Genomic DNA, 57,671 nt, shown 5'->3' on the forward strand with positions numbered 1-57,671 from the left:
AATTCGCCGCGTGAACCGCGCTCCAGCATCTTCCAGATGGCGTCGCGCATGCGCGTCACGCGCGGTTTGAGTTCGGGCGGCAGCGTGCGGCCCATGTTGGTCAGCATGTCCATGTTCATGGTGTAGATCCACAAGCCATCCTCCTTTTCCAGCACCGTGATGCGGCAGGGCAGGAAGGCCGCCATGGGCGGGCTGAAATCGACCATCGCGCGCGCCGTCTCCGGGTCGCAGTAGGAATAGACCTTGAGGAACTTTTCCGGCTTGCCCGAGCGCGCCTGCAATTCCTTCGACAGCGGCAGGGTGCCGACCATCTTCAGATTGTCTTCGGCGGCGACGCTGGCGAAGGCATCCTCGATCTCGGCCACGCTGACGCCGGCGCGCACCTTGCGTTCCCACGTAACGGCGGCAGCGATGTCGCCGCCGGAGTCGACCCAGCGATCCCATACCCGCCCGAACTCGGCGCCGGCGCCCTGCTCGGCCTGCGCGGCGGCGTTGAGCGTGCCGCAGGCGGCCAGCAGCAGCGGCGCGGCAGCCAGCAGCAGGCGCATGGGCAGGGCCGGGAGTGTCGGGGTCATCGCGTGGTCGGACATAAGCTGTGAAAGGTGGTCGGTACCCAGGCATGATAATGCGGATCGGCGCCGGCCGCGATTTTATCGGCGCCGCGCCCTCCCCTTACCGCCGGCAGCCGGGATGGCTTAGAATATGCGCGCCATCCGGCAAGCGCTTTCAAGGTAGCATTGTGAATTCACCGCAGCAGGGGTTTCTCCTGACCAGACACTGGCGCGACACCCCCGCCGGCACCGAGGTCGACTTCTGGCTTGCCACCGACGCCGGGCCGCGCCGCATCCGCCTGTCCAAGCAGCTCTCGGTCGCCTTCATTCCGGAACAGTGGCGCACCCAGGTCGCCGCGCTGCTGCAGGGCGAACGCGGCTGCGAACTGCGCTCGCTCGACCTGCGCGACTTCAGCCAGCGCCCGGTGTTCGGCCTGTACTGCCAGCAGTACCGCCAGCTGACCAGGCAGGCCAAGCGCCTGCGCGAGTTCGGCATCGACGTCTACGAAGCCGATATCCGCCCGCCCGAGCGTTACCTGATGGAGCGCTTCATCACCGCGCCGGTACTGTTCCACGATGCGCCCGACAGCCCCCTGAAAGCGGGGCCGGGCTACCGCCCGCGCCTGAAACTGGTCTCGCTCGACATCGAAACGACCGCGCGCGGCGAGCTGTATTCGATCGCGCTCGAAGGCTGCGGCCAGCGCCAGGTGTACATGCTGGGACCGCCGAACGGCAACGATGTGCCACGCGACTTCGCCCTCGACTACTGCGACAGCCACGCGCACATGCTGGCATGCCTGAATGCCTGGCTTGAAACGCACGATCCGGACGCCATCATCGGCTGGAACGTGGTGCAGTTCGACCTGCGCGTGCTGCAACAGCATGCGCAGCGCTGCCAGGTGCCCTTGCGCCTGGGGCGCGACGGCAGCCCGATGGAATGGCGCGAACACGGCAAGCAGCAGCACTTCTTCGCCGGCGCGGCCGGGCGCCTGATCATCGACGGCATCGACGCGCTCAAATCGGCGACCTGGCGTTTTTCCTCGTTCAGCCTCGAAAACGTGGCGCGCACCCTGCTCGGCGTTGGCAAGGCGATCGACAATCCCTACCAGCGCATGGCCGAAATCGAACGCCGCTTCAACCAAGACAAGCCGGCACTGGCACACTACAACCTCAAGGACTGCGAACTGGTCACGCGCATTTTCGACAAGACCGAGCTGCTGCCCTTCCTGCTCGAACGGGCCAGCGTGACCGGGCTGGCGGCGGACCGCAGCGGCGGTTCGGTGGCCGCCTTCGAGCACCTGTACCTGCCGCGCATGCACCGCCAGGGCTACGTGGCGCCCAACCTGGGCGATATCGCCGGCGAAAACAGCCCGGGCGGCTACGTCATGGATTCGCGTTCCGGCCTGTACGACTCGGTGCTGGTGCTCGACTACAAAAGCCTGTATCCCTCGATTATCCGCACCTTCCTGATCGATCCGGTCGGCCTGGTCGAAGGCTTGCGCGACGACAGCGGCGCCACCGTGCCGGGCTTCCGGGGTGCGCGCTTTGCGCGCGAGAAGCACTGCCTGCCGGCCATCGTCAGCCAGATCGCGCAGGGGCGCGAGGCGGCCAAGCGCGAACGCAACCAGCCGCTGTCGCAGGCGCTCAAGATCATCATGAACGCCTTCTACGGCGTACTCGGGTCGGATGGCTGCCGCTTCTTCGATCCGCGCCTGGCATCCTCGATCACGCTGCGCGGGCAAGAGATCATGCACCGCACGCGCGAGCTGATCGAGGAACGCGGCTACCAGGTGATCTACGGCGACACCGATTCGACCTTCGTCTGGCTCAAGCACGCGCACGACGACGCGCAGGCGGGCGAGATCGGGCGCGCGCTGGTGGCCCACGTCAACGCGTGGTGGAGCGCGCACCTGGAGCAGGAGTTCGGCCTCGGCAGCGCGCTCGAACTCCAGTACGAAACCCACTACCGGCGCTTCCTGATGCCGACCATCCGCAATTCGGAAGAAGGCAGCAAGAAGCGCTATGCGGGACTGGTCGGCAACAGCGACGGCGCCGAAGAGATGATATTCAAGGGCCTGGAAACGGTGCGCAGCGACTGGACGCCGCTGGCGCAGCAATTCCAGCAAGCGCTGTACCTGCGCATCTTCCGGCGCGAAAGCTACCGCGACTATGTGCGCGAGTACGTCAACAGCACCTTGCGCGGCGACTTCGACGACTTGCTGGTGTACCGCAAGCGCATCCGCCGCCCGCTGGCGGACTACCAGGGCAGCACGCCGCCGCCGGTGCGCGCCGCGCGCCTTGCCGACGACTTCAATCGCCTGCACGGCCGTCCGCTCCAGTATCAGAAAGGCGGCTGGATCCAGTACGTGATGACGCTGGCCGGCCCCGAACCGCTGGAAACGCAACGCTCGCGCATCGATTACGACCATTACGTCACGCGCCAGCTGCAGCCGATCGCCGACGCCATCCTGCCCTTCCTGGGCGACGATTTCGCCAGCCTCACCAGTTTGCAGCAGACCTTGTTCTGAGGAAAAACCATGCGTCTCACATAAATTTGCCATATTGACGTTGCTCAGCAATAATAGTAATAGGAATCATTATCATTCGTAGTAATTATTCAGCAACGTAAAAACAAGGACGTACCATGGCAATGCAAAAGACCCGGCTGGCCGTCATCATCGCGCTCGCACTTCCCCAGCTGTCCAGTTCCGCCCTGGCGCAGACCGCGCTCAAGGAAATCACCGTCAGCGCCACGCGCGACCAGGATGCCGACTACAACCCGCCCACCTCCACCAGCGCGACCAAGATCGACGCGCCGCTGCGCGATATTCCACAAACCGTCAACGTGGTGCCGCTCTCCGTGCTGCGCGACCAGGGCGCGCGCTCGCTGCAGGACGTGCTCAAGGCGGTGCCGGGCATCGGCCTGTCGCACGGCGACGGCCAGCGCGACCAGGTGACCATCCGCGGCTTTACCGCCATCGCCGACCAGTTTGTCGACGGCATGCGCGACGATGCCTTGTACTTCCGCGACCTGTCGAACACCGAGCAGGTGGAAATCATCAAGGGGCCGGCCTCGGTGCTGTACGGACGCGGTTCGTCCGGGGGGCTGATCAACCGCATCAGCAAGAAACCCGGCATCAACAAGAACGAAGTGAGTTTGCAGGCCGGCAGCTGGAACCAGCGCCGCGCCGAAATCGACGTCGCCCGCGCTGACAGCGCCAGCCCGGTGGCGCTGCGCGTGACCGGCGCCATCGAACGCGCCGACAGCTACCGCGACCAGCAGTTCCTCGACCGCGAAGCGTTCGCGCCATCGGTCTCGCTCAAGATCAGCGACGCCACCAAGGTGCTGCTGCAGGCCGAATACCTGAACGACAAGCGGGTGACCGATTTCGGCGTGCCCGCGTATCGCGGCAAGCCGGTCGATGTGCCTGCCGGCACCTACTACGGCGCGGCCAACGCGAAGGACAACGATTACTCCGAAGCGCAAGTGAAGGCCTTCGGCTTCACTCTGGATCACCGTTTCAACGATGCCTGGTCGCTGCGCAATGCCTTCCGCCACTACAACTACACGCTCGACCGCAACAACACGCTGGCCGGCGCGGTCGATGAAAAGGCGCTGACGGCGTCGCTGAACCGCAGCAATGTGCTGCGCGACGAGAGCGGCTATTTCAACCAGACCGAGCTGAAACAGATCGCCACGCTGGCCGGCATGCGCCATCAGTTGCTGTACGGCGTGGAAGTCGGCAAGCAGGAAAAAGACCAGCTGTTCCGCTCGCAAAACAATATCGCCAAGGTCAAGCTGTTCCATCCGGTTGCGCCGGTGCTGCCGTTCACCGTCAGCGCCGCCCCCTCGACCGACAACCTGGGCGTGATGACGGTGGCCAGCGCCTACGTGCAGGATATGGCGGCCTTGTCGGCCCAGTGGAAAGCGCTGGCAGGGGTCCGCTTCGACCGCTTTGAACAGGAAACGCGCGAACGCCGTGCCGGCCAGTCGAACCTGGCCCGCGTCGACCGTGCCTGGAGTCCGCGCGCCGGCCTGGTGTATCAGCCGGGCGAGACGCAATCGTACTTCGCCTCGTTCAGCAAGTCGTTCCAGCCGTCGGGCGAATCGTTTGCGCTGGCCGCCAACAATGCCCAGATCGCGCCGGAGGAAACCACCAACAAGGAAGTCGGCGCCAAGTTCGACCTGTTCGACGGCAATGCGACCGCCTCGGTGTCGCTGTTCCGTCTGGAGCGCACCAACATCAAGGCCACCGACCCGGCCACCAACCGCCTGATTCCGATCGGCACGCAGCGCAGCGATGGCATCGAGCTGACCTTCGCCGGCAAGCTGGGCGATGGCTGGCAGCTGTGGTCGGGCTACGCGTATCTGGATGCGCGCGCGGTGTCGTCGGTCGCCGTCGATGCCGGACAGCCGGTGCAGGGCAAGCGCCCTACCCTGACGCCCGTTCACAGCGCCAACGTGTGGCTGACCAAGTCGCTCGGCAACGGGTTTGGCGTGGGCGGTGGCGCCAATGCCGTCGGCAAGCGCTTCGCCAATCCGGGCAATACCGTGACGCTGCCGGGCTACGCGACCATCGATGCGATGGCCTACTACCGCCAGGGCAAGGTCGACATCCAGCTGAACGCGATGAACCTGGCCGACCGCCAGTACATCGTCGCCGGACACGGCAGCAACGGCAACCTGAACCTGCCGGGCGCGCCGCGCTCGGTCCAGTTGACGGCGCGCTACGCGTTCTGAGGCCTGCGCCAACGCAAGGCAATCAGGACGATTGCTTTCCCAGCGCATCCGCGCAAGGCCAAGCGGTACCACGATGAACAGAGCAAGCGCCTGCTCATCGCTGGCCGGGTGGCTGCCAGCCAGCGCGGCGCCGCACGCGTGACGACGCCCATGCGGCGAACCAAACACGATAGACGAGGTCTTACTGTGACAAGCAGTACCGGCGCTGTGCGAGCACGTTTCGCAATGCGGCGCCGGCAAAGCCGGCCTTGGCTGAATATGCGCCTGCCTTCAGCGTGGCAATTGTCTATTCCCCCACGTGCCGTGTCCATGCATGCGCTTGTCATCACCGGGCGAAATCCTTTACATCATGAAGGAACACAATGGACATGAACGAGGATCTGCGCGATCATGGTGACATGGAAGCGCGCGTAGCCAGACTGGAAGCCGACGTCACCGCCATTAAGATCGATGTTGCGGTGATCAAGGCCAATGGCGCAACGACATCGGATATTGCCGAAGTGCGGGCCGAAATGCGTTCCGGGTTCACCGAGGTGCGGGCCGAGATGCATGCCGAATTCGCCAAAGTGCGCGCGGAGATGCGTTCCGAGTTCGCGGCGGTGCGGGCCGAGATGCGTTCCGAGATCGCGCAGGTACGTTCGGAAATACGCAGCGCTGTTTCCGAAGCGAAGTCGGCAATTATCATGTGGGTTGCAGGCCTCGTTTTCCTGGCTCAGCTGGTACCCGCAGCGGTACATCTCATCGAAAAGTACATCTGACACGCGCTCATCGTTGGCGCTCGATAACCCGCCCATGGCGGTGTTTTATCCATGTCACATTGACCTTGAACCTGATGCTGACGCGCACAAGGTCATTGAGGCTCGACAGCCAGGCTGGCGACACCATGCTTCATTGCGCCGCAAGAACAGAACTAATGTCGATGGACGCGGTCTTACTGTGATCAGCAGTACGGACCCCGTACCAGCCACCTTTACCAACGCAACGTCGATCCCGCAGGGCCGCCTGGCATTGAGCGGACTCACGCTAATCGAATGGCGGCTGATCATCCGGCTCCCGTGACGCCGGTCCTGGAAATGGACTCTCATCCACGGGCAAAAAACCATAACACCGTCGAGGAACACGATGGACATGAGCGGCGAACAACGTGATCATGGTGGCATGGAAGTCCGCATTACAGCACTGGAAGCCGATGTTGCCGCCATCAAGATCGATGTTGCGGTGATCAAGGCCAATGGCGCGACCAAAGCGGACATCGCCGATGTCCACGCCAAAATAGCCGAGGCGAAACCGTCGATCATCATCTGGGTTGCCAGCCTCGTTTTCCTGGCCCAGCTGGTGCCCGCCATGATCCGCATCATCGAAAAATACATCTGACAGCCAGCCTGTCCTGCCATCGACGCCAGCAACCCGCCCTGCGCGGTTTTTTTACTTCCCACATTGCCTGCGCAATCGATTTGCCATGACATAGCAAAACAGATTCCTCAAGATCGCAATGTTGGCGTATATTTACCGATATTCGTTTTGCAACGGATGCCACACTGACGCCCATCATCGAAAGGAATTCCGCATGCGCCCTGCCCTGCCTGCCTGCCTCGCCGTTCTGTTCCTGCTGGGAGGCGAGGCCAGTGCCCGTCCCCAATCGCTCGGCATCGCCGTGCCGCCCGGCGAGTCGACCATCGCCTACGACATGAACGCCGCCGGCCAGGTGGCCGCCGTGCTGGAAGACGGCGACGGCCACACGCGCGGCGTCCTGTTCGAAAAAGGCAAGATCACCGACCTCGGCGCGCGCGGCGGCATGCACAGCGATGCGCGCGGGATCAACGACCGCGGCGACATCATCGGTTCGGTCCGCAACAAGGATGGCAGCTGGAATGCCTTCCTGTTCCATCGCAGCAGCGGCATGCGCGTGATGGGCACCCTCGGCGGCCCCAGCAGCTACGGCATGGGCATCAACCAGGAAGGCATCAGCGTCGGCTTTGCCGACATGCCGAACGGCGACTGGCATGCCTTCATCAACGACGGCGGCGCCCAACTGCAGGATCTCGGCACCCTGGGCGGCAAGATCAGCTACGCCAGTGGCATCAACAAGCACAGGCAGGTGGCCAGCAGCGCCGCCAACGCGGATGGCTACCGCCACGCCTTCCTGTACACGCCCGAGCGCGGCATGGTCGACCTGGGTACCCTGGGTGGCCGCCAAAGCTCGGCCATGGCGATCAACGACGATGGCGTCGTGGTCGGCGCGTCGGAAACCAAAGACCGCCGCTGGCGCGCCTTTGTGCACGATGGCAAGCGCATGGTCGACCTGGGTGCGCTGATTGGCAACTACAACAGCTTCGCCACCGATATCAACAACGCCGGCCACGTGGTCGGCACGGTGCTGGTCGGCACTGAGCGCATGTCCTTCGTGTGGCGCGACAAGAAGATGACCGTGCACCGCGGCGGCCACGGCCTGCACCTGACCAACGCCATCAACGACCGCGAATTCGTCATCGGCGCCACCTATGACCACGGCATGACCGCCGCGACCATGGCCTCGAACGCGGCCGCCGTCATGACGCGCGGCGGCAGCGAGCTGCTGACCCTGATCGCTGCGGTGCTGACCATGGCCGGGCTGGCCGTGCTGTACCGCTTGCGCAGCCGCGGCATCGAGCTCACCGGCGCGGGCAACTGAGACGGCCGATGCGGCCCGCCTGCACCGCAAAGCCGCAGGCGCGCGCACAATCCCTGCATGGTATGCTGGCCGCATTGCGGCGTACCGGCCGCGTCAACGAAAAAAGGAAGCTATGCGGTTCAATTCTGGATGGGTGCTGCGGGCGGCCGTGCTGGCCAGCTTGTCGGGCGGCGTGGCGCAGGCGCAGGACGTGATCCGCATCGGGCACGTGGCGGCCACCTCGGGCGCCATCGCCCACCTCGGCAAGGATAATGAAAACGGCGCGCGCATGGCGGTCGATGAGCTCAATGCCAAGGGCGTGCTGATCGGCGGCAAGCGCTACCGCGTCGAGATGCTCGCCGAGGACGACGCCGGCGACCCCAAACAAGGCACCATCGTGGCGCAAAAGCTGGTCGACGCCAAGGTGCGCGGCGTGATCGGCCACGAAACCTCGGGCACCACGATCCCGGCCTCGAAAATCTATCACGACGCGGGCATTCCGCAAATTTCGCCGTCCGCCAGCAACCCCAAGTACACGCGCCAGGGCTACAAGACGGCGTTTCGCAACGTCGCCAACGACGAGCAACTGGGCGCGGCGCTGGCCAGGTACGCGGTCCAGACCGGCAAGGCCAGGCAGATTGCCGTAATCGACGACCGCACCGCCTACGGCAAGGGCCTGACCGACGAATTCATCAAGAACATCAAGACCGCCGGCCAGGGCGCGCGCATTGTCGCGCAACAGTACACCACCGACAAAGCCATCGATTTCGGCGCCATCCTGACCGCCATCAAGGCCACCAAGCCGGACCTGATTTTCTTCGGCGGCATGGATGCCGTGGCCGGGCCGATGCTGCGCCAGATGAAGCAGCTGGGCATGCCGCTGCGCTTCATGGGCGGCGACGGCATGTGTTCCGATTCGCTGGCCAGGCTCGCCGGCGAGGGCATGGCCGATGGCCAGGTCATCTGCGCGGAAGCGGGCGGGGTGGACGCGCAACAGCAGAAAGGCATGGATGATTTCCGCGCAGCCTACCGGCGCCGCTACGGCATCGACGTGATGACCTACGCGCCGTATGCCTACGACGCCATGCACGCCATGGTGGCCGCCATGCAGCAGACCGGCTCCACCGATCCGTCCGTGTATCTGGCGGCGCTGGCCAAGGGCCAGTACAAGGGCGTGACCGGCGTGATCGCCTTCGATGCCCGGGGCGACGTGAAAGATGGCCGCCTGACGCTGTTTACCTTCAAGGGCGGCAAGCGCCACCGTCTCAGCGTCATCCAGTAAGCGGCGTGGCCGGCAGGCGGATCAGAGATCGCTGTCGTCGGTCAGGTGTTGCAGCCTCAACAGATAGGGAGGCACCGACTGCGCATAGCCAGCCTGCAGCCTGTCCGCGTGCCCGTCACTCGCCCTGTCACCGCCCAGCAACTCCCGGTTGGCCACCATGCCGGTCGATAAGCCGGGACCGGCGACGCGCATGCTGCGCATGATCCGGTCGACCGCGGCGCGCACGTTGCCGGTCCCGGCCCGCGTCGCGATCAAGGCGTTGTACATGCCGGCGCCGGCCTGGGCGCGCTCGCCCAGCGCGGCGACGTCGTCCACATACTCATCTGCCGATACGCCGCCGGAATACGGATTGCCGCGATACGCCTTGGCATGCTCCAGCCGCGGGACGACTTCCGGCCCGCCTCCGCCCAAGGTCATGTCGCGCGCCAGCGTGCCCATCAGCGGCACTTCGCCGGCCGCGTCGCTGTGCGTATATTGCCGCCCCATGTCCATGTCGCCCAAGCCAATATCGACATCCATGTGGTGCCCGCCGCCCGCGTGCAGATACATCAGCCGGGCGATATCGGAGAAATACTTCAAATCATTCCAGGCATCGTGCCCGCCCTGCTTGACCGAATTGGCCGCGATGCCCGATGCCGCACCGAGCTCTTGCGCAGTCACGCCGGAAGTCGCATTTCCATTGGCCACCAATTCCTCGATCGCCCGGGTCTGGTAGCCGGCATCCCGCAACTGCTGCCGTTGCCGATTCCGTTTGAGGATCTTGGCCTGGTCCGCATCGTAAGCGTCGCGCTCGGCGCCCATGAACTTCCATGCCGACGGCTCCGGCTTCCTGATTTCCTCCTCAACGCCGTCGAATGCCACAGCGTGTGGGTCCAGGGCGTGTTGTGCGTCTTGGCGGCAGATTCCAGCAAGGTCGCCAGGGCGGAATCGGTCAACGGCCCGCCCGGCCAGAACCTGTGGATCGCTTGCGGAATGGGATGGGCGGCGATCGGCGCGACGGGAATGCCCAGCCGCAGCGCATCGTCGTCCCGCGTCAGGGGCGCCATCAAGCCCGCCACGTACTCCTGCCGGTGCTGATCGGCGTAAGCGGTTCCTGAGCGACGTTGTATCTTTCGGCTTACCAAGCCACAATCCGATCCGAGTTCAACAACACGGAGCCGGACATGGACAAGCTGGAATCTCACACCTCCAAGGAATCGGCCTGGCGTAGCCGCTTGCCTCGGCAAGAGCATAGCTGCCTGGTCAAGCTGCGCGCTGATCAATGCTTGTCGTGCCCTCCCGCTCCGGTGGGCGTGCTGGACGGTTGCCGTGCCGACGTCAGCTTCAGTGCCGGCATGATCATCGACAAGTTCGCCTACCACCAGCCGTTGTAACGCCAGCACATCAAGCTGCAGGATTCCGGCATCAATGTCAGCCGTGCCTGGATCACGAAGCTGATGCCGGCCGCCGTATCGCTGGTCGAGCCGATCTTCAACGCCCAACTGGAATCGGTACGGCGCTCGCGCGTGATTGCCATGGACGAAACGCCGATTAAGGCCGGGCGTGCCGGACCGCGAAAAATGAAGGCCGCCTTACTTCTGGCCGGTCGTAGGAGAACAGGATGAAATCGGCTTCCTTTACTACCCCAGCCGTGGGGCAGAGCACGTCGAGAGCGCGCCTGGTCTACAGCGGCCGGTTGGCGCCGTCTTGCAGAGCGACGGCTACAGCGCCTGAGCGCATTACTCGAAGAAGACCGGGATCACGCATGCACAGTGCTGGACATACGCACGCCGTAAAATCTTTGATGCCAGGGATATCGAGCCGCCGCAGGCGGACCAGGCACTGCACGCGATCGCCGCTCTGTACAAGGTCGAGCAACAGATTCGCGACGATGGTCTGACGGGCCAAGCCAAGCTCGCACGCCGGCAAAAGCAATCGAAACCTGTCCTCGAACGCTTCTTCGCGTGGATCGACGAGCAGTTCGATGAGCGGGGCTTCCTGCCAGGCAGTCCCTTCCTTGCTGCGCGGGCGTCAATCCGTGAGCGCCGGGTTGGCCTGTCAGGCTACCTGGGTGACCCGGACGTATCGATCGACACGAAACACCTCGAGCGCGCTCTGCGCGTGATCCCGATGGATAAAAAGGACTGGCTGTTCAGCTGGACCGGGCTGGGCGCAAAGCACGTCGGCATTGTGCAAAGCCTGTTGGCGACCTGCCGGCTGCACGACATCAACCCGTTCGATTATTTCGTGGACGTGCTGCAGCGTGTCGGTCAGCACCCGGCGTCACTGGTGCATCAGCTCACGCCAAGGATCTGGAAGGAGATGTTTGCTGACAATCCACTACGCTAGGACCTGCACGACCTTGGCGGCCCACATGCTTCCGCCGCCGCGTGACCGCTTACCCGATTCAATCCCTCAAGGAATGGCGGAAAAACAAATCGGAGTGATTTGTCAAAGCGTAAATGGCCGGACGAAATTTGCCAATTAATTAATTACAATGCCCTCAGGGAACTGATGTGCACTATATCTATTATCCCCGTCCAACACCACACCGTTGTGGTCTTGTCTTGGGCGCAAGCCGATCGCAACCCGATAGTCGTTTTCAGAAGGAATCCTATCATTCGCAGATATCATCGCTTGGACACGGTCAATATCTCTGATTGACTTCTCATAGACAGGTCTGGTTTCCTCACGGTCGTCAGGCAGCGTATCACGCTCCTGAGCCACCATCGTACGCAACACATCCATACTGCCCCTCCGGTGGATGGTAGATGCTTCGGAAACGTGATGTTGGCGGGACAACACGGCGCTCGCGCCGCCGATACCGCCACGGTAAGCATTGAAATCCGCTCGAAATTGTTCCGCGCGCTTATTTCGCGCCTTTTCCTTCGCAAGCCCCTTCTGCTTTGAGGGCGAAGGGAGGGCTCGGCGGCGCTGTTCAATTTCCATGTAATGGGCTGCATGAACAAACTCGTGGAATAGATCGGTATCTAGCGGGGCGGCAGTAAGGGTTTGCCCTTCCTGTTGTACGCCTCCTTGCAAGTGATCGGAACGCTTGAAACTTTGGGCATCGTCGTAGCGGTCCGCTGCCGGTACCGCAACCTCGATAGCCTCTAAGCGTGAACCGTCCTTTGGCGTCACACTACGCGCTGTCATGTTGAAATTCTCGCCCATCGCGCGCTCGATGAAATTAATCGGAATGTCGGATTCGTGTGATTGATCGTGCAAGTCCTGCAGCAGCTGAAAGCCCGGCGTCGAAGCAATTATTCGTGAGATGGTAGTGCCCACGCGGGTGACGTAATCGCCGTCAACTTGCTTACCGCCAGAATCTTTACCTCCACTTATTTTTTTCATCCAAAGGCGCCACAGTTCATTTTTATCAACGTGATTTTCCACCGTTCCGTCGAATATGTCTTTACTTTTCGCGTGCGCCGAACCGACTAAACCGCGTTGACGAATTTCGCGTGCTTTCAGACGCTCACCAACCTCGGCTAAGCGGTCGTGGCTCACTTCCAGGTGGTCTCCGTCGACATTATTTTGAGGTGTAGCCGCTTCGTCCAGCTGCCCATCTATGTCTTGATAAAATTCTTCTTGACCGTTCATCTCGGCGGAAAACTCTTGCGCTTCATCTTTGCCTCTCAAAGCTGACCAAATCCTGCCCGGGACAGAAGCGAGACCGGACATGGAGGGTATCCCGAGCGCCCCGAGATTCAGACCAAAACCTTGTATAACTGCACTGGCACCTATCGCAGGTTCGAGTGGCTGTAGAGGTGGATTTGTATCGTGCGCGGAACGCAGGGCATCCGCATGCGCTGCGTCGGTAGTCGCTACAGGCTGTTGCCTCAATGCTGTTTCATGAGGCGAGTTATCCGCAATCGGCTCAAACCATTGCCTTCGCTTGGAGCCAGGATTAGTAAACATACGTTGTGCCTTCTCCATCTGGATTGCTCGGGTTGAGCTGTTCGCCATATCCTGAAGACGTTGTATATTCACTGATGAGGCCCGGTTATCAACTACTGCCGCAGGCAAAGTATCACGTACGTCGGCAGACCGCTCCTCAATGCGCGGTTGTTGATCTGCCTGTGCTGCCGCGGTACTGTCTCTGTGCGTTTTCATTGTGGCGCTTACCAATTCAATTTGGCTTGTCGCTGCGCAGGTGCTTGCTGCGCCATGGCGGCCAGCGCGTGCAGCTGCCGTACGCGCGCACTGTGTTGTATCAGGCTGCCGGCGGCCTTGCCCTGGCGCGCCTGTAACCGATTGTCGGCGAGATCCTGCAAGCGCATGTGCGCGGCCGATTGCGCCCGTCCATCGACGAACTGCGCGACACCCATGCTGGCCGCGCGATCCGGCGTCGCGTTGTCGCGCGCCTGCCGTTCTCGCTGCGATCCGGGACCGCTTTGTATCGCGTCGTAAGGCGCGCCAGAACTCATCGTTCACCTCGCATGAACAGAACCACGAAAACGGCGCGGAGCCCGCCGTTACGGCCGCGCTCGCCTGCGCGCCGCGTCGTGACGGCACAGTTTCCGCCAGCGATATCGCGCACCGAATAGCCCTCCCAATCTCATAAATTACCACGTTGATGTGACAATTGCGACATCGCAAAAATAAAAAAAACAACAGAGTGTCTTATGATAAAGTCTTCCGAAATTACAACAAAAGGGAGATCTCGAATGCGCCTGTCGATCGTCTTGCCCAGGCTTTCCAGGCGCGGAGCATGCCGATGATTGAGGCCGCCATCGATCACCTCGCGCAGCAGCTGAACCAGTTTTTGCGCCGCAGCCACAAGCTCACCGACGATATCGTGGTGGTCTCGAATATCATCGGCCAGAATGGCGCCATCGCCCCGCACATCGCCAACAAGGTGGTGATCTGCCTGACCAATATCGAGAAAGACACGCTGCCCCAGCAGGCATTCGCGCCCAGCGCCGGCGCCGGCCGCACACCGGTCTACAGCCGGCCGCTGTTCCTCAATCTGTACGTGGTGGTGGCCGCCAATTTCAGCGATAAAAACTATCCCGAGGCGCTGCGCTTCATTTCCAGCGCGATCACCTTCTTCCAGCGCACGCCGGTGTTCGACCACCAGGTGACGCCCGATCTCGATGAGCGCATCGAACGGCTGCTGCTCGATATCGAGAACCTCAAGACCCATGAGCTGAGCAATCTGTGGACCATGCTGAGCGGGCGCTACCTGCCATCCGTCATGTACAAGGTGCGCATGATTACGGTGGGCGGCGACGCCATCACACACCAGGTCGGCACAGTGGCCGAACCGATCACCAGCGCGAGCCACTAAGCCATGCGCGGCGCCTATTCCCTCCTCCTGGAATTATGCGCCGAGCATGCGTATTTCCCCGCTGGGGCAAGCGGCAATTTCCGTTTCGTGCCGACGGCGCAATGCGCCGCCCTGCTCGACCGTTTCGGCATCCTCACGCGCCCGTCCGCCCACGGCCTGGCGCTGGTCGCCCAGGACGCGGCCCGCGCCGATCTGCAGGCCGGGCACGAGCACGCGGCCGAACTCGAATTTGGCGTGCTCTCGACCGATCCCCACTTTTCCCTGTTTACCGGACTCGATGCGCCCGCGCCCGACGCCTGCCTGTTTTTCCACAGCGCCAGGGCCCAGGCCGAGGACCCGGGGCGCTGGCGCCTGCACCCGGAGCAATTGGCCGGGCCGGCGGCCTGGCGCCGTGCGCGCGTGCCGGACAAGGCTGCGGCGCTGGCGGCGCCAGGCGCGCCGGCCAGGCCCGCGTTTTTCATGGTACTGGCCCTGGCGGACGTGGCGGCCGCGCTGGCGCAGGCCGCCACGCCAGTCTGGCTGGTGCGCTTTGGCGCCCGCGCCAGCGTCTGGACATACCATTTTTTGAGCGAGCTGGATGCCCCTGATCCGGTCATCGTCGACCTCGACGGCAAACTGCGCTTCAGCGCGCGCGGGCGCACGCCGCTGCCCGGCAACCGCTCGGCCCTGACCTTTGCCAGCGAACAGGCCATCGAGATGCGCAAGACCCCGCAACAGCGCCTTCAACTGCGCGACCAGGGCGAGCTGGGCATAAGAATTCTCATCAAGCGACTGCCGAATGCCAGTGTGGCAGCCATCGGGCGGGAAATTACAGAAGGAAGTGCCGTACCAGTATTAGTGTCGGAAATCTACATCCCCTGATTACCCACCAGAAAGGACGCAAGATGGCGCAATATAAAACTCCCGGGGTCTACATCGTTGAAAAGAACGCTTTCCCCAACTCCGTGGTCGAGGTCGCGACCGCGGTGCCCGCCTTCGTCGGCCATACGCAGTTTGCCGATTACAAGGGTTCCTCCCTGACCAACAAGGCCATGCGGATCAGTTCGATGGCCGAATTCGAAGCCCACTTCGGCGGGCCGCCAGCGCCGGTGTTTACCTTCGGTATAACCAAGCTCCAGGACGACGCCGACTTTTCGGCCGCCGCGCTGCCGGCGGACGGCGCCGCCCCTGCCCCTGGCATTGGCACGGCCCCTGCGGCCGGCGTCGAAAATCCTGAATTGCGCGAGAAAGCGAACGCGGCCAAGGCAGATGCGGAAACGGCCAAGGCCGCGTCGGCCGCCGCCCCCGATGATGACGATAAAAAAACCAAGTCCGTACAAGCTGCGGACAAAGCGGCAAAGGCTGAGGAGGCCGCCGTCAACAGTGCCAAATCCGGCGCCGCCGGTGACAAAAGCCCCGTGGACCCCGAATTGCGCAGGCTAGCGACCAAGGCCAGGGAAGAGGCGGCCACGGCCAAGGCCGCGCTAGTGGGCGATGCCGATAACGCCGATAAGAAAGCCGCGTCCGTAGCGGCCGAGGAGAAAGCTGTAAAGGCTGAGGCGGCCGCCAGCGATAGCGCCACGCCCGGCGCCGCCCCGGCAAAGCCAAGCGATGCGTCCGACCTCGTCACTGCCGCCGAGAATGCCGCCAACAAGGCAGCGGATCTGCGCAAGAAGGCGGACCTTGCCAAGGCCGAGTTCGACAAAGCCACCGACGCGGAGAAAGTGGTCAAGGAAAAAACCTACAAGGAAGCGGAGCAGGCCGCCAAGGATGCCCAGGCCGCGGCCGACGCCGCCGCCCTCGTCGCAGTCCCCGCCTACGCGCTGAAACTGAAAGCGGAAAAAGCGCGCCCGCTTGCACCTTACAAGCTGGCCAAGACCGGCGGCAAGCACCTGCTGTACCACAGCATGAAACTGTTCTTCCAGAACGGCGGCGGCGCCTGCCATATCGTCTCGGTGGGCGACTACAGCGCCATGCCCGATGGCGATGCCTTGCAGGCCGGCATCAATGTCTTGCTCAAGGAGCAGGAGCCGACCATGCTGGTCATTCCGGAAGCCGTGCTGCTGGCCAAAAATGACTGCTACTCCCTGCAAGCCCAGATGCTGATGCATTGCGGCTACAAGATGAAGAGCCGTTTCGCCATCCTCGATGTGTACGACGGCGACAAGGAATTGAACGACGGTCCTGTCAACGAGTTCCGCGAAGGGGTGGGCACCAGTTTCCTGGCCTTCGGCGCCGCCTACTATCCATGGGTAAACACCACCATCGTGGCCGCCAAGGACCTCGATTTCACTTATTTCGATGCGGAAAACCGCCTCAAGCTCAAGGACCTGCTCAGCAACGACCTGGCCAGCGTGCTGTACGCCGACACCAGCAAGAGCCCGGCGGCGCGGATCAAGGCCAACCAGGTGCGCAAGACCCTGGACGCCATCGTGAAGGACTGGAAAACAGTCGAGGACGGTGCCGACCGCCTGCACCAGATTGCCACCGTGCACAACACCCTGGTCGCGATCAGCCCGCTGTACTCGCGCATCTTGCTGGCCGTGCAGCGCAAGCTCAACCTGCTGCCGCCGAGCGCCGCGATGGCCGGCCTGTACACCATGGTCGACAATACGCGCGGGGTCTGGAAGGCGCCGGCCAACGTCAGCCTGGCGGCGGTGACCTCGCCCTCGGTGAACATCACCCACGACGACCAGGAAGACCTGAACGTCAGCACCACCGGCAAATCGATCAACGCGATCCGCACCTTCATCGGCGAAGGCACCCTGGTATGGGGCGCGCGTACCCTCGACGGCAATAGCCTGGACTGGCGCTACATCAACGTGCGGCGCACCATGATCATGCTGGAAGAGTCGCTGCGCCTGGCCAGCAAGGCCTATGTGTTCGAGCCGAACGTGGCCAACACCTGGGTCACCATCAAGAGCATGGCGCGCAATTTTCTGACCGGCATCTGGAAACGCGGCGGCCTGGCCGGCGCCAGCCCGGACGATGCCTTCAGCGTCGCCGTCGGCCTGAACGAAACCATGACCGCCGAGGATATCCTCGAAGGCATCCTGCGCGTCACCATTTTGGTGGCGGTCAGCCGGCCGGCCGAATTCATCGAAATCACCTTCCAGCAACAGATGCAAAAATCCTGACGCAACAAGGGCAGTTCTTTCCTGATGTGACTTACCAAAGAGGTTCGCGATGGCAGATGATGGCTCAAAACAATCAACAGCGGTATGGCCGCTCCCTAAATTCTATTTCCAGGTGAAATGGGATTCCCAGGTCATGTCGTTCCAGGAAGTCAGCGGGCTCGATATCCAGTCCGAGGAAATCAAGTACCGCCACGGCGACAGTCCGGAATTTTCGGTGATCAAGATGCCCGGCCTGAAAAAGGTCGGCAACGTGACCATGAAAAAAGGGGTGTTCAAGTCGGACAACAAGTTCTGGGAATGGTTCAACCAGATCAAGATGAACACCATCAAGCGCGTGCCGGTGACCATCAGCCTGCTCGACGAGACCGGCGCCCCGACCATGGTCTGGACCCTGGCCAACGCCTGGCCGACCAAGATCACCGGCACCGATCTGAAGGCCGAGGGCAACGAGGCATCGATCGAGACGATCGAGATCGTGCACGAGGGCTTGACCATCGCGAACGCCTAAGCGGAACCCGCGCATGCTCAACCCGCTATCGCTGCTGACGTCGGACGGCTACCAGCCGTCCGCCTTCTACTTCAAGGTCATGTTCGGCGCGACCCTGGGCCTGGTCGACACTTCCTTCAAGGAGGTGTCGGGCATTTCCGCGGAACTGGAGACGGAAACCGTGGTCGAAGGCGGCGAAAACCGCTACGTGCATACCCTGCCGACCCACTACAAGTCGCGCAGCCTGCAGCTCAAGCGCGGCATCGCACCGATGAGCTCGCCCCTGGTGCTATGGTGCCGTTCGGTGTTCGAGGCCGATTTCGTCATCCCCATCCTGGCCCAGCCGATCGTGGTGTGCCTGATGAATGCCGACGGCTTGCCGATCCGCTCCTGGAGTTTCGCCAACGCCTATCCGATCAAGTGGGAAGTCGAGGCCTTCGGTTCGGAAAAAAACGAAGTCGCGATCGAGAACATTACCCTCAGCTATAACTATTCCAACCGACTGACCTGACCATGCCTATTGAAATCGCCCAGTTGAACATCAAGTCGAACGTGGTGCAGGGCGCGTCCGGTGCCGGCGCCGCGCGCGCCCAGGAAGCGGCGCCCGTCAAGAAAGATACCTGCGTGCCGGGCGGCCCGCAACTCGGCGCCGACGACAAGACCGTGGCCCAGCGCACCCGCCTGCTGCGCGACGCCATCAACCAGATGCAGGAGCGCTAGATGGGCGGCATCAGCCTCGGCTCGAAAAACCTGCTCAAGATGTCGCCGTGCGATGCGGATGGCACCGACATCGCCGGCCCCTTCTTCGAGGTGCAGATCAATCCGGCCAGCTACCAGCATCGCCTGAGCGTGCAGTACAACCAGTGCCCGACGCTGGGCCAGCCGGGCGCCACGCCCAAGTTCAGCGCGGTCAATCCGGAAAAGCTGACCTTGCCCCAACTGATCCTCGACGGCACCGGCGTGGTATCGCTGGTCAATGCGGACCTCAGCGCGATGATGAGCAGCGGCAGCCTGGCCGCCAGTGCCGCCCCCAGCGTCACCGAGATGCTCACCGCCCTGCGCACCCTGGTCTACGATTACCAGGGCGACATCCACGAGCCGAACGTGCTGCGCTTTGTCTGGGGCGACATGAATTTCGTCGGCGTGGTCGAGTCGATGGACATCGACTACACCCTGTTCAAGCCCAGCGGACAGCCGCTGCGCGCCAAGGTCACGCTGGGCGTGCTGGCCATGGCCAGCCCCAAGAAAATCGAACAAAGCGCGACCAGGAGCTCGCCCGACCTGTCGCACCTGGTGGCCGTGCGCGCCGGCGACACCCTGCCCCTCCTGTGCGAGCGCATCTACGACGATCCCGGCTACTACATGGAAATCGCCCGCGTCAACGGCCTGGTCGGCTTTCGCTCCCTGACGCCCGGCATGCTGCTGCGCTTTCCTCCGATTAACTGAAGGACAAGGCCGAACCGATGTGTCCCCCGCCCGATTCCCTGCCCGATGCCGCGCCCGCCGCTGGTCCGCCCTCGCCCGCCCTGGCCAGCAAGGGCGTGTTCAAGCTGGTCGTCAAGAGCGACGGCGCGGTGCTGCCCGACAGCATGCGCGTGATCGCGGTGGAAGTGTCGCGCAGCGTCAACAAGCTGGCGCAGGCGCGCGTGTACGTGGCCGACGGCGACATGGCGGCCAAGACCTTCGCCGTCAGCGACGCCAAGCAACTGGTGCCGGGAGCGCGCATCGACATCGAAGCCGGCTACGGCAGCAAGACCTCGCCGATTTTTTCCGGCATCGTCATCAAGCACGGGATCCGCATCGACGCCGGCAACCGGGTGCGCGTATGCATCGAATGCCGCCACGCGGCCTTCGCACTGACCTTGAGCCGCAACAACAAGAACCACGTCGACAGCACCGACAGCGAGGCCATCGAGGCATTGCTGAAAGGCTACACCGGGGTTGACGTCAGCGCCACCACCACCAAGTATCACGGGCTGGTGCAGTACTACAGCAGCGACTGGGATTTCCTGCTGGCGCGCGCCGAAGCGAACGGCCTGCTGGTCATCACCGGCGACAAGAGCCTTACGGTGAAGGCGCCCGACACCAGCGCCACGGCCGTGCTGAGCCTGACCTACGGCACCGACATCATGCGCTTCGAGGCCGAGATCGATGCCCGCACCCAGTACACCCAGGTGACCGGGGTCAGCTGGGACCCGGCCACCCAGGCCATTGCCAGCCAGGACGCTTCGCCCGAGAGCATGGGCTTGCAGGGCAACCTGGACGCGGCCACCCTGGGCAAGGTGGGCGGCGGCGCCACGCTGCGCCTGCAAACCCCGGTGCCGCTGGAAACGGCGGCGCTGACGGCCTGGACCAAGGCGCGCCAGGTCAAGGCCGCGCTGGCGCGGGTGCGCGGCAGCATGGCTTTCCAGGGCAGCGCGCTGGCCTTGCCCGGCACCCTGATCGACCTCAAGGGCGTGGGCACGCGCTTCAGCGGCAAGGTATTCGTCAGTTCGGTCGAGCATCACATCGCCGACGGCAACTGGGTCACCGATGTCGACTTCGGCCTCGACCCCGAGTGGGGCGGCGCACGCCACGGCGGCCCCGGCGAGGCCGCCTCCGGCCTGATGCCTGGCGTGACCGGCCTGCACATCGGCAAGGTCGCCAAGCTCGATGAAGACCCGGCCGGCGAGAACCGCATCCAGGTCACCTTGCCGGTGCTCAAGGACGACGCCGGCGGCGTCTGGGCGCGCCTGGCCAGCGCCTATGGCTCGGACAAGGTGGGCGCCTTCTTCATTCCCGAGATCGGCGACGAGGTGATCGTCGCCTATCTCAACAACGACCCGTCCAACCCGGTCGTCATCGCCAGCCTGTACAGCAGCATGCGCGCCCCGCCGTACGGATTGACGGCCGAAAACTATACCAAGGCGATCGTCACCAAGGGCTTGCTCAAGGTCGAGTTCGACGACGAGAAAAAGGTCATCACCCTGCTCACGCCCGCCGGCAACACGGTGGTCATGAGCGACGACGCCAAATCCATCGTCGCCACCGACCAGAACGGCAACAAGGTGTCGCTCAGCGAACAAGGCATCCTGCTCGACAGCGCCTCCGACATCGTGCTCACCGCCAAGGCCAAGGTCACGCTCACGGCCGGCAGCGACATGGCGCTCAAGGCCAGCAAGGACATGACCGGCGATGGCCAGAACATCACCATCAAGGCCGGCATGGCGATGGTGGCGCAAGGCGCCTCCAGCGCCGAATTTTCGGCCAGCGGCCAGACCACCATCAAGGGAGCGACCGTGAACATCAACTGACCGCGCCCGAGACCCGATCCGCCGCCCCGACCAACGTTCCCGAAAGGATGCCGCCATGCCGCCCGCCGCCCGCCAGACCGATATGCATGTGTGCCCGATGCAGACACCCGCCGTGCCGTCCCCGATTCCGCACGTGGGCGGCCCGGTGATCGGCCCCGGCATTCCCAGCGTCCTGATCGGCAAGCTGGTGGCCTCCGTGGTGGGCGACAAATGCACCTGTGTCGGCCCGCCGGATGAAATCTCCAAGGGCTCGATGACCGTCTTCATCGGCGGCAAGGCGGCCGCGCGTGTGGGCGACCCGTGCCAGCATGGCGGCACCATCGTGCTCGGCTGCCTCACTGTCATGATCGGCGGATAGAGAGCCATGAGCATCGACCAATCCTTCCTCGGACGCGGCTGGGCCTTTCCGCCCGCGTTCTCCAAAGCGGGGGGGCCGTACAGCGCCGGCGGCCAGGCGGCCATGGTCTCGGGCGACGACGATATCCGCCAGAGCCTGCACATCCTGCTCTCGACCGCGCCGGGCGAGCGGGTCATGCGCCCCACCTTCGGCTGCGGCATCAAGCTGCATGTGTTCGACAGCATCAGCTACAACACCCTGACCGAAATCAAGGGCATGATCGCGCACGCCATCCTGTTTTTCGAGCCGCGCATCACGCTCGACCGGATCGTGGTCAGCGACGCCGGCATCGAACAGGGCCGGCTCGACATCCACCTGGTCTATACGGTGCGCCTGACCAATACGCGCAGCAATATGGTCTATCCGTTCTACTTCGTCGAAGGCACCAATGCCACCCTTTGACGCCGATCCCCCGCGCCTGTTCGTGCGCGATGGCACCAGCCAGGCCGGGCGCCTGCTGCCGGCACTGCAGGACGGCTATTTTTCGCTGGCCGAAATGTCTTTTCCCGACCTGCTCGCCATGGCCAGCGAGTACGCCGCCCTGGTCAAGTTCTACCAGCTCGACAACAGCGTCAACGGCAACTGGGAAGCCTATTTTTCGGCCGACGAAACCATCGTCATCGCGCGCATCCTCTCGACCAGGCTGGCGCGCCTGCAAAGCGCCTTCGAGCAGTGGTGGGACGGCGCCGCCGATATCACGCAATGGCGCGTCGAAACGCTGCCGATGACGGCCCTGGCCACCGATTTTCTCGACCGCTGGACGCGTGCGCTGGAAACCAGTCCCGGCAACGCCGGACGCAAGCTGCACGCCCTGCTGGCGAGCGTGACCGCCACCCTGTGCGAGGATGGCAGCGGGTTTGCCGCCTTCCTGCCGGCCCCCGGACTGGGCCTGGGGCCGCACTGGCATGGCGCGCCCGCCGGCCATCTGAGCCGGGCCAGCATGCGCGCCAGCTATTTTGCTTTTGTGAAGGCGATCGAGATGGTGCAGCAGGAAGCGGCGCGCCTGTTGCCCGACTCGCTGGTGAGCGGCGAGCACGACCCCGGCGTGGCGCTCCTGATCGCTTTCATCAAGATGGCCGAGCGCCTGCACCGGCGCCTGAACCGCTTCACCGGCGCCCACCTCGACTTTTATTACGAGCGCGTGCTGCGCATGAAGCCGCTGCCGGCCGTGCCCGACCATGCCTGCCTGGTGGTGGCCCCGTGCGCCCCCGGCCAGTACGTGGAGGTGCCGGCCGGCGCCGAGTTTTTCGCGCGCCCCGGCGGCGCCGGCGCCCAGCTGGTGTACCAGACCGAGCGCGCCCTGCTGGTGGGCGACGCCCGGGTGCGCTCGCTGAGCACCCTGTACTGCCACCGCGACCCCGATATCGCCCCCGAAAACGACATGGACCAGCAAGGCCAAGCGCCGCCCCACGCCGCCTGGCCCAGCAACATCTGGTGCCGCCAGCTCGACGTGCCGGACAAGCTGGTCGTCACCGATCCGGCGCCGCTGTCGGCCGTGCCGCTGATGGGCGCGCCCAAGAACCCGGGCGACCAGCGCGGCGTGCAGGATGCGCGCTTCGGGCTGGCCCTGGCCAGCACGGTGCTGCTGATGCGCGAAGGCATACGCCGGGTCAGCCTGAGCTTGCGCTTCGACGACGATACCCTGGGCAAGCGCCTGGGCGCGCTGGAAAGGGTGCTGCACGACAAGCGCCCGAACGGCCCCGCCAGCGACGAGCGCATCGACCAGGAGGATGTGCGCGCCCGCATCCTGCGCGGCCTGTTCTTGATCGAGCTGAGCGGCCCGGCCGGGTGGCTGCCGGTGCCGGCCTACTATCCCTGCTGGGAGGGCGACGCGCAGGACGGCGCGGCGACGCCGCCCACCCTGCGCATCGACTTCGAGCTGGGCCTGGACGCCGCGCCGGTGGTGCCCTACGCGCCCGCGCTGCACGGCGAGGATTACCAGGTCGCCGTGCCGATGCTGCGCCTGCGCCTCAATCCGGACAGCTACGTCTACCCCTTCGGCCTGCTGCGCGCGCTGCACCTGGCCGCCGCCACGATCGCGGTGCACGTGTGCGGCTGCCGCCAGCTCTTGCTGCACAACCACATCGGCATGCTCAGCCCGGCCCTGCCCTTCCAACCCTTCGGCGCCCTGCCCACGGTCGGCTCCTACCTGATCGTCGGCAGCGACGAAGCGGCCGTCAAGACCCTCACCAGCGCCGACATCGACCTCGAATGGGGCGACCTGCCGCCCGACAGTGGCGGGTTCCTGGAGTACTACCACGACTATCCCGGCGCGCTCGACAGCGACCAGTATTTTGCCCGGGTCGAGGTCCTGGCCGACGGCGTCTGGGGCCCGGACGAGGCCGAAGCGCCCTGGCTGCCGCTGTTCCGCACCAACGACGGCAGCGCTAGCCGGCGCGTACTGCGCCAGGTCACCCTGCCGTGCGACAGCGTGATCGCGCGCGTCAAGCCGGTCGCCGCGCCGGCCGTTCCCGAAACCAGCTACAGCGCCACGGCGCGCAACGGTTTCTTCAAATTCACCCTGGCCGCGCCGCGCTTCGCCTTCGGCCACCGCGAGTATCCGTACGCACTCAGCTACGCCATGACGCGCAACCTGCGCGACAAGAGCCGCCACTTCCAGGCCGGCGTGCCCGACCTGCCCTACACCCCGCTGGTCAACACCATCGCGCTCAATTACCGCGCCATCGCCCATATCGACCTGCACCAGCGCGCGCAGCCCAAGGCGCTGGCCAACAACCTGCTGATCCACCTGCACCCGCACGGCTGGGAAGCGATCGGCGCCGCCACCGAGACCGGCGCCACCCTGATTCCCGACTGCGAGTACCTGGGCAACCTGCATATCGGCCTGGCCGCCAGCGGCTTCGAGGCCGCGCTGACCTTGTTCTTCCACCTGCGCGACGATTCGGCGCCCGGCCACCCGGGCCAGCCGAACTGGTCTTACCTGAGCGGCAACCGCTGGAAACCGCTGGCGCGCCGCAATATCATCGCCGACGGCACCAGCGCCTTCATGACCTCGGGCGTGGTCACGCTGTCGATGCCGCCCGACATCAGCCTCGACAACACCGTCATGCCGGCCGGCCTGTACTGGCTGCGGGTGGGCGCGTCGGCCGCGCTGGAGCACTTCTGCAGCGTCTACACGGTGTACGCCCACGCCCTGCAAATCCGGCGCCAGAGCGCCGTCGCGGGGCCCCTGGAGAGCATGATCCTGCCGCCCGCCAGCATCGAACGCAGCCGCACCGTGATTGCCGGCCTGGGCAAGATTACCCAGGTGGCCGCCTCCTCCGGCGGGGCGCTGCCGGAAAGCCGCACCCAGATGCATACCCGGATCGCCGAGCGCCTGCGCCACAAGGGGCGCGCGGTGACGCCGGCCGACTACGAAGCGCTGATCCTGCAGCAATTTCCCGACGTCTACAAGGTCAAGTGCTTCCCGAATATGGTCACCGAGGGCGTCTCGGCGCGCGACTGGATGCGCCCCGGGCACCTGCTGATCGTCGCGCTGCCGCATGTGGCGGACGGCGCGCCGCTCGACGCCATGCCCCATCTGAACGGCAAGCTGGTCGACGACATCGGGCGCTTCATCCGCAGCGTGGCGCCGCCGGCGGCCACGATCGCGGTCAAGCCGCCGGTGTACGAGCAGATCCAGGTGCGCTGCGGCATCCGCCTCAAGGAAGGGCTGGCCGGCGGCCACTACATCACGCGCCTGAACCAGGATATTTCCGCTTTCCTGTCGCCATGGCGCGCGCCGGGACCGCAAACCCACTTCGGCTGGCGCGTGCGCATGCACGACGTCGAATCGTTCATCATCGGCCTCGACTACATTGCCGACGTCAGCGGCTGCTCGATGCTGCGCGTGGCGCCCACCGGCGCCGCACGCTTCGTGCTGTCGGACACGGCGAGCGGGGTCGATGCCGCCGCTGCCGCCGCGGCCGCGCTCACGCCGCAGTATCCGTGGAGCGTGGCGGTGCCGCTGCACAGCCACCTGATCGGCATGGCCAGCAGCAGCGACGCCGCCCGCGCGGCCGACCTGAACACGCTCGACATCGGTTCCACCTTCATTATTTCACCAAAGGATAGCAATGGCGCTTCATAGCCGGGAAACACTCAAGCGGCTGTTCCAGAAAGGCGCGATGCCAGCCCAGGACGCGTTTGGCGCCCTGATCGAATCGATGCTCAACATCGTCGACCAGCAATTCGACAAGAATGCCCACGACGGGCTCAAGGTCGGCCAGATCGGCCAGGGCCGATTGATGAGCTTTTACCATGACATCGCCGACAAGAGCGCGATCTGGTCGGTGCGCATGGACAAGGGCGGCGGCAGCCTGGTGTTCGGCACCGGCGGCCCGCAAACGGCGGACGGCCCGGACGGCGCGCCCGGCTACCGCAAGGCGATGGCGCTCAGCCCGGCCGGCGCCGAAGTCCGCTTCGCCGCCCTGCCCGGAACCCCGCGCGCGGCCACCAGCCAGTTCGAGCTCGACCTGCAAGGGCGGATCGTGGCCGACGGCCGCCTCGGACGCGCCTGCGCCAGCGTGCCGGCCGACGGCGACTGGCACGACATCACCTCCGACCTCACCGGCTGCCAGGCGTTCGAGGTGATGGCCGGCGCCGGCAAGCCCGATTCCGGCAAGTACGCGCTGCTGCACGCCTTTGCGCTGTCCGCCTTCCAGGGCGGCAAGAACGAGATCACCTATCACCAGGCCCACTACGGCAGCAAATGCAGCCGCCTCGAACTGCGCTGGAGCGGGGCCGGCAAGGCCGCCACCTCGCCCTACCGGCTGCAAATCCGGGTCGGCTGCGCCTACGACGCCGACGCCACCACGGCGGCCGAGCGCACCGCAGTCCGGGTCTACCTGACCCAGCTCTGGTTCGACCCGGCGATGAAGGCCGGCTGGCCGAAGTCGGCACGCGGCGGCCAGCCGTGAGCGCGCTCACGCTGTCGCTGCGCGCCGACCAGGGCGCGCTGGTGATCGAGGCGCTGGCCGAGCTGCCGTTCAAGACCGTGTTCGACCTGATCGGACGCCTGAACCGCCAGGCCAATGCCGGCGCCGGCGCCGGCGAGGATGCCGCCCAGGCCTACAGCGTCAGCCTGCCCGACCTGCAACTGATCGTCGGCGCCCTGCGCCTGCTGCCCTACCACCGGGTGCACCTGCTGATGGACGCGCTGGAAGAGCAGGTGGCCGGCATGGGCGAGGCATGAGCGCAGCGCTGAGCATTCCGAGTCGCGGGCCAGATCCCGACGGCCTCGATTTCGAGGCCCTCCAGCGCACCGGCACGACCTTGCTGCAAGCGCTGTGCGGGCAGCGCTGGACCGATTACAACGCCCACGATCCAGGCGTGACCATGCTCGACCAGCTCAGCTACGCGCTCACCGAACTGGCTTACCGCTCCGCCTTCCGGCACGAGGATTACCTGGCCGGGCGCGATGGCACGATCGACCTGGAACGGCACGCGCTGCACCTGCCGCAAGCGGTTTTCCCGAGCGAGCCGATCACCGCCGGCGACTGGCGCCGCCTGCTGTACGACCGCATTCCCGACATCGAGGATGTGTGGGTAAGCGAGGCCGGCGATGGCTTGATCGACATCGCATTCAAGCTGGGCGATCCCGCCACCGGCGTGCGCACGGAGCCGGCGCAGGCGCAGGCGCAGGCGGCCGGGGTGGCGCGCCGCATCCGCGCCGAGGCCGGCACCGAGCGCGCGCTGTGCCAGGACATCGGGCGCATCACCACGCTCGAGACCGAGGATTTCTACCTGAAAGGCGATATCGAAGTGCACAGCCGGCGCGATCCGGCCGCGATCTACGCCGACATTTTTTTCCAGTGCGCCCACCACGTCATCTCGGGCCTGCAATTGAACAGCTACGAGCATGCGGCGGCCGACGGCATGCCGCCCGACCAGCTGTTTTCCGGTCCGTTCACGACGCACGGCCACATCACCGAGAGCCTCCAGGTCGAGCCCGACGCCGCCATTTCGCTGCCACGCCTGATCGGACTGATACGCGGCATCGATGGCGTGCGCCAGGTCCATGCGCTTAGCTTGTGCACCGCCGACGGCCGGCCGGCCAGTCCCGGTGGCGCGGGCGGGCTGATACCGCGCCTGTGCTTCCCCGGCAACGCACAGCAAAAGCGCCTGCTGCACCTCCATTTCATGGGCCAGACCATGGCCACCGACAGCGCCGCCGAGAGTGACAGCGACGCCCTGAACGCACTGATCTCGAGCGCCAGGATCAATTTGAACAAACTGCAGTTCGAAGCGCGCGCGCTGCGCCAGCGCCACGCCTCGCTGGAGCACCTGGGCGAGGTTGCGGCCGGCGCCGGCCAGCCGCTGGCGCCGTACTACTCGATCCAGCACCAGTTCCCGGCGATCTACGGCATCAATGCCTACGGCGTGCCGGCCAGCGCCCCGCCCGAAGCCCACGCCCACGCGCGCCAGCTCAAGGCCTACCTGTATGTCTTCGAGCAGGTGATGGCGAACTACCTGCAAAACCTGGCCGGCATCGCCAGCGTGTTTTCGATCGATACGGACCTGGCCCAATCGTATTTTTCGCAAGCGCTGAACAACGCCATGCTGCCCGATATCGAGCCGCTGTACACGCGCGAGCCTGACCAGATGGCGCAGGAACTCGATGCGATCCGGCGCCGCCTCGATCCCTTCGAAGACCGGCGCGAGCGCGTGATCGACGTCATGCTGGCGATGTACGGCGAGTCCTACACGCAGCAGGCGCTACGCAAATTCAATGTGTACTTCCCGGTGCGCCAGGCGATGCAAGCCTGGCTGCTCGATAACAAACTGGCCTTCCTCACCCGCATCGTGGTGCTGCTGCGCCAGCGCGCCGCCGGCTTTCGCTACGACCTGCCAGCCTGGGACAGCGACAACGTCAGCGGCGCCCAGCGCAAGATCGCCATCTTGCTTGGACTGCACGAACATCACTGCTGCCGCTCGCTGTGCGAGCCGATGCGGCGCGCCGGCCTGCGCATCGTGCCCGACGAGCACCTGGCGCAGGGAGCGCTGTCCGGCCTGTTCAGGCACCTGCGCGCGGCGCGGCCCGGCGCCACCATGAGGATCGCCGCGACCCTGATGCGCAAGGCCTTCGCGCCCGGCCGGCTGGATATCGACCGCACCCCGGAGGGACGCGACGTGGTCCGTTTCAAGGTCAGGAACGCGCCGTTGGAGCACTGGCCTTTGGGCGAGCTCGCATCCGGCGAGGATGCCGGCGAACTGAAAAACTTGAGCGAGACCCTGCGCGCGCTGAACATGCGTTGCGAAGGCTTTCACCTGATCGAACACACCCTGCTGCGCCCGCGCCGCGCCGGCAGCACGGAGCCCTGCGCCGCCGGCGACGACTTTTACCCGTTCCGCGTCAGTGTCGTGTTCCCCAACTGGACCGCGCGCTTTCACGACCCGGAATTCCAGAAGCTGGCGCAGGAAACCGTCAGCCTGAACCTGCCGGCCCACATCCTGCCCACCTTCTACTGGCTGGGCTACGTGCAGATGGACGATTTTGAAACGCATTTTCGCATCTGGCTCGACAAGCTGCGGCATGCTGCCTTGGCCGGCCACGACGCGGCGGACGCCGACAATGCCCTCGACGATGCCTCCGCCTACCTGACCAGGTTCCTGCTGCGCCAGCAGCGTGACGCCGCCGCCAGTCACTGGGTATGAGCCGATGAGTGCCCTCCACCGCATCGGAGAACTGCATGTCGAGCTGACATTCGAAAGCGATGCGCCGCGCCCCCAGCCGGTGCCGCACGAGCGCCTGCTGGAACTGGTGAAGGGGCGCATGCTGCCGGAGCTGGAAGCGGTGCTCGACGAAATGGATGACGGCCGCCTGCGCCGCATCGAACGGCTCGACATCGATCTGGGCGACGTTCCCGCGCACCTGCTCGACGCCGAACTGGGCGAACGCCTGCGCGAGCTGCTGCGCGACGCGCTCGGTGAAGCCTTGCGCGCCAACCCTGGCGTCGCCGCCGACACGGGCGCGGCGGGCAGCGATGGCGCGCTATTCGAGCGCTTCCTGCGCAGCGGCGCAATGGATGGCCGTGGCGACACCCCGGGCGCACTGCTTGAGCGCCTGCTGGCCAACGAGGCCCTGGCCTTGCCGGCCATCCTGCGCCGCGCAGTGGCCGGCCCGGGCGCCGTCAAGCGCCTGGCGCAGCAGTTCGATGGGGAACAGCTGCGCCGCCTCCTGCCGCTGCTGGCGCACGGGGCCGAAGCCTGGCTGGCACTGGTGGACGCGATCGGCGCCGCGCTTCCGGGCGACGCCGGGGCGCGTCGTCACCAGGTGCGCACGCTGTGGGAACTGGTGCTGGCGCAGGTGCTGGGTACGGCATCGGGCGCGGCCACGCCGGCACTGCGCGCTGCCGCCGCCGCGCTCGGACCTGGCGCCAGCGCGCACACCCCGGCACTGCTGCGGGCGATCGGCATCGATAGTGCCGGGCATGGCCACCTCGCCGACGATGCGCAGGCGCGCTTCGCACAGGCGCTGTCGGTGACCGACGCGGGGTACATCTGCGGCGACTGGGACGAGCTGGTGGCGCACCACGCCCCGGCACTGCGCGCGGTCATGCTGCACCAGGGCGCGGACCAGGCCTTATGGCAGCGTATCGCCGCGCATTTTCCACTGTCCATGCTGGACGACATGGCGGCACTGGCCGGATCGGCGGCCGCGGGTCACGGGCGCGATGGCTGGGCCGAGGCCATGTTCGAGGCGCTGGCACCCGCCGCCGCCGCAGACGCGAAGGTCAAACAGTTCGTTCGCATGCTCACGCAAGCCAATCCGGACGACCTGCCACCCGCGTGGACGGCCCTGCGCGCAGTCCATGCCGGCGCACTGGCGGACGCGATGCGCGGGATCGGCGCGCGCCACGACCTCTGGCAGCGCGTCGCGCAGCGCTTTCCCCTGGCGCTGCTCGACGAGCTGACCATGCTCCTGGCGCCGCAGGCATTGTCCATTCCAGAAGCCCGCGTGGCGGCGCTCCCGTCCGCACAAGCACGCAGCGCCTGGCTGGCCGGGGTGATGCACCTGAGCGCCGTGCCGTTCGACGCCGCGCGCTACCACGCCGCGCTGCGCGCCCCGAGCGCACTCGTGGTCAAGCTGTGGCAGCGGATCGACGCATGCCTGGCCAGCGCGCAAGGCGAGCAACTATCCGGCATCCGCAGGCAGGAAATCGCCGCCCATGCGGCCGGCAGCGTCAGCCCGGCGGACTTCCTGCGCGCGGCGTGGGACGATCTGCGCCAGGGCACGGCCTTCGATCCCGCAGCCGTCGAAGCGCGCGCCGCGACGGCATGCGTGCTGCGCGCGCTGTTCGATGCCGATGCATCCGCGCTGCCGGACCTGCCCGGCGAACCCACGCGCGCGGCGATTGCGCATATCGGCGCCAATACGGACGTCTGGAAGCGCGTGGCCCAGCGCTTTCCCATCGCGCTGCTCGATGCGATGACCGCGCTGATGGCGCCGCAGGCGCCCGCCATCCTGCATCGCCTGGGCGGCGCCGCGCTGGCCGAGCGGGACTGCTGGTTCGCCAGCATGATGTACCTCGCGGCCATGCCCTTCGACGCGGACCGCTACACGGCTGCGATGACCCATGCCGTCGGCGCGGCGGCGCAAGCGCGCATTTTTTCGGCCTTGCTGGCTGCGGACGCGGCAAGCCTCCCGCCAGATGCCTTTGTCACACACGGCGAAGCCGCGCGCGACGCCATTGCCCGCATCGGCGCACGCCGCGAAGTCTGGGAGCGGATAACGCAACGCTTCGCGCCCGATATCCTTCACCGGATGACGGCTTTGCTGGCGCCGCAGGCCGGTGACATCTTGCGCGAGCTGGCGGTCTGCGGGCCGGAGCGCTGGCTTGCCAGCTTCATGCACCTGACGGCGATGCCGTTCGACGCCGCCAGCTACGCCGACGCAATCGGCATGAACACCTCTGCGGACGCCGGACAGCGCATTTTCTCGGCACTCCTGGCTGGCGATGCGGCGAATCTGCCAGCAGACCTGCTCAGTACGCACAGCGAAGCCGCACGCGAGGCCATCGCCCGTATCGGCGCGCGCGGCGACGTCTGGGAGCGCGTGGCGCAGCGTTTCCCGCTCGATGTACTTCATAGTATGACGGCCTTGCTGGCACCGCAGCGCGAGCTGCCGATTCATGACCGGAACCGTTGGCTCGCCAACTTCATGCACCTGACGAGTGGCGATGACACGGAACAGCGTATTTTCTCGGCCTTGCTGGCCGGCGACATGGCGCACCTGCCGGTGGACATATTCAGTACGCACAGCGACGCGGCACGCTCCGCCATCGCCAGGGTCGGCGCGCACGGCGACGTCTGGGAGCGCGTTGCGCAGCGCTCCCCGTTCGAGGTACTTGACCGGATGACGGCATTGCTGGCACCTCAGCAAGAGCAACCGACGCGTGACCGGAACCGCTGGCTCGCCAACTTCATGCACCTGACGAAGGGTGAGGACACGGAACAGCGCATACTCTCCGCCTTGCTGGCCGGCGATCCAGCGCTTCTGTCGGCGAATATATTCCGTACGCACAGCGAAGCGGCACGCGCTGCCATCGCCCGCGTCGGCACCCGCCGCGACGTCTGGGAGCGCGTGGCGCAGCGCTTCCCGCTTGACGTGCTTGACCGGATGACGGCCTTGCTGGCACCGCAGCGCGAGTTACCGGTTCATGACCGGAAGCGCTGGCTCGCCACCTTCATGCACCTGACGAGTGGTGAGGACACGGAACAGCGTATCGTCTCGGCCTTGCTGGCCGGCGATGCGGCGCTCCTGCCGGCGGATATATTCAGTACGCACAGCGAAGCGGCACGCGCCGCCGTCGCCCGCATCGGCGCGCGCAGCGACGTCTGGGCGCGCGTGGCACAGCGCTTCCCGCTCGATGTACTCGACCGGATGACGGCCTTGCTGGCACCGCAGCGCGAGTTACCGGTTCATGACCGGAACCGCTGGCTCGCCAGCTTCATGCATCTGACGAGTGGTGACGACACGGAACAGCGTATTTTCTCGGCTTTTCTGGCCGGCGATGCGGCACTCCTGCCGGCGGATATATTCAGTACGCACAGCGAAGCGGCACGCGCCGCCGTCGCCCGCATCGGCGCGCGCAGCGACGTCTGGGCGCGCGTGGCACAGCGCTTCCCGCTCGATGTACTCGACCGAATGACGGCCTTGCTGGCACCGCAGCGCGAGCTACCGGTTCATGACCGGAACCGCTGGCTCGCCAGCTTCATGCATCTGACGAGTGGTGAGGACACGGAACAGCGTATTTTCTCGGCCTTGCTGGCCGGCGATGCGGAGCTCCTGCCGGCGGATATATTCAGTACGCACAGCGAAGCGGCACGCGCCGCCATCGCCCGCATCGGCGCGCGCCCCGATGTCTGGAAACGCGTGGCGCAACGCTTCCCGCTCGATGTACTGGGAGAGATGACGGCCTTGCTGGCACCGCAGCGCGAGCTACCGGTTCATGACCGGAACCGCTGGCTCGCCACCTTCATGCATCTGACGAGTGGTGAGGACACGGAACAGCGTATTTTCTCGGCCTTGCTGGCCGGCGATGCGGCGCTCCTGCCGGCGGATATATTCAGTGCGCACAGCGAATCGGCACGCGAAGCCATCACCCGCATCGGCGCGCGCCCCGATGTCTGGAAACGCGTGGCGCAACGCTTCCCGCTCGATGTACTGGGAGAGATGACGGCCTTGCTGGCAGCGCAAAGCGAGCCGCCGGTCCATGATCGGGAGCGCTGGCTCGCCAGCTTCATGCAGCTGGCAGGCGTGCCGTTCGATGCGCACCTACGCCTGCCAAAACCGGCTATCCCCATCCTGCGCGACAGGATCGACGTCGCCGCCGACCCCGGACAGCACATTCTGGCAGCGCTGCTGTCCGCCGACGCGGACGGCTTCGAGGCGTGCCTGCTTGCCGTGCAGGCCGACGAGGCGCGCCAGGCAATCGCCCGCGTCGGCGCCCGCTTCGATGTATGGCAGCTTGTCGCCCAGCGTTTCCCGCTCGCGCTGCTCGGGCGAATCACCGCCCTGCTGGCGCCACGGGCGGCATCCATCCTGCGCGACCTGCACGCGGGTGCGAACGCCGCAACGATTCCCGAGCGCCGCCGCTGGCTCGCCAGCATCATGCACCTGACGGCCACGCCATTCGACGCCGCGCGCTATACCGCCGCCATGAGCGCCATGGCCATCGACATCAGCACCGAGCCGGTACAGCGCATCCTGTCGGCGCTACTTGCCGCCGACGCGGCAGCGCTGCCGCCCGATGCCCTTGTTGTACACGCGGACGCCGCGCGCCAGGCCATCGCCCGCATCGGCGCCCGTGCGGACATATGGCAGCCAGTCGCGCGGCGCTACCCGCTAGCGCTGCTCGATGACCTGACGGCATTGATGATCCCGGCCGCTCCAGCCATCCTGCGGCAGCCGCAGATCGCCGGCGGCGCCGCGATACTGCCCGCGCGCGAGCGCTGGCTGGCCAGCATGATGCACCTGGCAGCAATGCCGTTCGACCCGGTGCGCTATGCGGCGGCGGTGGGCGCACCTGTGCCGTCGCACGCGCCGCCCGATGTCACCATGCAGCCGCTCCAGCGCATCCTGGCGGCTCTCGGCGATGCCGATGCGGCAGCCCTGGCGCCGGACCTGCTCTCGGCGCACAGCGATGCGGCGCGCCAGGCAATCGCACGCACTGGCGCCCGCTTCGACGTGTGGCAGCGCGTCGCCCGGCGTTTCCCGCTCGCGCTGCTGGACGAATTGACGACGATCGTGGCGCCGCAGGCACCCGCCATCCTGCGCAACATCGCAGCCGCGTCGGCGGCGCCGGCACGCGACCTCTGGCTCGCCAGCATCATGCACCTGGCGGTGACGCCCTTCGACGCGCAGCGCTACGAAGCGGCGTTGCGTGCCCCCAGCGCGCCAATCATCGACCTGTGGCAACAACTGGCCACCCGCATGGCCGCCGTGGACAACCATCTGCAGCGCGACATGCAGATGCAGGCCATCGCCGCGCATGCAGCGCACAGCGCGAGCCCGCCGGACTTCCTGCGCGCCGCCCATGACGCGCTCGGACATGCGCAGCGCATCGATCTGGGCGCCGTCGATGCGCGCGCCCGCACCGCGTTCCTGCTGCGCGCGCTCGTTGACGGCGACGCGGCCGGACTCACACCGGCCGTCTTTGCGGGTCTCGGCGACCATGCGCGCAAGGCGGTCATGGAGATCGGCGCGCGTGCCACCGTGTGGGAGCGGGTCGCGCAGCACTTCCCGGCACAGGTGCTCGATGCGCTCAGCGCCCTGCTGGAGCCGCACGCCGCCACTGCGGCATCGCCCGACCGTGCGCGCTGGCTGGCCGCCATCATGCAACTGACGGCAGCCCCGGCCGCCGCCGCGCAGCCGGCCACCCACACCACGCGAGGCGATCCGATTGCCCAGTCATGGCAGGCCATCAAGGCGCACATGACCAGCCCTGACAGCGTGCTGCAACACGCCATCAGCGCGTACGCGCAGCGCAGCGCCGATACCGCCAGCTTCCTGCGCGCCGTCAACGCCGCCCTGGAGCGCGGCGAGGCCATCGACCTCGAAGCCATCGCCGAACACGTCGACAGCCAGCCTGCCGCAACCACCGTGCCATCTTCCCCGGAGAACCCCATGCCTGCCGCACCGACCACCCAGGCGCCGCCAGATCCCGACCTGCTGCGGCGGATCGCCGCCCACCTCGACGGCGCCGGCGAGCACGGAAAAAACCTGCTCGATGCGGCCCAGGCCCATGCCGGCCGCAGCGCCGCGCCGCAGGCCTACCTGCATCAGGTGCTCGACGACCTTGCCAACGAACGTGCGGTCGACCTCGACGATCTCGACGCGCGTTTCGCCGCACCAGCAGCACCCGCGCCGAAGCGGGCCGCCGTCTCCTGCGCACATGCCCTGGCCGCCCATCCGCCGGCGCAGCGCGCGGCGCTGGCGCCCCTGCTCCACGGCGCCGGCGACGACAGCACACAGTTTTCGGCGGGCCTGCTGGAGAGCGTGGTGACGGTGCTGGCCGGAGCCGACCTGGAAGCCGTCCTGCGCTGTGCGCGCGAGGTTGGCGGCGCGCTGGCGCGGGATCTGCCGGCGCCAGCTGCCGCCCGCATCGGGCTGCGCACCAGGCAATTTGCCTTTGGCTGGTTCTTCGAGCAGCGCCTGCGCTTTGAACCGGCCGCGTACGCGCGCGCGCTGGCGTCCCACCTGGCCGCGCCGGCCGACACCGCCGCGCCAACGCAACGGCATGCGCCGGCCCTGGCGTCCGCCACGGCCAGCGCGCTGGACGACGAATGCGACGCCCTGTTCCTGTCGAACGCCGGCCAGGTATTGGCCGGCCCTTACCTTCCGCGCCTGTTTGCGATGGTAGGCTTGACCGAGGGCGCGCGCTTCAAGAGCACCGAAGCGGCCGAGCGCGCGGTGCACCTGGTGCAGTTCATCGTCAGCGGCCAGACCGACTGCCCGGAATACCTGCTTGGCCTGAACAAGGTCTTGTGCGGCTTGAAGCTGAGCGCCCCGATCATGCGCGAGATCGTGCCGACCGAAGAGGAGCGCGACGCGGTCGACACGATGCTGCGGGCGATGATCGCGCACTGGAAAACCATCGGCAACACCTCGCCCGACGGCTTGCGGCAATCGTTCCTGCAGCGGCGCGGCAGCATGCACCTGAAAGACGACGCCTGGCGCCTGAAAGTGGAAGCCGGCTCGTTCGACATGCTGCTCGACGCGCTGCCGTGGTCGTTCTCGGTTATCCGGCATCCATGGATGGAAAGGGCTGTGCATGTCGAATGGCGCTGAAAAAGAGGCCATGATGGCCAACGCGCGCAGCCTGGCGCGCGAGATCGACTGGTTCGCGCAAGTGCTGACGGCGCGCTTCGAGACGTATTTCGTCGCCCAGGACGCCGACGCGGGCGTGGTACCGGTGTTCCCGGCGCCGCCCGACCTGGCCGGCGATCCCTCGCTGTTCGCCGAGACCGTGCGCAACAGCCACGGGGACGAGATGAGCGCCGACGAGCGCATCGTCCTGATCCTGGCACTGCTGCCGCACATCCGCCCGCAGGCGCTGGACCTGCTGCTGACGCATAACAAGCTGATCGAACGTACCTTCACCGAATTCGGCGGCGTGCGCGGCGCGGCGCACAGCGGCCTGCTGCCAACCGGTGAAACCGCCGTCTTCATCCTCGCCGGCGACGACTTGCAACGCCGCTTCGAGGTGGGGCGCCTGTTCGAGCCTTCGCACTTTTTTGCGAAACTGGGCATCTTGCGCATGCAGCAGGTTGCCAGCGGCGAACCGGCGCTGCGCGCGACGCTGGCGGTGGAAACCGATTATCTGCACCGGCTCACCGTCGGCCAGCAGCATAAGCCGGACTTCGGCGCCGGCTTTCCGGCCAAGCTGATTACCACGCCGCTGGCGTGGACCGACCTGGTGCTGGCCCCCGAGGTGATGGATGAAATCGAGCAGATTCGCGCCTGGCTGCGCGGCGGCCCCGCCCTGCTGCGCCGCTGGGACCTGGACACCAAGGTCAAGGCGGGCTTTCGCGCCCTGTTCTACGGCCCTCCCGGCACCGGCAAGACCCTCACCGCGACCCTGCTCGGGCAATCGGTCGGGGTGGACGTGTACCGCATCGACCTGTCGATGATCGTCTCCAAATATATCGGCGAGACCGAAAAGAACCTGGCCAATGTGTTCGACCAGGCGCAGAACAAGAACTGGATTTTGTTTTTCGACGAGGCCGACGCCCTGTTCGGCAAGCGCACTGAAGGCAGCAGCTCGAACGACCGGCATGCGAACCAGGAAATCTCGTACCTGCTGCAACGGGTGGAAGACTTCCCCGGCGTCGTCATCCTGGCCACCAACCTGCGCTCCAACCTGGACGAAGCGTTCGCGCGGCGCTTCCAGTCGGCGATCTATTTCCCGCTGCCGGACGCGCTGCAACGCGAACAATTGTGGGACAAGCTGTTTCAGGACCGCGCTTTGCTCGCTGCCGACGTCGACCTGCACCGCCTGGCCGACAAGCACGTGCTGTCGGGCGGTGCACTGACCAACGTGGCGCGCTACGCCGCGATTCGAGCGGCGCGGCGCCAGGAAAAACAGCCGGAGGCCACCGTGCGCATCGAACTGGACGACCTGGAACGCGCGATCAAGAAGGAATTCATCAAAGAAGGACGCACCCTTTAGGGATCTATGAACCTACATTCACGCTGGTCTTTCCTTCCCTGTGCGGCGCTGGGCGTCCTGTTGGCGCTGGCCGAACCGGCGGTGCGGGCCGCCACCGCGCCGGTGCCGCCTGTGGCGGCGGCACCGGCACCGCCCAAGCCTGGCGCGGCGTCCAGGCCGATGCCGCCGGAAGCGATTACCGTGCCCGTACCAAGGCCGGAAACGGTTGTCGTGGCCGAGCCGGCGGCGGTTGTACCGGTCACGCCGGCGCCATCCAAGGCTGCTGCGGCCACGCCGGCGCCAAGCAAGCCGATTGCGGCAGCCACGCCGGCTCCACCCAAGCAGATTGCGGCAGCCACGCCGGCGCCAAACAAAGCGACTGCGGCGCCGCGCCTGCTGTCGGTCGAGGTGCTGCAACGTTACGACGCCAAAAAACGCAAGCGCATCCAGGATGCGCTCAAGCTGATCTTCCAGGGCGACGCGTCGTACGCGAAAGCCCACGCCACGGCCGGCCAGCCCCTGTCGGACAACGTCGTGGGACCGATCACGCTCTCCTTCATCACGCGCTTCTGGCTCTACTACAACATCGAACCGGCGCCGAACGTGTCGGAGGAGTCGGTCGCCGCCCTGCTGCATTTCGCCGACCGGCTGGCGGCGCACAAGGAATGGCGCCCCGATGTGCTCAGCGTCGAATTCGGACAGTGGATCGACAAGCAGACCGACCGCGCCGCGCTGTATCCGATCCGGCTCCGGCTCGACGAGGTCAAGCTGCCGCCGGTGCTGGTGCGCTACCACGCGGTGGTCACGCCGCAAGTTGTCAACGCGGGCGACAGGGTTGGCCAGGCGTACTGGTACGGCTTGACAGAGGACGACCTGAAGACCATCACCAGCAAGCGTGAATTTTCGGCCGCCACGGTCAAGGCGCTCAAGGCGCTGGTGGAACCGGACACCGTCATCGCGCACGCCGACTTCGAGGAGGAGGTGCAAGCGCTGCTGGCCGATACAGGCGAGAAGACGGGGCCGCTGCTGCCGCTGCTGAAAGAGCATGCTGTCACGACCGACCACGGCATCGGCGTGACCGACGAAACGCTGGCCGCGATTGCCGACCGGCCCGTGCTGCCCGCGCCGCTGGCCACCCTGCTGCAAAAGATGGTCGGCATGCAGTACCCGCACCAGCAACTGTTTGCGCGCGCGCTGCAAGACCGGCTGAGCGTGGGCATCGGCGGTTGCCAGCAGGTCACGCCGCCCACGCGCCGGGCGCCGCCCCCATCCGGGCGCATGAGCGACGACGACATGAAGGCACTGATCGCCGCCGTCAGTTCCGGCCGCGATGCCGACCCCGGGCTCGGCAAGCGCCTTCAATCCCTGCGCGACGCCAAGCTGTGCGCGCCAGCGGCCCCCGACATGGCCAGCGACGGGGCGATCGCCAGCGATAGTCCGGGAACCACGGAAGCGAGCACGGTGGGCGAGCTGTACAAGCGCTATAGCTACCTGTTCGACCAGGTGGGGCGCAAGACGCCAGCGTACAACCCGTCCGCACCGATCACCCTGGCGGCGGGCTTGTGCGGTTGCAGCGACGACCAGAAAACCCAGGTGTTCCGCTTCCTGCCGTTCTGGCAGGGCGGCGCCGCCCAGCGGATCGATTTCAGCCTGGTGTCGCGCGTAAATTACTATGGGGTCACGTTCGAGGATAACGGCGAACTGATCATGGCAAACGGCGGCGGCAGGGTCAGCGAACTGTTCAGTGGCAAGGACGACCGGCAGCTCGATTTCGTCACCACCGCGCGCCGGCACCGGGTCAGTGTCGACTGGGTGATCCAGCGCAGCGCCTGGGGGCCATGGGCGGCGCTGAGCGCCAAGGAGCGCGAATTCCGGTTCAACCAGCTATCCGACAACATCGTGCGCCTGCTCCGCGGGCGCATGACCGACTTCCCGTCCAGGGCGCGGCCATGGCTGTCGTTCGGCATGGCGCCGGTGCCGGTTCGAGGCGATGGCGTGACCTTGTATTTCGATGGCTATCCGCGCGACCCCGTTTCAGTGGTCCAGTTCGATGCCTTCCTTGCCAGGCTGCGTCCCATGCTGGACGAGTACGATTTTTCCCTGAACATCATGATGCGGCGCGCCGAACTGAACACGGGAATCTACCAATACGACAAGCTGGCCGGCATGGTGCGTCCGAAGGAAACGCCGGCGCCAGCGTCGCTGAGCGCCAAGGCCCTGCAGCTGTTTCAGCGCGAACAGGTGCGCAGGCTGCCCTACTTCCTGGTCCTGTTCGATGAGCCGAGCGGGCAGAACAAGCTACTGCTGCGGCGCGAGATCGAGAGCAGCAATACCGGCGTCGATCAGCTCCATCTCTTGAACCGGATGGTGCCGGTCATTAATTTTGACGGCGACGGCTGGCAACAGCTGGAAGACGACCTGGTCTATTTCAACCAGAATTTCGGCGGGGTCGGTTTCTGGCCGGGACGGCCATTGTCCGCCACGGCGCCCCCCAAGCCGGCGGTGGCCGGCGTCAAGCACTGCAACGAATCGCAATCGGTGGACGACTGCATCCAGGACTTTTTCCGCGATCCGCCGGGCCAGGCCAGCAGCACCGACAGCACGCTCAAAAAAATCGTCTGCGAATACCGCTGGCTGCTGCGCTTCGCGCTCGATCTGATGGTCCTGATCCTGGTGGTGCTGGCGATCACGTACGCACGCTCGTGCCAGGCGCGCACGGTGTTGCGCAAACACTATCTGGTGCCGCTGGCCGTGGCGCTGCTGGCCGTCCTGGTGCTGGTCGCCTTGCTGCTGTTCGATCCCTACCTGGCGCCATTGACGGACGGCTACCTGATCCCCGCCGTGCTGGTGCTGTGCCTGATCGGCATGTATTTCTATTTCCGCGCCAAATTCAAGGAGCGCAACGAGCGGCCGTAAGGGAGGCAGGCGGGCCGGTACTGCCGCTGCCTTGCCGGACGGTCAGGCGCTTCTGGCTGTCCTTTCTCCGCGTGGCGTTCGGTTCGTCCAGTAACCGCGCCCGTGCGGCTGCGTGCTGGCGGCGCCGCACGCGTGCGGCTTGCTTTGCAGTCGCGATACCGCAGTGCCAATCAAACACAGCTCATCCGGACGGCGACACCAAGGCATTGCACGGACCACACGGCCGGTGCGCTGCGTTACCAATACTTCCCTGCACGCATATCTGGTATTGGTTTCATTCAATCTGGTATGCATATTCCCGCATATTGGTGTTATATTGGTCTAGCGATATTGCATATAAGGCATCATAATCGCTGCGCGGATTGATTCCGCCCATGCCGCACGAGCAAGGAACTTCGCGCGGCACATGGATCGACCTGGTTTATCTCCGGCACGCACGTGTCCCGACAATTTGATATGGAGCCTCAATTGAACAGAACAATCATCAACAGCCTGATCGTCAGCGTACTGGGCGGGTCGCTGGCCGCGTGCGGCGGCAGCAACGGTGGCACTACCTCCACCGGCACCCAGTCATCCCAAAGCAAGATGATGGCGGCAACGAGCGTGTGTTATGCGGCCTGGAACAGCGCCGCCGCCTACGAAGGCGGCAAATCGGCCAGTTACGGGGGCATCAACTACACGGCCGCCTACTGGACGCAGGGCGACAATCCATCAACCAACAGCGGGGTTGGAGGAAGCGGCAAGCCATGGACGGTGAGCGGGTCGTGCGGCACCACGCCGACACCTACGCCAACGCCAACGCCGACACCTACGCCAACGCCAACGCCGTCGCCAACCCCGACTCCAACGCCAGCGGGCTGCGCGTTGTGGGCCGAAGGAATCACCTATACCGCAGGCCAGGTCGTCAGCTACCTCGGCGTGTCCTACAAGGCGCTCGTGACTCACACCGCGTACGTCGGCACCAACTGGAATCCGAAAGACTCAGCGACGCTGTGGACGGCTGGCGGTTCTTGTACGACGCCGACGCCGACGCCGACGCCGACTCCGACTCCGACTCCAACACCTACTCCAACACCTACTCCAACGCCGACGCCAACCCCGACCGGCCTGGCTAAACACGCGCTGGTCGGCTACTGGCACAACTTCGCTAACCCGAGCGGCAACACCTACCCGATCAGCCAGGTCAGCAATGACTGGGACGTGATCGTGGTCTCGTTCGCCGATAACGCCGGCGGCGGCAACGTCAGCTTCACGGTCGACCCGAGCGCCGGCAGCGAAGCGCAGTTCATCGCCAACGTCAAGGCCAAAAAGGCGCAGGGCAAGAAGGTCATACTATCGCTGGGCGGACAAAACGGATCGGTGTCGGTCGGCTCGAGCGCCGAGGCGACCAATTTCACCAATTCGCTGCACGCGATCATCGTCAAATATGGCTTCGACGGCATCGACCTCGACCTGGAAAACGGCGTCTCGCAAGGCGCGGCGATCCAGACTTACCTGCCGCTCGCGGTCAAGAACCTCAAGGCCAGGGTGGGCGCGGGCTTCTACCTGTCGATGGCGCCGGAATGGGTGTATGTGGAAGGTGGCTTTACCAGCTACGGGTCGATCTGGGGCGCGTACATCCCGATCATCAACGCCTTGCGTAACGAACTGACGATCCTGCATCCGCAGTATTACAACAATGGCGACATCTACACGCCCTACGCGAGCGGCCCGCTCAAGGCCGGCTCCACCGATCAACTGGTGGGCACCGCGAAAATGCTGATCGAAGGCTTTACGTACGGCGGCAATACCTTTGCCGGCTTGCGTCCGGACCAGGTGGGCTTTGGCGTGCCGTCGGGCAGAAGTTCGGCCGGTTCGGGTTTTACCACGACGACCGATGTCAACAACGCGCTCAACTGCCTGACCCGCCTGCTCAACTGCGGCACCATCAAGCCGGTCAAGGCCTACCCCGAGTTCCGCGGCGTGATGACGTGGTCGATCAACTGGGACAAGCACGACGGTTATAACTTCTCGGCGCCCGTCAAGGCGACCCTGAAAACGCTGCCGTAAGCAGCAGGAAGGGCCGCTCGGGAAAGGGCCGCCCTTTCATCGACATCAGTTCAGCGCCGGCGGCTGCTGCACCACGATGTCCCGTTCCTCGATCAGCTTGCGCCTGAGCTCGGCCTTGAGCTGCTCGTAGCCCCCCGATTCGGCCGGGCGCGTTTGCTGGATTTCGATCACATGCCAACCGCCGGCAACACCGCGCACCGGCACCGGCACCACGCCGGGCACGCCGTGCGCCTCGATGACCTCTGCAATGGATTTATCCATCTGGGCCAGGCGCATCCAGCCGAGCTCACCTTCAAGCCTGGTCTTGTTCGGCTTCTTCGCGCGGGTGCGGGCGATCTCGGCAAAGCTGGCCCCACCCTTGATTTCACCGATCGCCTGTGTCGCTGCGGTTTCGGACGCGAAGCGGATCTGCGCCAGCTTGTACTCCTTCTTGCCGAGCAGCGGGTCGCTCAGGCGCCTGTACGCCGCGCGCAACTTCTCGTCGGACACGCCGGCACTGTCGAATGCCAGCGGCACCAGTATGGCGCCCTCCACCGCCGTCCCCGCCAGGGTGGCCGGATTGAAACGGCAGTTCTCGACGATGTCGATGGCCTGCTTGTCCACCAGCGGCTCGCCGCTCGACAGTTCAATCTTGGGCGTTACCGGCGCGCCATCGGTCCATACCAGCACGCGCACGGTCACATTCGGCAGCGGGCCGTCCAGCTCAGGGAAGCGGATCAATTTATTCCTGCGCGTACAGTGCTCGACAGCCAGCCGGGCCGGGAGGTAACCCGCCTGCACCGGCAGCTTCCACGGCACCGTGATCACCCACGGCGTGCCATCGTCGCTGGCGCGCGCCGGTTTGCAGGTAGCCGCCAGCGCCACCGATGCGCGGTCGAGCACGGCGTAGCCGCTCTCGCCGATCACGCCGATCACCCGCGCCGCCTTGTCCGCGCCGAGCTGGACCCGGGTCGCCCCTTCCATCCGGTAGCGCAGCGCTTCGGCCGGATAGGTCTGGGCCGCGCAGGCGGACAAAGGCAGTTCGGCGCTCGATGCGGCCGATGCCAGGACAGTCAGCGCCAGCAGCGCGCCTAGCCTCAGCATTGCGGCGCTCCCCAAGGGGCCCGCGCGCGGGAGCCTGGGAGCTGGCGTGAACGCCGGTCAAGCCCGTGTTCTGATATTGGGTGGCGCAGCTGCTTAAAAAGCAGACCCAGCGCAACACCGCTTTGGATTCGGCACATAGCAAACCTGTCAGTGAAAGTAGAAGTGGAAATTTCCGGAGTGAAATTTATCCGAAACCGCCGCGAGGCTCAAGATATTTATGAAAATGACACCATTTGTGTGCGAAACAACCACACGGTGCGGACGCTTAGCCGAGGGCGCGCACCAGCATCGCCACGGCCACCAGCGCCGACACCAGCGCAAAGCCCTGTTGCAGGCGGGCTGCGGGCAGGCGCGCCGCGAGCAGCCGGCCGCCGCCCATGCCCGCCAGCGCACCCAGCGCGAACGGCAAGGCGATGGCCCATTGCAGGTGCCCGCTGGCGGCGCTGGCGGCCACGCCCGACATCGACACCAGGGCAATCACCGCCAGCGAGGTGGCCAGCACCGATTGCGTGCCCAGATCGGTGAAGCGCTGCAGCGCCGGCACCATGACGAAACCGCCGCCCACGCCCAGCAGGCCGGACAGTCCCCCCGCCACCAGGCCGGAACAGCACAGGGCCCGCGCGCAGGGCGCCGTCCAGTTGATCTTGCCGCGCGCGAGGTCGAGCCGGCATGGGGGCGGCGTGGCGCGTGGCGGCGCCGCGCCCTCCGCGCAGCGCGCACGCTGCCAGGCGCGCACGGCGACATACATCAGCACCACGGCAAAGATGGCCGTCAGCGGCCGGTTCGGCATGCGCTGCGCCAGCCACAAGCCCAGCGGCGAGCACACCACCCCGGCCGCCGCCACCAGCAGCGCCGCCTTGTAGCGCACGGTGCCGCTGCGCAGGCCCATGACGGCGCCCAGGCTGGCCGCCAGCGCCACCGCCAGCAAACCGATCGGCCCGGCGTCGGCCACGGTCAGGCCGACGCCGAACACCAGCAGCGGCACGGCCAGGATGCCGCCGCCGGCGCCAGTCAGGGCCAGCACGATGCCGACCGCACAGCCAAGCAGCGCCACGATAGTCATCGGGACTTGCTCACGCGTCGGCCAGGGCCGGCTTGGCCAGCCACTCGCGCCCCTTGAGCATGCCGCGCCAGTACAGCGGCGGCAGGATGCGTTCCTTGAGCAGCCACGCCAGCCGCGACGGCCGGGTGCCGTCGATCAGCCACGATGGAAAACTGGGGGCGAGCTTGCCGCCATAACTGAACTCGGCCAGCACGATCTTGCCCCGCTCCACCGTCAGCGGACAGGCGCCGTAGCCGTCGTAGCGCGCCACGCCGGCGCGCTGACCCAGCGCCGCCAGCACGTTGTGCGCCACCACCGGGGCCTGCTTGCGCGCCGCCACCGCCGTCTTGGCGTTGGTCGTGTTGATGGCGTCGCCCAGCGCGTGGATATTGGCCCACTGCCGGTGGCGCAGGGTGGCCGGATCGACATCGATCCAGCCGGCCGCGTCGGCCAGCGGGCTGACGCGCACGAAGTCCGGCGCCACCTGGGGCGGCACCACGTGCAGCAGGTCGAATGCGCGCGTGATGGTTTCCTTCTCGCCGCCGGCGTTCAGGCGGGTAAACGTGGCGCGCCGGGCCGGGCCGTCGACAGCGCTCAGGGTGTGGCCCAGATGCAGGCCGATGCCATAGGCGTTCACGTATTCCATCAGCGCCGGCACGTACGCGGGCACGCCGAACAGGGCCGGCGCGGCGCTGCAAAAATCGACCTGTACCTGGTCCAGCAAGCCGCCGCGCTTCCAGTGGTCGGCCGCCAGGTACATGGCTTTTTGCGGCGCGCCGGCGCATTTGATCGGCGCCGGCGGCTGGGTAAAGATGGCCTGGCCGGCGCGCAGGCTGCGCACCAGTTGCCAGGTGTACGGCGCCAGGTGGTACAGGTAGTTCGAGGTCACGCCATTGCTGCCGAGCGTGTCGGACAGGCCGGCGATGGCGTGCCAGTCGAGCTTGAGGCCCGGGCACACCACCAGCTGGCCGTAGCGCACCACGCGGCAGCCGTCGAGGATGACGGCGTTGCGCTCCGGCTCGAAAGCCGCCACGGCCGCCTTGATCCACTGCACCCCGCGCGGGATGACCGACGCCATGGTGTGGGCCGTGCGCGCGGCATCGAAGACACCGCCGCCGACCAGGGTCCAGCCGGGCTGGTAGTAATGCACATCGGCCGGGTCGACGATGGCGATGTCGAGGCCTGGCGCACGCGCCAGCAGGCTGGCGGCCGTCGCAATGCCGGCCGCGCCGCCGCCGATGATGAGCACCGCATGCTCGGCCTCGGCCACATCGAGCGGCGTGCGGCCGTGGTTGGCGATGCGCCGCACCACGCCCTGCATGTTAAAGCCGGCCTTGCGGGCGGCGTCGACGATCTGCGGCAGCGGCATCCGGTCGGCCTGCGACAGCGCCCACATCGTGGTCGAGCGCATGCCGCTGCGGCAGTAGGCCAGCACCGGCTTGGGCAGCCGGTCGAGCAAGGCACCGAAAGCGGCGCCCTGCTCGTCCGTCACCTTGCCCGACTCGGCCGGCAGATAGTGGGCCGCCATCCCCGCAGCGTGCGCGGCGCGCTCGATCTCGGCAAACAGGGGCTGGTCGCCGGCCTCGCCATCGGGACGGTTGCAAATGATGCTGCAAAAGCCGGCCTGGCGCAGGGTTTCGAGCTGCTCGGGCAGGATCTGGGCCGATACCGCCAGTGCGGGCGTAAGCGCGTGAATGTGCATGGTGCCTGCTGCGCTTACAGCGCGTTGAGAGGAATCTTGAGGTAGCGCTGGCCGTTCGCCTCGGGTTCGGGGAAGTGCCCGGCGCGCATATTGATCTGGACCGACGGCAGGATCAGGGCCGGCATGGCCAGGGTGGCGTCGCGCCGGGTGCGCATGGCCACGAAGGCGTCTTCGCTGATGCCGCTGCCGACGTGGACGTTGTGGGCGCGCTCCTCGGCCACCGTGCTGACGAAGCGCACCTCGCGCCCGCCCGGCTGGTAGTCGTGGCACATGTAGAGCAAGGTGTCGTCGGGCAGGGCCAGCACCTTGCCGATCGAGCGGTACAGCGTGGCCGCGTCGCCGCCGGGAAAATCGCAGCGCGCGGTGCCGTAATCGGGCATGAACAGGGTGTCGCCGACGAACGCGGCCAGCTGCGCGCCGCTGCCGACGACATAGCTCAGGCAGGCCGGCGTGTGGCCGGGCGTGTGCAGCGCACGGCACGCGAGGGTGCCGATGCGGAAGGTTTCGCCGTCGGCAAACAGGTGATCGAACTGGCTGCCGTCGCGCGCCATGCCGGCGCCGGTATTGAGCAAGGTGCCGAAGACTTCCTGCACGGCGGCGATGTGGCGCCCGATCCCGGTCTTGCCGCCGAGACGCTGTTGCAGGTAGGGCGCGGCGGTCAGGTGATCGGCGTGCACGTGGGTTTCCAGGATCCACTCGAGCGTGGCCTCCAGTTCGGCCACGCGCGCGATCAGCATGTCGGCCGAGGTGGTGGCCGTGCGGCCGGATTTCTGGTCGAAGTCGAGCACGCTGTCGATCAGGGCGCAGCAGCGCGTGACGGGGTCGAGCACGAGGTAGCTGACGGTGCTGGTGCTGGCGTCGAAGAAACCCTCGACCTGGAATGGTGCTGTGCTCATGCTGTGGCAGTCTCCTCTGGTTCAAGGCTAGACGCAGCAAAATGCATGCCAGCGATGCATCGCACGGAAAGCATGATCCATATCATTGATTTGTTGAGGAATTCATACTAGCGAGCGGGTGGCGGCCGACTGCCAGCGCACTGCCATATGGCAGTGTCACTTGACAGTCATGGCAGGGCTGGCCCACCATGCGGGTCTGACCAGGAGCCACGCGATGCCGATCGACCCAACTATCCCGGCGCCGCCCGCGCCGCTGTCCGCGCAGGTGCAGTCGCTGGTGTCCTTCCTCGATCACGAGGTGCAGCCGATGATCGTGCTCGATCCGGACTACAACATCCTCGCTGCCAATGACGCCTACCGGCGCCAGTTCGGCGGCACCGGCAAGCCGTTCATCGGCCAGAAGTGCTACCGCGTCTCGCATCACTACGACCTGCCCTGCGACCAGGCGGGCGAGCATTGTCCGATGAAGAAGGCGCAGGAATTGCGCGGGCCGGACCGCGTGCTGCACATTCACCACACGCCGCGCGGGCCGGAACATGTGGATGTCGAACTGCGGCCGATTTTCGATGAACACGGGGTCATTACCGCCTACGTCGAGCGCCTGTCGACGGTGCGCAGCGCATCGGCGCGGCCCAGCGACGATGGACTGGTCGGCCGCGCGCCCGCCTTCAACCAGGCGCTGGCGGCGCTGCAACGGGTGGCGCCGTCGATGCTGCCGGTGCTGCTGCTGGGCGAATCGGGGACCGGCAAGGAATTGTTCGCGCGCGCCGTGCACGCCACCAGCGGACGCGCCGGCGGCCCGCTGGTCGTGGTCGACTGCTCGGGACTGAGCGAAAGCCTGTTCGAGAGCGAACTGTTCGGGCATGAAAAAGGGGCGTTCACCGGTGCGGCGACGCGCAAGCCGGGGCTGGTGGAGACGGCCCAGGACGGCACCATTTTTCTTGATGAAATCGGCGACGTGCCGCTGGCGATGCAGGTCAAGCTGCTGCGCCTGATCGAAACGGGCACCTACCGGCGCGTGGGCGGAGTGGAAACGCTGCATGCCAACTTTCGCCTGATCGCGGCCACCCACAAGCCGCTCGACGCGATGGTGGCGCGCGGCGAGTTCCGGCAAGACCTGTATTACCGCATCAATGCGTTCCCGATCCGCCTGCCGCCCTTGCGCGAGCGCGCCGGCGACATTGCCCTGCTGGCCGATTCGTTCCTGCGGCGGGCCAGCGGCGGCATGCGCGCGCTGAACATCGATCCGGATGCGCTGGCCGAGCTGCAGCGGCGCCCCTGGCCGGGCAATATCCGCGAGTTGCGCAATGTGCTCGAGCGCGCCAGCCTGTTCGCCGACGATGGCGTGATCCGCGTCGCGCATCTGCCTGCGGCGCCGGCGCTGCCCGGCCCGACGCCGAAGGCCGGCGGCAGCGCACTGGACGGCGCGCCAAGCCATGTTGCCAGGACCCGCAGCGAGCTGGCGGCGTCGCTGGGGATCAGCGAGCGCACCTTGTACCGGCGCCTCAAACAGCAGGGGAAGCGCTGATTCCTGGTGCAGCCTGACTATCCGCACCTCGCCCTGCGGGTGCAAGAGTCCATCACAAGGTCCTGGAAAAAACAAGCGTGCGGGACTGCACATGGTCGAGAGTTGGCTTCGCGGCATCGAGAGGAATCACCTGCAACGTCGCGGCAAGGTAGACCTTCACGGTCCGATCGTCAAACTCGACAATGATGACTGGTTTTCCGACGAACGGTTTGGCGGCGTAGACGCGCTCCGGATGGTCATACGGGATATGGCGACCGGCAATCTCCTTGTTGAGGTCGACGGCGTGGCTCAGCTCGGAGCCATCGCGCGAGCGCCACTGCATGTCGATTGGCCCCACGAATGTGTCGTACGTACCGTACAGGAAGCCCGGAATGCGTGTGGCATCCGCAAGGGTTTTTTGAGGTGCCGCATCACCTTTGCCATTGAGCAATTTGTGTGGGGCACCGCCATATGTCAGGCGTACCTTACTGACTCCGCCGAAGCAAAGCACGCCCAGGTCGTGCGACGAGTATTTCAGCACGTCGGCTTTCGGCCCTACTGCGCATCCTTGCAACATTAAAAAGCCGGCCAGTAAGGCTCCCAGCGCTCTTTTTCCAAGTAAAACGGATAGGTTCAATTATTTGCCCTTTTAAGTTGTTGAATGTGCGCCACTACCTGCGCCAGCATTGCCGATCCGATCACCGTGGTGCGTTCGAGAATTGAATGAATCCCGGCACGACGCTTCACTGCCTGCGCAGGCAGCCGCCACGGCCCGCATCCCGCGTCCTGTCCAGGCATGATACAGTGGGACGATACGCTTGAAGCAAAGCCGGTCTTTACCATCCGTATGACACCATGGGAGTAAGGGATGATTATCGCGATTACCGCGTTTGCGCTGCCCACGCCGATCACTCATGGAGAGGCACGCGCCATCTTCCTGAGCACCGCGCCCACCTATCAAGACGTGCCCGGTTTGCTTCGGAAGCACTACGTGCTCTCCGAAGATGGCGCCACCGCGGGCGGCGTCTACGTCTGGAATGCGCGGGCGGATGCGGAAGCGATGTACACCGAAGCCTGGCGCGCATTCGTCCGGGAGAAATACGGCACCGAGCCTACGGTCACCTACTTCGACAGTCCGGTGCTGGTCGACAACGTGGCCCAGAAAGTCTTCACCTACTAAGGCGTGCCACGCCAGCTCTGGTCGCGTCAATTTGCACGAATATCGCCGCGATGCGGCGCCTGATCTGCCATTGTCCAGCGGCGAAGAAAGAAGCCTCATGAAAACCAGGTTGCCGACACAGGAAAGTCAGACTACGCGCACCGGCGTCGATGCGCAAGCCCATGCCGCTGGGCCGGGCACACTGCAACAAATGGCTAACGACAGCGCACGCGTACGACGACAACTGTCGCAAGCGGAGCTCATCACGGCGGGAGCCCGGCAGCGCGGCATGCCCCCTGCACAGCGCCGGCAATCCGGCGGGCAGGGCCGGACCGGCCTGCCGCCGCAGTTGAAGGCAGGCGTGGAATCCTTGTCCGGCCTGGCCATGGACCACGTGAACGTGCACTACAACTCGACGCTGCCGGCGCAGCTGCACGCGCACGCATATGCGCAGGGCAGTGAAATCCATCTCGGCCACGGGCAGGAAAAGCATCTGCCGCACGAGGCATGGCATGTGGTGCAACAAGCCCAGGGACGGGTCAAGCCAACCATGCAGCTGCGCGACGCGGTCGCGGTCAATGACGATGCAGGCCTGGAACACGAGGCCGACATCATGGGCGCGAAGGCGATGCAGCAGCAGACGACAGCCGCTCAGGTGCCGGCGGCCAATGTGGCGGCAAGCCCAAGCCCTCCGCTGCAGTTGATGCGTTTCGCCAGATTCAGCGGCTGGTGGGGACTTAATCCCAGTTCTTATACCAGCGCTGAAAAAAAGCTCAACGCGCTGGAAGAAGCGGCGGTAGCCGCCGTCAACAAGGCGCTCGGCCAGATGCACAAGCAACACGGCCAGCAGCGGGGAAGCACGATCGTGCTCGACGACGCCTATCACCAGAGGGGCGTGCTTCTCACCGATGCGCTGTCCGGAGTGCGGGACAGTACCGTCGATGCCGATCATTATGCCGATGCCGAGGCCCGCTTGAACAAGGTCGTGACGGACGCCTACGACGTCCTGGTGGAGTTGCGTACGGGACATAACAAAAAGGCGGCGGACCAGGTGACGCGTCACGTCTTGAGCGACATCCCCAAAGAAAAACTGTGGAAAACTTACCTGGATCGAAAGTATCACAAAGAGGCGGTGGACAGCAATTCTGCGAATCCGGGCATGCTGTTCGATTCCCAACAGTCGCCGGGCTACCAGCAGAGCATGCTTGAAGCGCTGGCACCGATGCTGGCACCGTCCCGTCCCAGCGCTAGCGCCGAGGAAGAAAAAGAGCCCGAGTCGCCGCGCGAACAATTGAACTATGAAAGCTATACGGCCCTGCATGACGCCGTCATCAAATACACAGCCGACCCGGAAAAGATGAAGAAACTGGGCGGACGGGAAGAGTTTTCGCAATTTGGCACACCGGAGATCCCGGATGGCCAAGGATTGGAGCGGCTCGAAAGGCTGGCTGCACTCCATGAAGCAAGGCAGGTAATGATCTCCGACACGCCACTGCTGGCGGAGGCGCTCCCGAGCACGGCCCGCGAAGACCAGCCCAAGGCCATCACCCTGCATAGCCAGGATGGCGGCGGGGGGCACATGGACACGAACTATTCACAAGCCGATGGCAAGCTGCTGGTCAACGCGATCCTCAAGCTGTACTACGAGGGACGATTCAATGTGCAGGAAAACGACGCCAAGTTAAAGCGTATCGTCACGACGATCCGTTCGCTACATATCGGGCATTTCTTTGGCGATGCAAACGGACGCCTGCACATGTTTGTCATGCTCAACAGATTTCTGGTCGAAGAGGGGTTCAGCCCCGCCATCCTGCCGCATGGCCCCGACGTGTTCGGCGGCCTTGCGACCGTCGATGCATTGGTGGCTGATGTGCTCGAAGGAATGCAGTTATTTCACAAGGAAACGCTGTAGTCGCCCGGACAGTCACAACCCCGAGCCCGTGGTGAGCGTCTCGGGCGCCGTTATCCGCCCCGCCAGCGCGTCGCGCACCTGCTGGGCCAGCTGCGCGCGCCGGTATGGCTTGCCCAGCAGCCGCACGCCCTCATCGACCCGGCCGCCGGTGGTGAGCGCGTCGCGCGTGTAGCCCGACGTGTACAGCACCGCCACTCCCGGCAGCGCCTGCTGCACGAGCGACACCAGTTCGATGCTCGACACCGGCCCCGGCATCACCACATCGGTAAACAACAGGTCGATCCAGGCGCCATTGCGGATCATGGCCAGCGCGCTGGCGCCGTCGTGCGCTTCCAGCACGCAGTAGCCCAGCTCGTTCAAGGTCGCCACCGCAGTCGCGCGCACTTGCGCGTCGTCCTCCACGACAAGAATCGTCTCGCCGCCACCGACCACGTCCTGCTCGGGCGCAGCAAGCTTGCCGGCCGCGCGTTCGGCCGAACGCGGCAGGTAGATCAGCACCGTGGTGCCCTTGCCCGCCTCGCTTTCAAGCGCGATATGGCCTCCGCTCTGCTTGACGAAACCGTACGCCATGCTCAGGCCCAGGCCGGTCCCCTGCCCCACCGGCTTGGTGGTGAAGAAGGGTTCGAAGGCGTGCGCGATCACCTCGCCGTCCATGCCCTGCCCGGTATCGGCAAAGCTGAAGCGGATATAGTCGCCCGGCGCCAGATCGATCAGCGCGCCTGCCTCGCCGGCATCGATGCGGTCGTTGCGCAGGCCGATGGTCAGCACGCCGCCGCCGGGCATGGCGTCGCGCGCGTTGATCGCCAGGTTGATGACCACGTTTTCCCACTGGCCGGGATCGACCAGGGTATTCCACAGGCCGTCGTCGGCTTCGATGCGGATGCGCACCGACTCGCCCAGCGCGCGCTGGAGCAGGTCGTCCATGGCCCGCAGGATTTGCAGCGGGTTGAGCACCACCGGTTGCAGCGGCTGGCGCCGCGCAAAGGCGAGCAGCTGCGAAGCCAGCTTGGCGCCGCGGTCGACCGCCGACTGCATGCAGTGCAAGCGCTTCTGCAGGCGCGCATCGTCGCGGTTGCTCAGCTGGAGCAGTTGCACATTGCCGCCGATGACATGCAGCACGTTGTTGAAGTCGTGCGCCACGCCGCCGGTCAGCTTGCCGACCGCTTCGAGCTTTTGCGCATGTTGCAGCGCCTGGCGCGCGTCTTCCAGCGCCCGGCTGCGTTCGACTTCGAGCTGCTCGGCATGTTTGCGCCCGGAGACGTCGCGCATGAACGCGCTCACGACGAAGCCGGACGCCTGCGGAAAGCCGGCGATGGCCAGTTCCACCGGCACGCGCCGCCCGTCACGGTGCAGCGCGCTGACCTCGAACACATTGCGGATCACGGTGCCGGTACCGCTGGCGACCATGCGCGCGATGCCGGCGTCGTGGGCGGGGCGCAGTTCGGGCGGAATGATCAGCTCGGCCAGATCGTGCCCGATGGCGGCCGCCGCCGGCCAGCCGAACATGGCTTCGGCCTTGGCGTTCCAGTCGGTGATGCGCCCGTCCGCGCTGACCGCGACAAAGGCATCGTGCGAATGGTCGAGGATGACGCTGACCCGGTGCTGCTCGGACGCCAGGCGCGCATTCGCTTCGAGCAGGGTGCGCTCGTCGGCCTTGGCGCGGGTGATGTCGGTATGGGTGCCGATGGTGCGCAAGGGGTGGCCATCGGCATCGCGCGTGACCGCCATGGCGCGCGCGCGGATCCAGCGCCAGGTGCCGTTCTTGCAGCGCAGCCGGAACTGGCACTCGTACGCTTGATCGGTGCTCTCGACGTAGGCATTGAGGGTGGCGAGCACGCGCGCGCGGTCCTCGTCGTGGATCAGGGCCTCGAAGGCGGGGTTGGTCGGTTCTATTTCGTCGGCGCCGTAGCCCAGCATTTCCTTCCAGCGGCGCGAGTGGACAATATCGCCAGTGCCCCGGTTCCAGTCCCAGACGCCATCGCCGGCGCCTTCGAGCGCGTATTTCCAGCGAAATTCGCTTGCGCTGAGTTCCTGCGTCATGTCGGCGGCCAGCGCCATGGCGCGTCCACGGCCGGATGCCAGGGTCCAGACCAGCAGCGCCAGCAAGGCCCCGGCGGCCACGCCGACGATGGCGATGAACTGCAGCCGGTCCGATTGGAGGCGCGCCTCGAACTGTGCGGCCGAGCGCAGCTGGAGTGTCCACGGCCGGCCGGCGACGGCCACGCGCAAGATGGCCGAAAAACGCGCCGGCCGCTGCATGTCGGCAGGCGTCTCGCGGACCGAACGAAACAGCCGGGCGCTGTCGCCGACCACGTTGCCGTCGTAGATCGAGAGCATGACGTCGTTTGAACGCTCGCCGCCCAGGCCAGCCATCAGGTCGTCCATGCGAAATGGCGCGCCAACCCAGCCGATGATGTTCTGGCGCCGCTCGGCCAGCGTGGCGGTGGGGGCATCGCGCCGGTACACGGGCACGTACATGACCAGCCCGGCCTGCTCGTTGCGGCCGTTTTCCTGGATCAGGCGCACCTTGCCCGAGGCCGCCGCGCGGCCGCTATCGCGCGCGCGTTCCATGGCCTGGCGCCGCGCTGGATCGCTCAGCATGTCGAAGCCGAGCGCGCGCAGGTTCAGGCCGGTGAACGGTTCGATCTGGGTGATGGCCGAGAACACCGGCCGCTCGCCAAGGGGATGGACGGTGTAGCCAGGACTCTCGCGCCGCCGTTCGGCGGTGTGGGCGTCGAGCCGTGCGGGCGCGACCAGTTCGACCAGGGCGATACCCTGGATGCCGGGATAGGTTTCGTCGAGCTTGAGCGAGGCGATATAGGCGCGGAAATCCTCGCGTCCGACCTGCATCGAGCCGAGCAGGAAGGCCTGGGTGCCGCGCTGGACCTGTTCGTAGGTGGCCATGCGCTGCCCGATGCGCCGTTCCATCTGGCGCGCCTCGAAGGCGAATTCGGCCTCCTGACTGGCCAGCAGTTGCGCACGCGCGACATGCCAGGCGAAAGCGGTGGCGATCATGGCGAGCAGGAAAATCGACAGCGCCAGGATGAAGGGAGCGTACTTACCGCGCAGGCGGGTGGCACGCGGTCCGCCGCTGCGCTTGTCGTCAGGCTGGGCAACGCTGGTCGGCATAGGCATCTTCGCAAGGGTCAGCCTCTATTATTCACCAAACGCCGCACTCTCCAAGGCAAAGTGTTGCAGTACACCTACTCTGCGGATACACCGCGCGCCCGGCTTGCAGTGGCGCGCCGATCATGCTGGGCGGGTGCCCACCAGAATCGGCTGGTAGAAGGCGCCGTCGATCCGGCGCACCTGCGCAAAGCCGGCTTCGCGCATCAGGGCGCACATCTTGTCGGTGGAAATGGCATAGTAGCGCGAGCGCAGCGCGTGGGTCTGGACCGCCTGGGTCGCGAGGTTTTCTTCGATGAAGTAGAAGGTCAGGTCGTAATGCTCGCCCTCGAAATCCCAAACCTGGAACAGCACGTAACGCTTGCCGTCTTCGGTACGCGCGCCATACGGCTTGACCAGGTTGACGCCGCGCTCTTCGCGCTCGTAGTCGCGCATCGACATCAGGAAGCCACCGCCGGGCGCCAGGCAGGCGAACATCTGGCGCAGCGCGGTGAGCAGGTCGGCGTCGGTCAGCAGGTGGGGCAGCGAGTTGTCGCAGGACAGGACGATGTCGAAGCCGGAGCCGTGGTGCTCGTGGGCGCGGCGCATGTCGCAGACGGAGAAGTCGATGCTGGCGCCGGCCAGCTCGGCTTCGCGCCGGGCGCGCTCGATTTCCTTTTCGGACAGGTCGGAGGCGACTGTGGAAAAGCCGCGCTGGGCCAGGCCGATGGCTTGGGTGCCGATGCCGCAGGAAACGTCCAGCAGTGTGCGCTTGCCTGGCCATTCGGCGTCGATCAGTTTGCTGAGCTGCTCGCCTTGCAGCGCGACGCTGGCGTGCCAGTCCTGGTGGATCAGGTGATAGAACGGCGTCAGGCGGTCGTAAAAATCGGTCATGGGTTCCTCGTCCTTGGCTTGGCACACACGCGATGCCGGAGGGGAATAATATCATTTTGCCAAATGTTGCGTGGCGGCAGGTGCGTCCGTCTGTCCTTCGCTAGCTTGATGTCCGCAGCAAGGATGGTTCGCCATTGAGCGCAAACGGCACCGCCCTCGCCCACCGGTTGGCCGACAGCGAAAACGTCAGCGCGCGCACCTGGTGATACCACCCGGCCGGCACATACAGCATGTCGCCCGGATTGACGATGCACTCGATCATGGTCGCCTGGCGCGCCAGCGGGAATCTGTCGAAATCCGGTGCCTCCGGGTCGAACGGAGAGCCGAACAGGATGGCGTTGGCCGGATTCGCGTACAGGAATTCGTCATGGTGCGGCGGCGACAGGAAAATCTGCTTGGTACCCCATATCTGCGCGAAGATATTATCGTCATAATCGCAATGCAGCGGCGTCACCGTTCCCGCCGGCCCGAGCCAGAAACGCGGCGGACCCATTTTGCTGAAATACGCGGGCCAGAAACACATGCTGTTCAACTCGCGCAGCTCCAGGTTGCCCAGGTAAGGTGGCAAGCCCTCCGCCCCGGCATCGACCAGGTCCAGATACTCCAGCATGGACATATCCTGCATGGCGCGGTCGGGCGCGAATGCCGTATTGATATAGTGCCCCACCCGCGCGCGCACCGGCACGTGGCTGAAGCGTTCACGCAGCGTGTGCGGCGTGAGGCCGGACAGTGGCCAGCGCTTGACCACCCCGGGGATCACGAATGGCAAACCTTGCGCCGCACGCGCGCGAAAGGCCGCAGCGTCCAGTATGCCTACGCGCGCAAGCTCGGAAATCGCCGGCAGACCGCGTCCCACGCGCCGGATCGCGTCGCGCATCTCCTCAATCGACGTCACGCCGCGCACCAGCGCATCGCGTTCTTCGCGCGCCTGCTTTTTGGCGGCGGCATCCCCCGCCCACGCCGATTCCGTCGCCAGCAGCGTCGGCGGCAACCGTGGCGCCAGGCGCGCCTGCGGTGGTTCCAGTCCAGGGACCACCGGTTTCTTCTTACTTGACATAGACCTTTACCATCTTCCCGTTACTCAGCTTGACCCGGCGGCGAACCACTACCCTCGTTCGCGCCGTGGGGCGACAGCATAACGTATGCGATGGCGCTGTTCCACTTTTCGTGGCGTGGCTGGCCCGCTTCAGGTCATGGCCGGCATCTTCGCGAGCAGCTTGTCGAGCGTGACCGGATACTCGCGCACGCGCACGCCGGTGGCGTTGTACACCGCGTTCGCAATCGCCGCCGCCACACCGCAAATCCCCAGCTCGCCCACGCCCTTCGCTTTCATTGGCGAGGACATCGGATCGGTCTCGTCGAGGAACACTACCTCCTGGTGCGGCACGTCGGCATGCACCGGCACTTCATACCCGGCCAGGTCGTGATTGACAAAAAACCCGCCGCGGGTGTCGACCACCAGT

Annotated in this window: 40 protein-coding genes and 1 pseudogene (1 of these 41 running past the window's edge); 28 read left to right on the forward strand and 13 right to left on the reverse strand. The window is 65.7% G+C overall.

Annotated elements, in window-relative coordinates:
• A partial coding sequence (locus PO883_RS25210; protein WP_289312201.1) for a DUF302 domain-containing protein occupies positions 1 to 575 on the reverse strand: 575 nt, incomplete at its 3' end.
• A gap of 164 nt (positions 576 to 739) precedes the next feature.
• Here PO883_RS25210 and PO883_RS25215 point away from each other — a divergent pair.
• From PO883_RS25215 to PO883_RS25240, 6 genes are all read left to right on the forward strand, one after another.
• On the forward strand, positions 740 to 3,079 hold the full coding sequence (locus tag PO883_RS25215) for a DNA polymerase II (RefSeq protein ID WP_289312202.1): 2,340 nt from the start codon (positions 740 to 742) through the stop codon (positions 3,077 to 3,079).
• A 116-nt stretch (positions 3,080 to 3,195) separates the two neighbouring features.
• A complete protein-coding gene (locus PO883_RS25220) occupies positions 3,196 to 5,292 on the forward strand; it encodes a TonB-dependent siderophore receptor (RefSeq protein WP_289312203.1) in 2,097 nt (698 codons plus the stop codon).
• Between the two features lie 368 nt (positions 5,293 to 5,660).
• Positions 5,661 to 6,050 carry a hypothetical protein gene (locus PO883_RS25225; protein WP_289312204.1) on the forward strand — a complete coding sequence of 130 codons (390 nt, stop codon included), beginning with the start codon at positions 5,661 to 5,663 and terminating at the stop codon, positions 6,048 to 6,050.
• A gap of 370 nt (positions 6,051 to 6,420) precedes the next feature.
• Positions 6,421 to 6,666, forward strand: a complete 246-nt coding sequence (locus tag PO883_RS25230) for a hypothetical protein (protein WP_289312205.1) — start codon at positions 6,421 to 6,423, stop codon at positions 6,664 to 6,666.
• 193 nt (positions 6,667 to 6,859) lie between these two features.
• Positions 6,860 to 7,963 (forward strand): HAF repeat-containing protein, encoded by a 1,104-nt coding sequence (locus PO883_RS25235; protein ID WP_289312206.1) that lies wholly within the window; start codon positions 6,860 to 6,862, stop codon positions 7,961 to 7,963.
• A 112-nt stretch (positions 7,964 to 8,075) separates the two neighbouring features.
• Positions 8,076 to 9,224 carry a branched-chain amino acid ABC transporter substrate-binding protein gene (locus PO883_RS25240; protein ID WP_289312207.1) on the forward strand — a complete coding sequence of 383 codons (1,149 nt, stop codon included), beginning with the start codon at positions 8,076 to 8,078 and terminating at the stop codon, positions 9,222 to 9,224.
• Positions 9,225 to 9,245: 21 nt separating this feature from the next.
• Here the strand turns inward: PO883_RS25240 and PO883_RS25245 are convergent, their stop codons facing one another.
• On the reverse strand, positions 9,246 to 10,085 hold the full coding sequence (locus PO883_RS25245; RefSeq protein WP_289312208.1) for a hypothetical protein: 840 nt from the start codon (positions 10,083 to 10,085) through the stop codon (positions 9,246 to 9,248).
• 377 nt (positions 10,086 to 10,462) lie between these two features.
• Between PO883_RS25245 and PO883_RS25250 the strand changes: the two are divergent.
• A pseudogene (locus tag PO883_RS25250) lies at positions 10,463 to 11,552 on the forward strand (IS66 family transposase); the annotation flags it as partial.
• 135 nt (positions 11,553 to 11,687) lie between these two features.
• Here PO883_RS25250 and PO883_RS25255 read toward each other — a convergent pair.
• Both PO883_RS25255 and PO883_RS25260 read right to left on the reverse strand, forming a co-directional pair.
• Positions 11,688 to 13,319 carry a hypothetical protein gene (locus PO883_RS25255; protein ID WP_289312209.1) on the reverse strand — a complete coding sequence of 544 codons (1,632 nt, stop codon included), beginning with the start codon at positions 13,317 to 13,319 and terminating at the stop codon, positions 11,688 to 11,690.
• Positions 13,320 to 13,327: 8 nt separating this feature from the next.
• Positions 13,328 to 13,633, reverse strand: a complete 306-nt coding sequence (locus PO883_RS25260; protein ID WP_289312210.1) for a hypothetical protein — start codon at positions 13,631 to 13,633, stop codon at positions 13,328 to 13,330.
• Between the two features lie 284 nt (positions 13,634 to 13,917).
• Between PO883_RS25260 and PO883_RS25265 the strand changes: the two genes are divergently transcribed.
• From PO883_RS25265 to PO883_RS25350, 18 genes are all read left to right on the forward strand, one after another.
• Positions 13,918 to 14,496 carry a DUF4255 domain-containing protein gene (locus PO883_RS25265; protein WP_289312211.1) on the forward strand — a complete coding sequence of 193 codons (579 nt, stop codon included), beginning with the start codon at positions 13,918 to 13,920 and terminating at the stop codon, positions 14,494 to 14,496.
• A 3-nt stretch (positions 14,497 to 14,499) separates the two neighbouring features.
• On the forward strand, positions 14,500 to 15,357 hold the full coding sequence (locus PO883_RS25270; RefSeq protein ID WP_289312212.1) for a hypothetical protein: 858 nt from the start codon (positions 14,500 to 14,502) through the stop codon (positions 15,355 to 15,357).
• A gap of 23 nt (positions 15,358 to 15,380) precedes the next feature.
• Positions 15,381 to 17,612, forward strand: coding sequence for a phage tail sheath C-terminal domain-containing protein (locus PO883_RS25275; protein ID WP_289312213.1), 2,232 nt, complete (start codon positions 15,381 to 15,383; stop codon positions 17,610 to 17,612).
• A 49-nt stretch (positions 17,613 to 17,661) separates the two neighbouring features.
• Positions 17,662 to 18,120, forward strand: coding sequence for a phage tail protein (locus PO883_RS25280; RefSeq protein WP_289312214.1), 459 nt, complete (start codon positions 17,662 to 17,664; stop codon positions 18,118 to 18,120).
• 13 nt (positions 18,121 to 18,133) lie between these two features.
• Positions 18,134 to 18,610: a phage tail protein gene (locus PO883_RS25285; RefSeq protein WP_289312215.1), complete on the forward strand. Its 477-nt coding sequence runs from the start codon at positions 18,134 to 18,136 to the stop codon at positions 18,608 to 18,610.
• A 2-nt stretch (positions 18,611 to 18,612) separates the two neighbouring features.
• The gene (locus PO883_RS25290) at positions 18,613 to 18,819 is read left to right on the forward strand and encodes a DUF5908 family protein (protein WP_167088980.1); all 207 of its coding nucleotides are present in this window, start codon (positions 18,613 to 18,615) and stop codon (positions 18,817 to 18,819) included.
• A complete protein-coding gene (locus PO883_RS25295; protein ID WP_289312216.1) occupies positions 18,820 to 19,545 on the forward strand; it encodes a peptidoglycan-binding protein in 726 nt (241 codons plus the stop codon).
• A gap of 17 nt (positions 19,546 to 19,562) precedes the next feature.
• On the forward strand, positions 19,563 to 21,392 hold the full coding sequence (vgrG, locus tag PO883_RS25300) for a type VI secretion system tip protein VgrG (RefSeq protein WP_289312217.1): 1,830 nt from the start codon (positions 19,563 to 19,565) through the stop codon (positions 21,390 to 21,392).
• 55 nt (positions 21,393 to 21,447) lie between these two features.
• The gene (locus tag PO883_RS25305; RefSeq protein WP_167088977.1) at positions 21,448 to 21,750 is read left to right on the forward strand and encodes a PAAR domain-containing protein; all 303 of its coding nucleotides are present in this window, start codon (positions 21,448 to 21,450) and stop codon (positions 21,748 to 21,750) included.
• A 6-nt stretch (positions 21,751 to 21,756) separates the two neighbouring features.
• Complete coding sequence (locus tag PO883_RS25310) at positions 21,757 to 22,191, forward strand: GPW/gp25 family protein (protein ID WP_167088976.1); 435 nt, start codon at positions 21,757 to 21,759, stop codon at positions 22,189 to 22,191.
• Positions 22,178 to 25,879 carry a baseplate J/gp47 family protein gene (locus tag PO883_RS25315; RefSeq protein ID WP_289312218.1) on the forward strand — a complete coding sequence of 1,234 codons (3,702 nt, stop codon included), beginning with the start codon at positions 22,178 to 22,180 and terminating at the stop codon, positions 25,877 to 25,879. Before PO883_RS25310 ends, PO883_RS25315 begins: the two co-directional genes overlap by 14 nt.
• Positions 25,866 to 26,708, forward strand: a complete 843-nt coding sequence (locus PO883_RS25320; RefSeq protein WP_167088974.1) for a hypothetical protein — start codon at positions 25,866 to 25,868, stop codon at positions 26,706 to 26,708. The genes PO883_RS25315 and PO883_RS25320 overlap by 14 nt, the downstream gene beginning before the upstream one ends.
• The gene (locus tag PO883_RS25325; protein ID WP_289312219.1) at positions 26,705 to 26,983 is read left to right on the forward strand and encodes a hypothetical protein; all 279 of its coding nucleotides are present in this window, start codon (positions 26,705 to 26,707) and stop codon (positions 26,981 to 26,983) included. Before PO883_RS25320 ends, PO883_RS25325 begins: the two co-directional genes overlap by 4 nt.
• Positions 26,980 to 29,445, forward strand: coding sequence for a hypothetical protein (locus tag PO883_RS25330; RefSeq protein ID WP_289312220.1), 2,466 nt, complete (start codon positions 26,980 to 26,982; stop codon positions 29,443 to 29,445). Before PO883_RS25325 ends, PO883_RS25330 begins: the two co-directional genes overlap by 4 nt.
• A gap of 4 nt (positions 29,446 to 29,449) precedes the next feature.
• Positions 29,450 to 36,583, forward strand: a complete 7,134-nt coding sequence (locus tag PO883_RS25335) for a contractile injection system tape measure protein (protein WP_289312221.1) — start codon at positions 29,450 to 29,452, stop codon at positions 36,581 to 36,583.
• Positions 36,567 to 37,964, forward strand: coding sequence for an ATP-binding protein (locus tag PO883_RS25340; protein WP_289312222.1), 1,398 nt, complete (start codon positions 36,567 to 36,569; stop codon positions 37,962 to 37,964). The genes PO883_RS25335 and PO883_RS25340 overlap by 17 nt, the downstream gene beginning before the upstream one ends.
• A 6-nt stretch (positions 37,965 to 37,970) precedes the next feature.
• Positions 37,971 to 40,859, forward strand: coding sequence for a hypothetical protein (locus tag PO883_RS25345; protein ID WP_289312223.1), 2,889 nt, complete (start codon positions 37,971 to 37,973; stop codon positions 40,857 to 40,859).
• Positions 40,860 to 41,327: 468 nt separating this feature from the next.
• Entirely contained in the window at positions 41,328 to 42,908 is a 1,581-nt protein-coding gene (locus PO883_RS25350; RefSeq protein WP_289312224.1) for a chitinase, read from the forward strand.
• A 45-nt stretch (positions 42,909 to 42,953) separates the two neighbouring features.
• Here PO883_RS25350 and PO883_RS25355 read toward each other — a convergent pair whose 3' ends face one another.
• The 4 genes from PO883_RS25355 to PO883_RS25370 all read right to left on the reverse strand — a co-directional run bounded on the left by PO883_RS25355 (position 42,954) and on the right by PO883_RS25370 (position 47,631).
• Positions 42,954 to 43,991: an energy transducer TonB gene (locus tag PO883_RS25355; RefSeq protein WP_289312225.1), complete on the reverse strand. Its 1,038-nt coding sequence runs from the start codon at positions 43,989 to 43,991 to the stop codon at positions 42,954 to 42,956.
• Positions 43,992 to 44,256: 265 nt separating this feature from the next.
• Positions 44,257 to 45,054, reverse strand: a complete 798-nt coding sequence (locus PO883_RS25360; RefSeq protein ID WP_289312226.1) for a sulfite exporter TauE/SafE family protein — start codon at positions 45,052 to 45,054, stop codon at positions 44,257 to 44,259.
• A 10-nt stretch (positions 45,055 to 45,064) separates the two neighbouring features.
• Positions 45,065 to 46,735, reverse strand: a complete 1,671-nt coding sequence (locus PO883_RS25365; protein WP_289312227.1) for a bifunctional protein tyrosine phosphatase family protein/NAD(P)/FAD-dependent oxidoreductase — start codon at positions 46,733 to 46,735, stop codon at positions 45,065 to 45,067.
• Between the two features lie 14 nt (positions 46,736 to 46,749).
• A complete protein-coding gene (locus PO883_RS25370) occupies positions 46,750 to 47,631 on the reverse strand; it encodes an MBL fold metallo-hydrolase (protein WP_289312228.1) in 882 nt (293 codons plus the stop codon).
• A 214-nt stretch (positions 47,632 to 47,845) separates the two neighbouring features.
• Between PO883_RS25370 and PO883_RS25375 the strand changes: the two genes are divergently transcribed.
• Positions 47,846 to 49,159: a sigma-54-dependent Fis family transcriptional regulator gene (locus PO883_RS25375; RefSeq protein ID WP_289312229.1), complete on the forward strand. Its 1,314-nt coding sequence runs from the start codon at positions 47,846 to 47,848 to the stop codon at positions 49,157 to 49,159.
• A gap of 52 nt (positions 49,160 to 49,211) precedes the next feature.
• On the opposite strand, the gene PO883_RS25380 is transcribed toward PO883_RS25375, so the two are convergent.
• On the reverse strand, positions 49,212 to 49,775 hold the full coding sequence (locus tag PO883_RS25380) for a hypothetical protein (RefSeq protein WP_289312230.1): 564 nt from the start codon (positions 49,773 to 49,775) through the stop codon (positions 49,212 to 49,214).
• A 231-nt stretch (positions 49,776 to 50,006) separates the two neighbouring features.
• Here PO883_RS25380 and PO883_RS25385 point away from each other — a divergent pair, with 231 nt between their 5' ends.
• On the forward strand, positions 50,007 to 50,318 hold the full coding sequence (locus PO883_RS25385; protein WP_167091125.1) for a YdhR family protein: 312 nt from the start codon (positions 50,007 to 50,009) through the stop codon (positions 50,316 to 50,318).
• A 97-nt stretch (positions 50,319 to 50,415) separates the two neighbouring features.
• The gene (locus PO883_RS25390; protein WP_289312231.1) at positions 50,416 to 52,209 is read left to right on the forward strand and encodes a DUF4157 domain-containing protein; all 1,794 of its coding nucleotides are present in this window, start codon (positions 50,416 to 50,418) and stop codon (positions 52,207 to 52,209) included.
• A 12-nt stretch (positions 52,210 to 52,221) separates the two neighbouring features.
• Here the strand turns inward: PO883_RS25390 and PO883_RS25395 are convergent, their stop codons facing one another.
• The 4 genes from PO883_RS25395 to paoC all read right to left on the reverse strand — a co-directional run.
• Positions 52,222 to 55,338: a CHASE domain-containing protein gene (locus PO883_RS25395; protein WP_289312232.1), complete on the reverse strand. Its 3,117-nt coding sequence runs from the start codon at positions 55,336 to 55,338 to the stop codon at positions 52,222 to 52,224.
• Positions 55,339 to 55,458: 120 nt separating this feature from the next.
• Positions 55,459 to 56,208, reverse strand: coding sequence for a bifunctional 2-polyprenyl-6-hydroxyphenol methylase/3-demethylubiquinol 3-O-methyltransferase UbiG (locus tag PO883_RS25400; protein WP_167091119.1), 750 nt, complete (start codon positions 56,206 to 56,208; stop codon positions 55,459 to 55,461).
• A gap of 100 nt (positions 56,209 to 56,308) precedes the next feature.
• Positions 56,309 to 57,265: a cupin-like domain-containing protein gene (locus PO883_RS25405; RefSeq protein ID WP_289312233.1), complete on the reverse strand. Its 957-nt coding sequence runs from the start codon at positions 57,263 to 57,265 to the stop codon at positions 56,309 to 56,311.
• Between the two features lie 129 nt (positions 57,266 to 57,394).
• A protein-coding gene (gene paoC / locus PO883_RS25410; RefSeq protein ID WP_289312234.1) for an aldehyde oxidoreductase molybdenum-binding subunit PaoC crosses the window boundary here: on the reverse strand, positions 57,395 to 57,671 show its 3' end. The gene runs 1,922 nt beyond the window's last position; 277 of the gene's 2,199 nt are visible here — the last part of the coding sequence; the start codon falls outside the window, past its right edge — the gene reads right to left on this strand; its stop codon occupies positions 57,395 to 57,397.

Source organism: Massilia sp. DJPM01 (genome assembly GCF_030348125.1).
GTDB classification, from domain to species: Bacteria; Pseudomonadota; Gammaproteobacteria; order Burkholderiales; family Burkholderiaceae_D; genus Telluria_A; species Telluria_A frigida.

What these genes read in the sequence shown, in the direction of transcription:
- PO883_RS25220 (WP_289312203.1), top strand. Translation starts at nt 3,196, where the DNA reads ATGGCAATGCAAAAGACCCGGCTGGCCGTCATCATCGCGCTCGCACTT.
- PO883_RS25225 (WP_289312204.1), top strand. Translation starts at nt 5,661, where the DNA reads ATGAACGAGGATCTGCGCGATCATGGTGACATGGAAGCGCGCGTAGCC.
- PO883_RS25230 (WP_289312205.1), top strand. Translation starts at nt 6,421, where the DNA reads ATGAGCGGCGAACAACGTGATCATGGTGGCATGGAAGTCCGCATTACA.
- PO883_RS25235 (WP_289312206.1), top strand. Translation starts at nt 6,860, where the DNA reads ATGCGCCCTGCCCTGCCTGCCTGCCTCGCCGTTCTGTTCCTGCTGGGA.
- PO883_RS25240 (WP_289312207.1), top strand. Translation starts at nt 8,076, where the DNA reads ATGCGGTTCAATTCTGGATGGGTGCTGCGGGCGGCCGTGCTGGCCAGC.
- PO883_RS25255 (WP_289312209.1), bottom strand. Translation starts at nt 13,319, where the DNA reads ATGAAAACGCACAGAGACAGTACCGCGGCAGCACAGGCAGATCAACAA.
- PO883_RS25260 (WP_289312210.1), bottom strand. Translation starts at nt 13,633, where the DNA reads ATGAGTTCTGGCGCGCCTTACGACGCGATACAAAGCGGTCCCGGATCG.
- PO883_RS25265 (WP_289312211.1), top strand. Translation starts at nt 13,918, where the DNA reads ATGCCGATGATTGAGGCCGCCATCGATCACCTCGCGCAGCAGCTGAAC.
- PO883_RS25270 (WP_289312212.1), top strand. Translation starts at nt 14,500, where the DNA reads ATGCGCGGCGCCTATTCCCTCCTCCTGGAATTATGCGCCGAGCATGCG.
- PO883_RS25275 (WP_289312213.1), top strand. Translation starts at nt 15,381, where the DNA reads ATGGCGCAATATAAAACTCCCGGGGTCTACATCGTTGAAAAGAACGCT.
- PO883_RS25280 (WP_289312214.1), top strand. Translation starts at nt 17,662, where the DNA reads ATGGCAGATGATGGCTCAAAACAATCAACAGCGGTATGGCCGCTCCCT.
- PO883_RS25285 (WP_289312215.1), top strand. Translation starts at nt 18,134, where the DNA reads ATGCTCAACCCGCTATCGCTGCTGACGTCGGACGGCTACCAGCCGTCC.
- PO883_RS25290 (WP_167088980.1), top strand. Translation starts at nt 18,613, where the DNA reads ATGCCTATTGAAATCGCCCAGTTGAACATCAAGTCGAACGTGGTGCAG.
- PO883_RS25295 (WP_289312216.1), top strand. Translation starts at nt 18,820, where the DNA reads ATGGGCGGCATCAGCCTCGGCTCGAAAAACCTGCTCAAGATGTCGCCG.
- vgrG (WP_289312217.1), top strand. Translation starts at nt 19,563, where the DNA reads ATGTGTCCCCCGCCCGATTCCCTGCCCGATGCCGCGCCCGCCGCTGGT.
- PO883_RS25305 (WP_167088977.1), top strand. Translation starts at nt 21,448, where the DNA reads ATGCCGCCCGCCGCCCGCCAGACCGATATGCATGTGTGCCCGATGCAG.
- PO883_RS25310 (WP_167088976.1), top strand. Translation starts at nt 21,757, where the DNA reads ATGAGCATCGACCAATCCTTCCTCGGACGCGGCTGGGCCTTTCCGCCC.
- PO883_RS25315 (WP_289312218.1), top strand. Translation starts at nt 22,178, where the DNA reads ATGCCACCCTTTGACGCCGATCCCCCGCGCCTGTTCGTGCGCGATGGC.
- PO883_RS25320 (WP_167088974.1), top strand. Translation starts at nt 25,866, where the DNA reads ATGGCGCTTCATAGCCGGGAAACACTCAAGCGGCTGTTCCAGAAAGGC.
- PO883_RS25330 (WP_289312220.1), top strand. Translation starts at nt 26,980, where the DNA reads ATGAGCGCAGCGCTGAGCATTCCGAGTCGCGGGCCAGATCCCGACGGC.
- PO883_RS25335 (WP_289312221.1), top strand. Translation starts at nt 29,450, where the DNA reads ATGAGTGCCCTCCACCGCATCGGAGAACTGCATGTCGAGCTGACATTC.
- PO883_RS25340 (WP_289312222.1), top strand. Translation starts at nt 36,567, where the DNA reads ATGTCGAATGGCGCTGAAAAAGAGGCCATGATGGCCAACGCGCGCAGC.
- PO883_RS25345 (WP_289312223.1), top strand. Translation starts at nt 37,971, where the DNA reads ATGAACCTACATTCACGCTGGTCTTTCCTTCCCTGTGCGGCGCTGGGC.
- PO883_RS25355 (WP_289312225.1), bottom strand. Translation starts at nt 43,991, where the DNA reads ATGCTGAGGCTAGGCGCGCTGCTGGCGCTGACTGTCCTGGCATCGGCC.
- PO883_RS25360 (WP_289312226.1), bottom strand. Translation starts at nt 45,054, where the DNA reads ATGACTATCGTGGCGCTGCTTGGCTGTGCGGTCGGCATCGTGCTGGCC.
- PO883_RS25365 (WP_289312227.1), bottom strand. Translation starts at nt 46,735, where the DNA reads ATGCACATTCACGCGCTTACGCCCGCACTGGCGGTATCGGCCCAGATC.
- PO883_RS25370 (WP_289312228.1), bottom strand. Translation starts at nt 47,631, where the DNA reads ATGAGCACAGCACCATTCCAGGTCGAGGGTTTCTTCGACGCCAGCACC.
- PO883_RS25375 (WP_289312229.1), top strand. Translation starts at nt 47,846, where the DNA reads ATGCCGATCGACCCAACTATCCCGGCGCCGCCCGCGCCGCTGTCCGCG.
- PO883_RS25385 (WP_167091125.1), top strand. Translation starts at nt 50,007, where the DNA reads ATGATTATCGCGATTACCGCGTTTGCGCTGCCCACGCCGATCACTCAT.
- PO883_RS25390 (WP_289312231.1), top strand. Translation starts at nt 50,416, where the DNA reads ATGAAAACCAGGTTGCCGACACAGGAAAGTCAGACTACGCGCACCGGC.
- PO883_RS25395 (WP_289312232.1), bottom strand. Translation starts at nt 55,338, where the DNA reads ATGCCGACCAGCGTTGCCCAGCCTGACGACAAGCGCAGCGGCGGACCG.
- PO883_RS25400 (WP_167091119.1), bottom strand. Translation starts at nt 56,208, where the DNA reads ATGACCGATTTTTACGACCGCCTGACGCCGTTCTATCACCTGATCCAC.
- PO883_RS25405 (WP_289312233.1), bottom strand. Translation starts at nt 57,265, where the DNA reads ATGTCAAGTAAGAAGAAACCGGTGGTCCCTGGACTGGAACCACCGCAG.